General features: G+C 63.3%; 45 protein-coding genes, 1 tRNA gene and 6 pseudogenes (1 of these 52 cut by a window edge). 28 read left to right on the top strand and 24 right to left on the bottom strand.

The genetic code is table 11. The features are described from left to right. A protein-coding gene (gene gltB / locus X742_RS164285) for a glutamate synthase large subunit (protein ID WP_023770509.1) crosses the window boundary here: on the bottom strand, window positions 1-3,640 show its 5' portion. 1,094 nt of this gene lie to the left of the window's left edge; 3,640 of the gene's 4,734 nt are visible here — the first part of the coding sequence; the start codon lies at window positions 3,638-3,640; its stop codon lies off the left edge, out of view. A gap of 472 nt (window positions 3,641-4,112) precedes the next feature. Between gltB and X742_RS164280 the strand changes: the two genes are divergently transcribed. After that, entirely contained in the window at window positions 4,113-5,165 is a 1,053-nt protein-coding gene (locus tag X742_RS164280) for a low specificity L-threonine aldolase (protein WP_023770510.1), read from the top strand. 81 nt (window positions 5,166-5,246) lie between these two features. Here X742_RS164280 and X742_RS164275 read toward each other — a convergent pair whose 3' ends face one another. Continuing rightward, window positions 5,247-5,714 (bottom strand): Hsp20 family protein, encoded by a 468-nt coding sequence (locus tag X742_RS164275; protein WP_013893124.1) that lies wholly within the window; start codon window positions 5,712-5,714, stop codon window positions 5,247-5,249. A 478-nt stretch (window positions 5,715-6,192) separates the two neighbouring features. Here X742_RS164275 and X742_RS164270 point away from each other — a divergent pair, with 478 nt between their 5' ends. Continuing rightward, entirely contained in the window at window positions 6,193-7,170 is a 978-nt protein-coding gene (locus X742_RS164270) for an alpha/beta hydrolase (protein WP_023770511.1), read from the top strand. A gap of 138 nt (window positions 7,171-7,308) precedes the next feature. Here X742_RS164270 and hisN read toward each other — a convergent pair whose 3' ends face one another. Beyond that, window positions 7,309-8,082, bottom strand: coding sequence for a histidinol-phosphatase (gene hisN / locus X742_RS164265; protein ID WP_023770512.1), 774 nt, complete (start codon window positions 8,080-8,082; stop codon window positions 7,309-7,311). Between the two features lie 368 nt (window positions 8,083-8,450). Then, window positions 8,451-9,392 (bottom strand): N-formylglutamate amidohydrolase, encoded by a 942-nt coding sequence (locus X742_RS164260; protein WP_023770513.1) that lies wholly within the window; start codon window positions 9,390-9,392, stop codon window positions 8,451-8,453. A gap of 162 nt (window positions 9,393-9,554) precedes the next feature. Here X742_RS164260 and X742_RS0135980 point away from each other — a divergent pair. The 3 genes and pseudogenes from X742_RS0135980 to X742_RS164255 form a co-directional block, all read left to right on the top strand. Beyond that, window positions 9,555-9,884, top strand: a pseudogene (locus X742_RS0135980) (response regulator); the annotation flags it as partial. A 1-nt stretch (window position 9,885) separates the two neighbouring features. Next, a pseudogene (locus X742_RS1000000173805) lies at window positions 9,886-9,993 on the top strand (response regulator); the annotation flags it as partial. A gap of 115 nt (window positions 9,994-10,108) precedes the next feature. Further along, window positions 10,109-10,183 (top strand) — tRNA-Val (locus tag X742_RS164255). A 90-nt stretch (window positions 10,184-10,273) separates the two neighbouring features. On the opposite strand, the gene X742_RS164250 is transcribed toward X742_RS164255, so the two are convergent. Further along, entirely contained in the window at window positions 10,274-11,428 is a 1,155-nt protein-coding gene (locus tag X742_RS164250; protein WP_023770515.1) for a dihydrodipicolinate synthase family protein, read from the bottom strand. 237 nt (window positions 11,429-11,665) lie between these two features. Here X742_RS164250 and X742_RS164245 point away from each other — a divergent pair, with 237 nt between their 5' ends. The 15 genes from X742_RS164245 (at window position 11,666) to X742_RS164185 (ending at window position 27,647) form a co-directional block, all read left to right on the top strand. Continuing rightward, window positions 11,666-12,724, top strand: coding sequence for a LacI family DNA-binding transcriptional regulator (locus tag X742_RS164245; protein WP_023770516.1), 1,059 nt, complete (start codon window positions 11,666-11,668; stop codon window positions 12,722-12,724). Further along, a complete protein-coding gene (locus X742_RS164240) occupies window positions 12,721-13,737 on the top strand; it encodes a Gfo/Idh/MocA family oxidoreductase (RefSeq protein WP_023770517.1) in 1,017 nt (338 codons plus the stop codon). The genes X742_RS164245 and X742_RS164240 overlap by 4 nt, the downstream gene beginning before the upstream one ends. After that, the gene (locus tag X742_RS164235; protein ID WP_023770518.1) at window positions 13,734-15,335 is read left to right on the top strand and encodes an acyl CoA:acetate/3-ketoacid CoA transferase; all 1,602 of its coding nucleotides are present in this window, start codon (window positions 13,734-13,736) and stop codon (window positions 15,333-15,335) included. Before X742_RS164240 ends, X742_RS164235 begins: the two co-directional genes overlap by 4 nt. Then, a complete protein-coding gene (locus tag X742_RS164230; RefSeq protein WP_023770519.1) occupies window positions 15,328-16,104 on the top strand; it encodes an enoyl-CoA hydratase/isomerase family protein in 777 nt (258 codons plus the stop codon). Before X742_RS164235 ends, X742_RS164230 begins: the two co-directional genes overlap by 8 nt. Window positions 16,105-16,121: 17 nt before the next feature. Then, window positions 16,122-17,633 (top strand): aldehyde dehydrogenase family protein, encoded by a 1,512-nt coding sequence (locus X742_RS164225; protein WP_023770520.1) that lies wholly within the window; start codon window positions 16,122-16,124, stop codon window positions 17,631-17,633. Between the two features lie 58 nt (window positions 17,634-17,691). Next, window positions 17,692-18,945, top strand: coding sequence for an ABC transporter substrate-binding protein (locus X742_RS164220; RefSeq protein WP_031240042.1), 1,254 nt, complete (start codon window positions 17,692-17,694; stop codon window positions 18,943-18,945). An 89-nt stretch (window positions 18,946-19,034) separates the two neighbouring features. Next, on the top strand, window positions 19,035-19,985 hold the full coding sequence (locus tag X742_RS164215) for a sugar ABC transporter permease (protein WP_015315823.1): 951 nt from the start codon (window positions 19,035-19,037) through the stop codon (window positions 19,983-19,985). Then, entirely contained in the window at window positions 19,982-20,926 is a 945-nt protein-coding gene (locus tag X742_RS164210) for a carbohydrate ABC transporter permease (protein WP_023770522.1), read from the top strand. Before X742_RS164215 ends, X742_RS164210 begins: the two co-directional genes overlap by 4 nt. A 3-nt stretch (window positions 20,927-20,929) precedes the next feature. Next, complete coding sequence (locus X742_RS164205; RefSeq protein WP_023770523.1) at window positions 20,930-22,045, top strand: ABC transporter ATP-binding protein; 1,116 nt, start codon at window positions 20,930-20,932, stop codon at window positions 22,043-22,045. A 68-nt stretch (window positions 22,046-22,113) separates the two neighbouring features. Beyond that, window positions 22,114-23,430 carry a GMC family oxidoreductase gene (locus tag X742_RS01000000169650; protein WP_348524165.1) on the top strand — a complete coding sequence of 439 codons (1,317 nt, stop codon included), beginning with the start codon at window positions 22,114-22,116 and terminating at the stop codon, window positions 23,428-23,430. Continuing rightward, entirely contained in the window at window positions 23,361-23,615 is a 255-nt protein-coding gene (locus tag X742_RS1000000176690) for a GMC oxidoreductase (protein ID WP_348524169.1), read from the top strand. The genes X742_RS01000000169650 and X742_RS1000000176690 overlap by 70 nt, the downstream gene beginning before the upstream one ends. Then, window positions 23,612-24,373 carry a 3-ketoacyl-ACP reductase gene (locus X742_RS164200; RefSeq protein WP_023770524.1) on the top strand — a complete coding sequence of 254 codons (762 nt, stop codon included), beginning with the start codon at window positions 23,612-23,614 and terminating at the stop codon, window positions 24,371-24,373. The genes X742_RS1000000176690 and X742_RS164200 overlap by 4 nt, the downstream gene beginning before the upstream one ends. A gap of 12 nt (window positions 24,374-24,385) precedes the next feature. Next, window positions 24,386-26,014: a choline dehydrogenase gene (locus tag X742_RS164195; RefSeq protein WP_023770525.1), complete on the top strand. Its 1,629-nt coding sequence runs from the start codon at window positions 24,386-24,388 to the stop codon at window positions 26,012-26,014. 9 nt (window positions 26,015-26,023) lie between these two features. Beyond that, complete coding sequence (locus X742_RS164190; protein WP_023770526.1) at window positions 26,024-26,341, top strand: Dabb family protein; 318 nt, start codon at window positions 26,024-26,026, stop codon at window positions 26,339-26,341. Window positions 26,342-26,429: 88 nt separating this feature from the next. After that, window positions 26,430-27,647, top strand: a complete 1,218-nt coding sequence (locus X742_RS164185) for an MFS transporter (protein WP_023770527.1) — start codon at window positions 26,430-26,432, stop codon at window positions 27,645-27,647. Between the two features lie 4 nt (window positions 27,648-27,651). Here the strand turns inward: X742_RS164185 and X742_RS164180 are convergent, their stop codons facing one another. The 13 genes and pseudogenes from X742_RS164180 to X742_RS164125 all read right to left on the bottom strand — a co-directional run bounded on the left by X742_RS164180 (window position 27,652) and on the right by X742_RS164125 (window position 42,151). Further along, a complete protein-coding gene (locus X742_RS164180) occupies window positions 27,652-28,497 on the bottom strand; it encodes an EamA family transporter (protein ID WP_023770528.1) in 846 nt (281 codons plus the stop codon). 7 nt (window positions 28,498-28,504) lie between these two features. Beyond that, complete coding sequence (locus X742_RS164175; protein ID WP_023770529.1) at window positions 28,505-29,413, bottom strand: endonuclease/exonuclease/phosphatase family protein; 909 nt, start codon at window positions 29,411-29,413, stop codon at window positions 28,505-28,507. 24 nt (window positions 29,414-29,437) lie between these two features. Further along, window positions 29,438-29,584, bottom strand: a pseudogene (locus X742_RS1000000173810) (EEP domain-containing protein); the annotation flags it as partial. A 116-nt stretch (window positions 29,585-29,700) separates the two neighbouring features. Then, window positions 29,701-31,254: a sodium:proton antiporter gene (locus X742_RS164170; protein WP_023770531.1), complete on the bottom strand. Its 1,554-nt coding sequence runs from the start codon at window positions 31,252-31,254 to the stop codon at window positions 29,701-29,703. A gap of 158 nt (window positions 31,255-31,412) precedes the next feature. Next, the gene (locus tag X742_RS164165; RefSeq protein WP_023770532.1) at window positions 31,413-32,477 is read right to left on the bottom strand and encodes an ABC transporter ATP-binding protein; all 1,065 of its coding nucleotides are present in this window, start codon (window positions 32,475-32,477) and stop codon (window positions 31,413-31,415) included. A 16-nt stretch (window positions 32,478-32,493) separates the two neighbouring features. Beyond that, a complete protein-coding gene (locus X742_RS164160; protein ID WP_023770533.1) occupies window positions 32,494-33,285 on the bottom strand; it encodes an ABC transporter permease in 792 nt (263 codons plus the stop codon). Further along, the gene (locus X742_RS164155) at window positions 33,282-34,118 is read right to left on the bottom strand and encodes an ABC transporter permease subunit (protein ID WP_198019181.1); all 837 of its coding nucleotides are present in this window, start codon (window positions 34,116-34,118) and stop codon (window positions 33,282-33,284) included. Before X742_RS164155 ends, X742_RS164160 begins: the two co-directional genes overlap by 4 nt. 145 nt (window positions 34,119-34,263) lie before the next feature. Further along, window positions 34,264-35,370, bottom strand: a complete 1,107-nt coding sequence (locus tag X742_RS164150) for an ABC transporter substrate-binding protein (protein ID WP_023770535.1) — start codon at window positions 35,368-35,370, stop codon at window positions 34,264-34,266. Between the two features lie 243 nt (window positions 35,371-35,613). Further along, the gene (locus tag X742_RS164145; protein WP_023770536.1) at window positions 35,614-36,786 is read right to left on the bottom strand and encodes an iron-containing alcohol dehydrogenase; all 1,173 of its coding nucleotides are present in this window, start codon (window positions 36,784-36,786) and stop codon (window positions 35,614-35,616) included. A 16-nt stretch (window positions 36,787-36,802) separates the two neighbouring features. Then, window positions 36,803-38,191: an aldehyde dehydrogenase family protein gene (locus tag X742_RS164140; RefSeq protein ID WP_023770537.1), complete on the bottom strand. Its 1,389-nt coding sequence runs from the start codon at window positions 38,189-38,191 to the stop codon at window positions 36,803-36,805. A 103-nt stretch (window positions 38,192-38,294) separates the two neighbouring features. Then, a complete protein-coding gene (locus X742_RS164135) occupies window positions 38,295-39,665 on the bottom strand; it encodes a glutamine synthetase family protein (protein ID WP_023770538.1) in 1,371 nt (456 codons plus the stop codon). Window positions 39,666-39,754: 89 nt separating this feature from the next. Then, a complete protein-coding gene (locus X742_RS164130) occupies window positions 39,755-41,311 on the bottom strand; it encodes an amino acid permease (protein ID WP_023770539.1) in 1,557 nt (518 codons plus the stop codon). A 21-nt stretch (window positions 41,312-41,332) separates the two neighbouring features. Beyond that, window positions 41,333-42,151 (bottom strand): N-formylglutamate amidohydrolase, encoded by an 819-nt coding sequence (locus X742_RS164125; protein WP_023770540.1) that lies wholly within the window; start codon window positions 42,149-42,151, stop codon window positions 41,333-41,335. 145 nt (window positions 42,152-42,296) lie between these two features. On the opposite strand from X742_RS164125, the gene X742_RS164120 reads away from it, so the two are divergent. The 3 genes and pseudogenes from X742_RS164120 to X742_RS01000000169660 all read left to right on the top strand — a co-directional run bounded on the left by X742_RS164120 (window position 42,297) and on the right by X742_RS01000000169660 (window position 47,640). Then, window positions 42,297-43,124, top strand: a complete 828-nt coding sequence (locus X742_RS164120; RefSeq protein WP_023770541.1) for a MurR/RpiR family transcriptional regulator — start codon at window positions 42,297-42,299, stop codon at window positions 43,122-43,124. Between the two features lie 199 nt (window positions 43,125-43,323). Continuing rightward, window positions 43,324-44,432: pseudogene (locus X742_RS01000000169655) on the top strand (efflux RND transporter periplasmic adaptor subunit). After that, window positions 44,429-47,640, top strand: a pseudogene (locus X742_RS01000000169660) (efflux RND transporter permease subunit). Before X742_RS01000000169655 ends, X742_RS01000000169660 begins: the two co-directional pseudogenes overlap by 4 nt. 6 nt (window positions 47,641-47,646) lie before the next feature. On the opposite strand, the gene X742_RS164115 reads toward X742_RS01000000169660, so the two are convergent. The 6 genes from X742_RS164115 to X742_RS164090 all read right to left on the bottom strand — a co-directional run bounded on the left by X742_RS164115 (window position 47,647) and on the right by X742_RS164090 (window position 53,546). Beyond that, the gene (locus X742_RS164115; protein WP_023770542.1) at window positions 47,647-48,054 is read right to left on the bottom strand and encodes a GtrA family protein; all 408 of its coding nucleotides are present in this window, start codon (window positions 48,052-48,054) and stop codon (window positions 47,647-47,649) included. After that, window positions 48,051-48,869 carry a ChbG/HpnK family deacetylase gene (locus X742_RS164110; protein WP_023770543.1) on the bottom strand — a complete coding sequence of 273 codons (819 nt, stop codon included), beginning with the start codon at window positions 48,867-48,869 and terminating at the stop codon, window positions 48,051-48,053. Before X742_RS164110 ends, X742_RS164115 begins: the two co-directional genes overlap by 4 nt. Then, on the bottom strand, window positions 48,866-49,852 hold the full coding sequence (locus X742_RS164105) for a glycosyltransferase family 2 protein (RefSeq protein ID WP_023770544.1): 987 nt from the start codon (window positions 49,850-49,852) through the stop codon (window positions 48,866-48,868). Before X742_RS164105 ends, X742_RS164110 begins: the two co-directional genes overlap by 4 nt. Next, on the bottom strand, window positions 49,845-51,011 hold the full coding sequence (locus tag X742_RS164100) for a glycosyltransferase 87 family protein (protein ID WP_023770545.1): 1,167 nt from the start codon (window positions 51,009-51,011) through the stop codon (window positions 49,845-49,847). The genes X742_RS164105 and X742_RS164100 overlap by 8 nt, the downstream gene beginning before the upstream one ends. A gap of 210 nt (window positions 51,012-51,221) precedes the next feature. Continuing rightward, complete coding sequence (locus tag X742_RS164095) at window positions 51,222-52,259, bottom strand: zinc-binding dehydrogenase (protein WP_023770546.1); 1,038 nt, start codon at window positions 52,257-52,259, stop codon at window positions 51,222-51,224. A gap of 45 nt (window positions 52,260-52,304) precedes the next feature. Next, entirely contained in the window at window positions 52,305-53,546 is a 1,242-nt protein-coding gene (locus X742_RS164090; protein ID WP_023770547.1) for an acyl-CoA dehydrogenase family protein, read from the bottom strand. A gap of 112 nt (window positions 53,547-53,658) precedes the next feature. Between X742_RS164090 and X742_RS164085 the strand changes: the two genes are divergently transcribed. The 5 genes and pseudogenes from X742_RS164085 (at window position 53,659) to X742_RS164070 (ending at window position 57,573) form a co-directional block, all read left to right on the top strand. Beyond that, window positions 53,659-54,474, top strand: a complete 816-nt coding sequence (locus X742_RS164085; protein WP_023770548.1) for an SDR family oxidoreductase — start codon at window positions 53,659-53,661, stop codon at window positions 54,472-54,474. A gap of 39 nt (window positions 54,475-54,513) precedes the next feature. Next, on the top strand, window positions 54,514-54,999 hold the full coding sequence (locus X742_RS164080) for a MaoC family dehydratase (RefSeq protein ID WP_023770549.1): 486 nt from the start codon (window positions 54,514-54,516) through the stop codon (window positions 54,997-54,999). After that, window positions 54,996-56,028, top strand: a pseudogene (locus tag X742_RS01000000169665) (phosphotransferase). Before X742_RS164080 ends, X742_RS01000000169665 begins: the two are co-directional and overlap by 4 nt. A 28-nt stretch (window positions 56,029-56,056) precedes the next feature. Beyond that, window positions 56,057-56,809: an SDR family oxidoreductase gene (locus X742_RS164075; protein ID WP_023770550.1), complete on the top strand. Its 753-nt coding sequence runs from the start codon at window positions 56,057-56,059 to the stop codon at window positions 56,807-56,809. Between the two features lie 119 nt (window positions 56,810-56,928). Next, complete coding sequence (locus X742_RS164070) at window positions 56,929-57,573, top strand: TetR/AcrR family transcriptional regulator (protein WP_023770551.1); 645 nt, start codon at window positions 56,929-56,931, stop codon at window positions 57,571-57,573. The last annotated feature ends 98 nt before the right edge of the window (window positions 57,574-57,671 follow it).

Consider the following 57,671-nt stretch of genomic DNA (forward strand, 5'->3'; position numbering starts at 1 on the left):
CTTCCGCCACGTAGAAGAAGAAGTTGATGACGTGCTCGGGCGTGCCCTTGAAGCGCTTGCGCAGCACCGGATCCTGCGTCGCGACGCCGACCGGGCAGGTGTTGAGATGGCATTTGCGCATCATGATGCAGCCGGCCGCGATCAAAGGCGCGGTCGAAAAGCCGAACTCGTCGGCGCCGAGCAGCGCGCCGATGATGACGTCGCGGCCGGTGCGCAGACCGCCGTCGACCTGCAGCGCCACGCGCGAGCGCAGGCCGTTCAGCACCAGCGTCTGGTGCGTTTCGGCAAGACCCATTTCCCACGGGCTGCCGGCATGCTTGAGCGAGGTCAGCGGCGACGCACCGGTGCCGCCATCATAGCCAGAGATGGTGATGTGGTCGGCGCGCGCCTTTGCAACGCCGGCCGCGACAGTGCCTACACCAACCTCCGACACCAGCTTGACCGAGACGTCGGCCGCCGGATTGACGTTCTTCAGATCGTAGATCAGCTGCGCCAGATCCTCGATCGAATAGATGTCGTGGTGCGGCGGCGGCGAGATCAGGCCGACGCCCGGCGTCGAATGCCGAACCTTGGCGATGGTTGCGTCGACCTTGTGGCCGGGCAACTGGCCGCCCTCGCCAGGCTTGGCGCCTTGCGCGACCTTGATCTGCATCATGTCGGAGTTGACGAGATATTCCGCGGTCACGCCGAACCGTCCCGATGCGACCTGCTTGATCGCCGAACGTTCGGGGTTCTTGCCGCCACCTGGCAGCGGCAGATAGCGATCAGCCTCTTCGCCACCCTCGCCAGTGTTCGACTTGCCGCCGATCTGGTTCATGGCGCGCGCCAGCGTGGTGTGCGCTTCCCTGGAAATCGAGCCGAACGACATCGCCCCGGTCGAGAAGCGCTTGACGATGTCGGCCGCCGGCATGACGTCGTCGAGTGCGACCTTGGTGCGGCCGGTCTCATCCGCCAGCTTGATCTTGAACAGGCCGCGTATGGTCTGGGCGCGGGCCGTCTCGCTGTCGATCTGCGCCGAATAGTCCTTGAACGTCTCCCACGATCCCTGGCGCACGGCGTGCTGCAATGTGGCGACCGCGTCGGGCGACCACATATGCGCCTCGCCGCGCATGCGGAACAGATATTCGCCGCCGACCTCGAGGCTATTGCGCAGCACCGGATCACTGCCGAAACCGTCCGTGTGACGGCTGACGGTTTCGCCTGCGACCTCATCCAGTCCGACGCCTTCGATCAGTGTCGCGGTGCCGGTGAAGTATTGCTGCACGAAATCGGTCTTCAGCCCGATGGCATCGAAGATCTGCGCGCCGCAATAGGACTGATAGGTCGAGATGCCCATCTTGGACATCACCTTGAGGATGCCCTTGCCGATCGACTTGATGTAGCGCGACACCACTTCGTAGGCGTCGACCTCCTCGGGCAGTTCGCCGCGCTTGTGCATGTCGAGCAAGGTGTCGAAGGCGAGATAGGGATTGATCGCTTCCGCGCCGTAGCCGGCAAGGCAGCAGAAATGATGCACCTCGCGCGGCTCGCCCGATTCGACGACCAGGCCGACCGCGGTGCGCAGCCCCTTGCGAATCAGATGGTGGTGCACGGCGGCCGTCGCCAGCAACGCCGGAATGGCGATGCGGTCCGGTCCGAGCTGGCGATCGGACAGGATGATGATGTTGTAGCCGCCGGCGACTGCCGCCTCCGCCCGCTCGCACAGTCGGTCGATGGCCCCCTGCATGCCGGCAGCACCCTCGCTCGACCCGTAGGTGATGTCGATCGTCTTGGTGTCGAAGCGGTCCTCGGTATGACCGATCGAGCGGATCTTCTCGAGATCGCCATTGGTCAGGATCGGCTGGCGCACTTCGAGCCGCTTGCGGCGCGAATTGCCGACCAGGTCGAAGATGTTCGGTCGCGGCCCGATGAACGACACCAGGCTCATCACCAGCTCCTCGCGGATCGGGTCGATCGGCGGGTTGGTGACCTGGGCGAAATTCTGCTTGAAATAGGTGTAGAGCAGCTTCGACTTGTCCGACATCGCCGAGATCGGCGTGTCGGTGCCCATCGAGCCCACGGCTTCCTGGCCGGTGGTCGCCATCGGCGACATCAATAGCTTGGTGTCTTCCTGGGTGTAGCCGAACGCCTGCTGGCGATCGAGCAGGCTGACGTCCCTGCGCAGTTCGCGCGGCTCGACCGGCTTCAGATCTTCGAGGATCAGCTGCGTGTTGGCGAGCCAGGTCTTGTAGGGATGCTTCGTCGCGATCTCCGACTTGATTTCCTCGTCGGGGACGATGCGGCCCTTGGCAAGGTCGATCAAAAGCATGCGGCCGGGCTGCAGCCGCCACTTCTGGACGATCTTCTCCTCCGGCACCGGCAGCACGCCGGCCTCGGAAGCCATGATGACGCGGTCGTCATCGGTGACGATGTAGCGTGCCGGGCGCAAGCCGTTGCGGTCCAGCGTGGCGCCGATCTGGCGTCCGTCGGTGAAGGCGACCGCCGCCGGCCCGTCCCAAGGCTCCATCAACGCGGCGTGGTATTCGTAGAAGGCCTTGCGATCGGCATCCATGAGCTTGTTGCCGGCCCACGCTTCCGGGATCAGCATCATCATGGCGTGGCTGAGGCTGTAGCCGCCCTGGAACAGAAACTCGAGCGCATTGTCGAAGCAGGCGGTATCGGACTGGCCGTCATAGGAGATCGGCCAGAGCTTCGAGATGTTGTTGCCGAACAGTTCGGAATCGACCGACGCCTGGCGCGCCGCCATCCAGTTGTTGTTGCCGCGCACCGTGTTGATCTCGCCATTATGGGCGACCATGCGGTAGGGATGCGCCAGCTTCCACGACGGGAAGGTGTTGGTCGAGAAGCGCTGGTGGACGAGGATCAGCGCGGTCTCAAAACGCGGGTCCTTGAGGTCCTTGTAGTAGGCCCCGACCTGATAAGCCAGGAACATGCCCTTGTAGACGATGGTGCGCGCCGACAGCGACACGCAGTAGGCGCCGATGTCCTTGTTGTCGTTCTCGGCGTAGATGCGGCCCGATATGACCTTGCGCAGCAGATAAAGTCTTGCCTCGTATTCCTCATCGTCGGTGATGTCGGCCGTACGGCCGATGAAGACCTGGCGGTGGAACGGCTCGGATGCGACGATGTCGGGCGCCTTCGATAGCGACGAATTGTCGACCGGCACGTCACGGAAACCGAGCAGCGGCAGCCCCTCGGACTGCGCCGATTCGGCGACGATCTCTTCGATATGTGCGCGAAGGGCCGCATCCTGCGGCATGAACCAGTGTCCGACGCCGTACTGGCCTACCGGTGGCAGTTCGATACCTTGGGCCGCCATCTCCTCACGGAAAAAAAGATCCGGAAGCTGTACCAGCACGCCGGCGCCATCGCCGACCAGCGGATCGGCGCCGACTGCGCCGCGATGCGTCAGGTTCTCGAGCACGGCAAGCCCGTCCTTGACGATCTGATGCGACTTCACGCCCTTCATGTTGACGATGAAGCCGACGCCGCAGGCGTCATGCTCGTTGCGCGGATCGTAGAGGCCCTGGGCGGTCAGGCCGCCGGCAGTCGCGCGATTTTTGGTGGAGGTATTTTTGACGGCAGCCGCTTTCGTCTGCGCGGCCTGGCCGTTCGTCGCAGAGAGCGTCAATTCCGTCATTGTCCTGTCCTCCATTCCAGCCCTTCAGGCGCTGGTTTGCCTCGGCAAGCGCTTGGCTCACCCTGATCGTCGCGGCACGTCTTGCGAAATCCTTTTCGAACCATGCGGCTTTTCGCATGCTTCGCATCTGGTATCGTACAGGCCAGCGTCCGGCCGTCCACCTGTCGCTCGCGACAACAGCCGGAGAGGCCAATATGTTACGCCAATCCGGCCTGTTTTGTGCGACAAAATAAGACAGCACTACTGTCCTAAATTTTTATGGCAGAATTCGTAAACGCGCACAAGACCGATTCACAAAAAACTTGGAGCATCCGCGACATAAAATTACCCGGAGTTCCCGAAAAACGTAAGCTTAAGTCGTCCACGCTTGCCGCCACGTTGGCTGGCTTCAACGGTTTTCCGGCGCCTGGCCCTTGCGGTCGGCGCGTTAAACCGGTCAACTCCGGCTGAATTCCCCAACACAGGCAGATACATGTTCTTCGCTTCCGACAATTGGGCAGGCGCCCATCCCAATATCGTTGCCGGCCTGTCGGCCGCGGCCGGTGGCTTTGCCACCGCCTATGGTGACAGCGCCCTCGACGAGACGGTTTATCAGCGCTTCAGTGAAATTTTTGAACGCGAGGTCGCGGTGTTCTTCGTGGCAACCGGCACCGCCGCCAATTCGCTGTCGTTGACCACCTTCAACAAGCCGGGCGGCATTTCCTTCGCTCACCGAGAATCGCATGTCATCGAGGATGAATGTGGCGCGCCGGAGTATTTTTCCGGCGGCTCGCGGCTGCACGCCGTCGACGGTCCCCTGGGCAAGATCGATCCGCCCGATCTGGACAGGGCGATCGGCCGTTTCGCAAGTGAGGTCGTCCATTGGGGCCGGCCGATGGCCGTCTCGATCACCCAGTCGACCGAGGTCGGCACCGTCTATGGTCTGGACGACATTGACGCGATCTCGGCCATCGCCAAACAGCATTCCGTGCCCCTGCACATGGATGGCGCCCGCTTTGCCAATGCGCTGGCCGCGCTCGACACCACGCCGGCCGAAATGACCTGGAAACGCGGGGTCGATGTCCTGTCCTTCGGCGGTACCAAGAATGGTTGCTGGTGCGCCGAGGCGATCGTGCTGTTCGACCTCGACCGTGCCAAGGAACTGGCCTTCCTGCGCAAGCGTGCCGCACAGCTGCTTTCGAAGTCGCGTTTCGTCGCGGCGCAGTTCGAAGCCTATTTCAAGGACGGGCTTTGGCTCGACACCGCCAGGCATGCCAATGCCATGGCCGCGCGCCTCGCAGCGGCGATCGAGGATTCGGCCACCGCCAAGCTCGCTTGGCTGCCGCAGGCTAATGAGGTGTTCGCGGTGATTAAGAAAACCGAAGCCGACAGACTGCAGGCGGCAGGCGCGGCCTTCTATGACTGGCACAGGCCGCATGGTTTTGACGGCCATATCGGCGAGGACGAACTGCTCTATCGCTTCGTCACCAGCTTTGCCACGACGACTGAGGAAGTCGACCGCTTTGGCCAGTTGATCGCCGGATAACAATCAAACTTCGGACAAAAAAGCGGCGCCTCGCGGCGCCGCTTCCGTCTCGGGAGGAGACTTTGGATTTTTATTCGGCTGTCAGGCTGCCGTCTTGGCCTCGATCTGCTTGGCCTTGGCCGGAGCCGAGGTGATCGCGATCTTGCGCGGCTTCAGCTCTTCGGGAATGTTGCGCTTGAGGTCGACGAAGAGCAGGCCGTTCTTCAGCGCGGCGCCGACGACTTCAACGTGATCGGCAAGCTGGAAGCGGCGCTCGAAGGCTCTGGAGGCAATGCCGCGATAGAGCAGTTCGGAACCCTCGCCGGTGCCCTCGTCCTTGCGCTCGCCCTTCACGGTCAGCACGTTACGGTGAGCTTCGATCGAGATTTCCTCGTCCGAGAATCCAGCGACGGCCATCGAAATCCGGTAGGAATCCTCGCCGGTGCGCTCGATGTTATAGGGCGGATAGGTCTGCGCGCCGTCGGGCTGCGCAAGCGAATCCAGCATCGTGAAGAGACGGTCGAAGCCGACGGTCGAACGGTAAAGCGGGGAAAAATCAACGTGACGCATGAGGTGTTCTCCTGTTGAGCAACATGGTTTGCGTATGGTCGGTGCGAAACCCGCGAGCGGCGTTTCGGGAGGACCAGCGGCCCCATTGGCGACCGCAACCCACATCTGGGGAGCGCTCGAAAGCATTTCAAGTTTCGTTTGACGGCAAAAAAGAACGAGGCGGCCAACCTTCGATGAACGGCAGATGAACCGGTGCTTCGGCGTCCGTTCAGACAGCCAGCCCTAAAGTGGCTTTCAAGATCAAGGGTTGGCGGCGCCGGATTTACCGGGATGCCGCAACGAGGCCGAACCGGGTGTTAACGTCCCTTCCTCCCGGATCGACAGGGGCCGGAAGCGCGCTCAAAGCCGCTTCCGGCCTTCCCCGTCGCAGTCCTCCATAACCCGGATTTGCTTTGCTTTTGATGTGTTGGCGTCTATCACCGTAACGATGCCAGCCGCGACCGACTGGCGCGCAAGGACGCCGAGCACAAAGCGCCGAATGACGGATCTTTTCCACGACACTCCGCTCTTCCACGAAACCGAGGGCAATCCGCGACCGGAAAACGCCAAGGGCGGCTTTTTCACCACGCGCGACCGCAAGAAAATACGTTATGGCCTGTTCGCGGCGGTGGCGCGGCCGATGCGGGGCACCGTGGTGCTGCTCGGCGGCCGTAATGAGTGCATCGAGAAATATTTCGAGACCATCCGCGACCTTGCCGCACGCGGCTTTGGTGTCGCCATCCTAGACTGGCGCGGTCAGGGCGGTTCCGACAGGCTGATCCGCGATCGCCAGCGTGGCTATGTCAGGTCGTTCCGCGACTATACGGCTGACCTGGAGCAGTTCTTCGAAGAGATCGTGCTGCCGGACTGCCGCGGACCGTACTATATCCTCGCCCATTCGGCCGGCGCTGTGATCGCGCTGCTTGCCGCGCCGTCGATGGTGAACCGCGTGCGGCGCATGGTGCTGATCGCGCCGTTCCTGACATTGCCCGACCTGCCGGTCTCGATAGGGACGGTGCGCCGGATCTGTTCGTTTTTCTGCGCCCTGGGGCTCGGCTGGCTCTATGCCGCCTGGGGTCCAAGGCCGAGACACACGCTGCCCTTCGAAGCCAACAAGGTGACATCGGATCCGCAACGCTATCGCCGTAACACGCGCATTTATGAAGAATATCCCCAAATGGCGCTCGGCGGCCCGACGATCCGCTGGCTGCAGGCAGCGGCGAAGGCGTCGGCAGCCATTAGCGACCCCGACTTCATGGCCCGCATTCAGGTGCCTCTGCTGATCATTGCCGCTGGCGCCGACCAGGTCGTCTCGACCAGGGCGGTGGAGGCATATGCGAGAAATCTAAGGCTGGGTTCGCTGTTGATGATCGACGGCGCCAAGCACGAGATCCTGCAGGAAGCCGATCTCTACCGCGAACAATTCCTCGCCGCCTTCGACGCCTTCGTCCCCGGCTCGGACGACCCGACAGCCTGACAGGCCCGCGGCTCTTCCAAGGCCGGCATGGCTGAACCCCATTGTCAGGAAGAAAGACGTCGGCGGCGTTCAAGCAGGTCTACGGATACGCCCCGCGGAATTCCAGCGCTCCATAGCCCGCGCCGACCGGAAGTGACCTCAGCCGCGCAGGGCAGCCATGGCGGCGGCATGAAGCTCCGGTGTCGCGGCCGCCAGCACGTCGCCGCCATTCTCCGCCGGCCCGCCATCGAAAGTGGTGACGACCCCGCCTGCCTTCTCGATGATCGGGATCAGCGCGACGATGTCGTAGGGCTTCAAGCCGGGATCGGCGACGATGTCGACGCTCCCCGAGGCGATCATGGCGAAGGCATAGCAATCGGCGCCATAGCGGGCGAGCTGGATTTGCCGCTCGAACGCGTCATAGCGATTGCGCGCTTCGCCCTTGAACAGCGCCGGCGTTGTGGTGAACAACGTGGCCTCGGCCAGCTTCGTCGTCTTGCGGGTCGTCAGCTTGCGGGGCCCTCCCGGCCCCTCATAGTGAGATCCAGAGGCGTTGGCGTAGAACAGCTCGCCGGTGAAGGGCTGCGCCATCATGCCGGCGACCGCGTCACCATCGATCGTCAGCCCGACCAGCGTCCCCCACACCGGCAGGCCGGAGATAAAGGCGCGCGTGCCATCGATCGGATCGATCACCCAGACATGCCGGCTGGAGATGTTCTCGCTGCCATGTTCTTCGCCCAGGATGCCGTGATCGGGATACTCGGCCGATATCAGCGCCCGGATCGCGCGCTCGGCCTCGCGGTCGGCCTCCGTGACCGGATCGAAGCTGCCTTTTTCCTTGTTGGCGACCGCGCCCTGGGCGCGGAAGCGCGGCAAGGTCTCCGCCGCCGCCGCTTGCGCGATACGGCGCATGAAATCGATGCTGATGTCCAACTGATTCTCCCGCTTTGCAGCGCGCCCGAGCCGGGCCTGCCGCGACTTCGCCGCCAAGACAAGCTTGTTTATCGATTTATACGCCGCGATGACTGTTGCCGGAATGTCACTCCAACGTCATCGAAACGCAATTTCCACATCACTCTGAATTAAAAAAGCCTAAACGTCGCTTGACATTTGTGCGCTGCACAATACCCTCAATCTCGGACAGGGTTTCCTGTCCATGCCCTCCTTGGGCGTTTCCTCCCTAGACTTCGACCGTATCGTGCAAACGATGCGGTCTTTTTTTCACGGCCGCTCCTGGAGCGGGCCGCCCAAAGAAGCACACAAAATCTTGGGCAGTGGCACGCATGAGACAAGGCGTGGCCTTACTCCGCGGCCAGCGGCAGGTCGATGAAATGATGGTCCGGCATCGCCATCAGGTCGGCTGAAAACCGCGTCAGATCGTCGGCCAGCGCGTCGAAGCCGGCGGCTTTCTCGAATGTCCGCTCATTCATGTAGAGCCCGCGATTGACCTCGATCTGCAGCGCATGCAAATGACGCGCCGGACGGCCGTAATGCTCGGTGATGAACCCGCCGGCATAAGGCTTGTTGTGGGCAACCGTATAGCCCATCGCGGTCAATAGGCCGATCGCGGTTTCGGTCAGGGCCGCGGTGGCCGAGATGCCGAAACGGTCGCCGATGATGAAATCCGGCCGCAGCCCGCTGTCGCCGACACGGATGCTCGCCGGCATCGAATGGCAATCGATCAGCACGGCAAAGCCGAACCGGGCGTGGGTCTTGGTCAAAAGCCGTTTCAGCGTTTCGTGATAGGGCTTGTAGACGGCCTCGATGCGGGCAACCGCCTCGGCGAGTGGCAAGCGGCCCGAATAGATGTCGAGCCCCTCGCCCACCAGCTTCGGCACGGTGCCGAGGCCGCCGGCCACGCGCGCGGAGCGGATGTTGCAGAAGGACGGCACCGGCTCGGCGAACATGCGTGGGTCGAGTTCCCAGGGCTCGCGGTTGACGTCAAGATAGGCGCGCGGGAAATTCGCCGCCAGCATCGGGGCGCCGAGCGCCACGGCGCCGCCGAACAACTCGTCGACATAGCAATCCTCCGAGCGGCGGATGGCATTGCGATCGAGCCTTGCCATGGCAAGGAAGCGTTCGGGATAGTAGCGGCCGCTATGCGGCGAGTTGAACAGGAAGGGGACGCGCTGCTCGGCGCCCGACCGGATTTCGAAGGGTGGAAAGACCGAAAAATCCTCGGCTGCCGTCTTCAATTTGAACGAACCCGAAAACACCAGTGCATCATGGCATGAAACTGCCACCTTGCTGGCCGCATGTCCAGCATTTCGGCGGTCGTGCCGCTGGGCAAATATGGGTCAGGCGCGTCCGCGTTCACTTGATGTTTACTCTCACCTCCTCATATACAGGATGGTTAACGGGCCTGCTCCACGGCAGTCTCGGGCGGGTGATTCGGACGGGATATCATGGCACGCATTCTTCTGGCGGAAGACGACGACGATATGCGCCGGTTCCTCGTCAAGGCGCTGGAGCGCGCCGGCTATCAGGTCAGCGATTTCGACAACGGCGCCAGTGCCTATGAGCGGCTGCGCGAGGAACCGTTCTCGCTGCTTCTGACCGACATCGTCATGCCGGAGATGGACGGCATCGAACTGGCGCGGCGCGCCACCGAGATCGATCCCGACCTCAAGGTAATGTTCATCACCGGTTTTGCCGCCGTCGCGCTGAACCCGGATTCCAAGGCGCCGAAAGACGCCAAGGTGCTGTCCAAGCCCTTCCACCTGCGCGATCTGGTCNGCGCTGAACCCGGATTCCAAGGCGCCGAAAGACGCCAAGGTGCTGTCCAAGCCCTTCCACCTGCGCGATCTGGTCAACGAGGTCGAGAAGATGCTGCAGGCGGCTTGAACCGCCTTCCGCAAGCCGCCGGCGTCGGTCCACGGCCGCGGCGGGACGACGTGTTTTTCCTCTTTTCCTGCTATTGACGCGCCTGACCAAAAATGGTGTATGCGCGGCTTCGGATGGGCGTGTAGCTCAGCGGGAGAGCACTGCATTGACATTGCAGGGGTCACAGGTTCAATCCCTGTCACGCCCACCATCCAACCCACACATTCGGGCCTTGCAGCATGGCGCGCCTGTCTTGGCGCTACCGGAAATGGACGACGGGTGATCCGATCGCGAAACGCGTTTAGACCCCCGCGACAGCACACAGGCTTTTCATCCGCGAAATGGCAAGGTCGGGGTCGGCCAGCAACCCTGCCTGGTCGGCGAGGCGAAAGACTTCGGCATAATGGCGGATGCCGCGCGCCGACTGCATGCCGCCGACCATCGAAAAATGGTCCTGGTGGCCGTTGAGCCAGGCCATGAAGACAATGCCGGCCTTGTAATATTCAGTCGGCGCCTCGAAGATTTTTCGTGACAGCGGCACGGTCGGCGCCATCAGCGCGTCGTAGCCGGCACGATCGCCGTCAGCCAGTTTCGCCAGCGCGGCATTGGCGGCCGGCGCGATCGCGTCGAAAATGCCGAGCAGCGCATGCGAGTGCCGCTTGCCGTCTCCGGCGATCAGCTCGGGATAATTGAAGTCGTCGCCGGTGAACATCATCACGCCGTCCGGCAGCCGGTTCCTGAGCGCCACTTCCTTGCCGGCGTCGAGCAGCGATATCTTGATGCCTTCGACCTTGCCGGCATTGCGCTCCATGATGGCGATCACCGTATCGAGCGCGGTCTCGAAATCGTCACTTCCCCAATAGCCTTTCAAGGCCGGATCGAACATGTCGCCCAGCCAGTGCAGGATGACCTTGCCGGAGGCCTGGCCCAATATGCGGTCGTAAACCAGGGCGTAATCGTCCGGCCCCTTCGCCACGGCCGCCAGCGCGCGGCTGGCCATCATGATCGCCTTGCCGCCCTGGCCTTCGATGAAGGCGAACTGCTCCTCATAGGCGGCGACCACGTCGTCGACAGCCCGGGCCCTCGACGGAGCCAGATGGTCGGTTCCCGCACCCGAGGCGAGATCGGCGCCAGCGACGGTCCGCGCCTCCGCGATTGAACGGCGGATCAATTCCTGCGCATTCGTCCAATCGAAACCCATGCCGCGCTGCGACGTGTCCATCGCCTCGGCGATGCGGAAGCCGAGCCGCCATAGATGATGACGAAACGCCATCGTCCTGTCCCAATCGACAACGGGCCGCGACCATGGATCTGTCATTCCCAGCGGATCGGCGACGACATGCGCGGCGGCATAGGTGATGCGCGGAAACCGCGCGCCGATCACCGGCTGGACCGGCTGTCCGACAAGGGCGTAGGGTGTGCCGCGGCCACCCTCGCCAGGCAAGGCAATGTCCATGGATGTCTCCCTTCGCGGCTCCTATAAATGGAACGTTCCAATAAATCAACAAGCTTTGAGATTCGAGCTGGCCAAACTCGGCCAATGTTGCGCTGCACACGGAAAGCCTCGGGGAGGCTATATTTGACCACCCATGACCACTTCTCTTGATCGAGAAAAATCCTGATTGACTCATCCGTGGAACAGATATTAGAACGTTCCAATAAACCAATTGAAAAAACTGGGGAGGATATCTGGATGGCCAGCCGGGCGAAGGCGACGATCTTCGACATTGCCCGGGAAGCGGGCGTGTCCAAATCGACGGTGTCGCTCGTGCTCCAGGGCAGCGGGCTGATCCGCCCCGAAACCGCGGTCAAGGTCCGCAAGGCGATCGAGGATGTCGGCTATGTCTACAACCGCGGCGCCGCCAATCTGCGCAAGGCCCACTCCAACGTCATCGGCATGGTCATCAACGATCTCACCAACCCGTTCTTCGCCGAGCTGGCGGTCGGCATGGAACGGGTCTTCCAGTCGGCCGGCATCGTGCCCTTCATCGCCAACACGGCCGAGAATCCGGTGCGCCAGGAAGAGGTGCTGAAGTCTCTGATGGAACAGGGCGTCGCCGGGCTCATCGTTTCCCCGGCGCGCGGCACGACGCCAGGGGCGTTCCGGCGGCTGGAAATAGCCGGTCTGCCGATTGCCTTCGCCATGCGCCGGCTGCCTGAAAGCCGCATTCCGGTGATTGCTCCCGACAATCATCGGGGCGCCTATCTCGCGACCTCGCATCTGGTTGGCAAGGGGCATCGCCGCCTGGCCTTCTTCGGCGGCTCGTCCGACCTCGTCGTCTATCATGAGCGCCTGGGCGGCTTTCGCGAGGCCTGCGACACCCTCGGCATCGACGCCCGCGACGCGCTTATCATCGAGGGCGAGACCAATCGCAAGGGCGGCATGGCCTGCCTGGAAACGTCGCTCGCAATGACCGAGCCGCCAACCGCGGCCCTGTGCTTCAACGATGCCGTAGCCTTTGGCGTCATGCTGGCGCTGCGCAAGCGCGGACTTGAGCCGGGCGCGGATTTCGCTGTCGTCGGCTTCGACGACGTGGTCGAGGCCGAACATTATATGCCGCCGCTGACCAGCGTAGCGGTGGACTCCGCCGGCCTCGGCGAACGCGCGGCCCACGTCATGATCAAGATGATCCAGTCGCGCACCACGCGGGCCGAGGATCATATCGGCGCTGTCAATCTCGTGGTCAGGGAAAGCTGCGGCCCGGATCGCCGCACGCGAAAAAGGCCCGCGGCGGCGGGAACCGCGACATGAGCGTCAAATGGGGGCTGATCGGCTCCAGCACGATCGCCCGGCAATTCATGATCGACGCCATTCGCGCGCAACCCGATGGCGAAATATCAGCGGTGATGAGCTCCAATCCCGAACGCGCCATGGCCTATGCAATGGAAAATGGCATTCCAGCCGCCGTATCAAGTCTCGATGCCTTGCTCGGATCCGACATCGACGCCGTCTACATCTCGACCACCAATGAACTGCATTTCGAACAGGCGCTGGCCGCCGCCAGGGCGGGAAAGCATGTGCTGTGCGAGAAGCCGCTGGCGCTGACCAGCGATGACGCACGCAAGATGGTCGCCGCGGCCAAGGCCGCGGGCATCGTGCTCGGGACCAATCATCATCTGCGCAATGCCGGCGCGCACCGTGCCATGCGCGACGCCGTTGCCGCGGGCCGCATCGGCAACCCCATTGCCGCGCGTGTCTTCCATTCCGTCTACCTGCCCGAAAACCTGCAGGGCTGGCGCATCACCAGACCGGAGGCGGGCGGCGGGGTGGTGCTCGACATCACCGTGCACGATGCCGACACGCTGCGCTTCGTGCTTGGCGACGATCCGGTCGAGGTTTCCGCTTTCACGCAATCCGCCGGCATGGCCGGCAGCGGGCTGGAAGATGGCGCCATGTGCCTCTGGCGCTTCAAATCGGGCCTTATCGCGCAATCGCATGAGGGATTCACCACCAGGTTTGCCGACACCGGCTTCGAGGTGCACGGCTCGCGGGGCTCGCTCATCGCCCGCGATGTGATGACGCAAAAGCCGGCCGGCTCGGTCCTCTTGCGCACCGCCAGCGGCGAAGAACAGTTGAGCTTCGACCGCGAGGATCTCTACACGAGGTCGGTACGCGGGTTCCATGCCGCGGTCCGCGGCGAGGGCCAGCCTCCCGCCACCGGCGAGGACGGCATCTGGTCGCTCGCCTCTGCCGAGGCGGCATTGCAATCGGCGGCTTCCGGCAAGACCGTCAAGATCGACCCGAAACTCGGGAGCATGAATTGAGCAAGGTCGTCTCATCGGCGCACGCCGCCGGCCTGATCAAGGACGGCATGGTCGTCTCGGTGTCCTCGTCGAGCGGCCTCGGGTGTCCGGACGCCGTGCTCGCCGCGATCGGCGAACGCTTCGACAGCGAGGGCCATCCGAAGGATATCACCACGCTGCACCCGATCGCCGCCGGCGACATGTATGGCATCAAGGGCATCGATCATCTGGCGAAGCCTGGCCTCTTGAAGCGTACGCTGTGCGGCTCCTATCCGTCAGGCCCCTCCTCCGCCGAGCCGCCGCAAATCTGGAAGATGATCGGCGACAATGCGGTTGCCGCTTATAACGTGCCGTCCGGCATCCTGTTCGACATGCACCGCGAAGCCGCGGCCAAGCGGCCGGGCGTGCTGACCAAGGTCGGCCTCGACACTTTCGCCGACCCCCGCCATCAGGGCTGCGCCATGAACGCCGCCGCCGGCGAACCCATCGTGTCGGTGCAGCAATTCGACGGCGAGGAATGGCTCTATTTCCGCGCCATCGTGCCCCAGGTCTCGATCATTCGCGCCACCACGGCGGACGAGCGCGGCAACCTGACCTACGAGCATGAGGGCGCCTATCTCGGCGGCCTCGAACAGGCGCTCGCCGCCCGCAACAATGGCGGCATCGTCATCGCGCAGGTCAAGCGCGTCGTCGAGAACGGCACGCTGAAGCCGCATGACGTGCGCGTGCCCGGCGTGCTGGTCGACCATATTGTCGTCGCGCCGGACCAGTTGCAGACGACGCTGACGCCTTACGACCCGGCGATTTCAGGTGAAATCTTCCGGCCGCTGTCGAGCTTCCGCACGCCGGAGATGAATGTTCAGAAGGTAATCGCCCGCCGTGTCGCCATGGAGCTTCGCGACGGCATGGCCGTCAACATCGGCTTCGGCATTTCGGCCAACGTGCCGCGTATTCTTCTGGAAGAAGGCCAGCACGGCAAGGTCACCTGGCTGATCGAACAGGGCGCGGTCGGCGGCGTGCCGTTGCTCGACTTCAAGTTCGGCTGCGCCTCCAACGCCGAGGCGATCATGCCCTCGCCGCACCAGTTCATCTATTTCCAGGCCGGCGGCTTCGACGCTTCGCTGCTCTCCTTCCTGCAGATCGACCGCCACGGCTCGGTCAACGTCTCCAGGCTTTCGGCGCGGCCGCATGTCACCGCAGGCGCCGGCGGCTTCGTCGACATCACCTCACGGGCGAAGAAGATCGTCTTTTCCGGCTTCTTCAATGCCGGGGCCAAGCTGTCGCTCGCCAATGGCGGCATCCGCATCGACCAGGAAGGCAAGGTCAGGAAAGTCGTCGAGGAGGTCGAGCACATCTCCTTCTCCGGCAAGCGCGCCGTCGCGCAGGGACAGGACATCACCTATGTCACCGAGCGTTGCGTCATGAAGTTGACGCCGGACGGGCTGATGGTGACGGAACTGGCGCCGGGCATCGACCTCGAGCGCGATGTGCTGGCGCAGGCCGAGATCCCGCTCAATGTAGCCAACGACCTTAAGGTGACGCCGGCGCCGCTCTACCAGGATCGGCCGATCGGCCTGTCCCTGAATGGCGGCGCCTTGCTCGGAGGCGCGCATGGCTGAGCGCCTCGTCACCTTCGAGCGGGATGGCGCGATCGGCGTTGTCACCTTGCGCCGTCCGGAAAAGTTCAACGCGCTCGATATCCCGATGCTGCGCGCGCTGGAAGCGGCGCTGGAGGAGGCGGAGAGCGCGGAGGATGTCCGTGTCGTCCTCATAAGCGGACAAGGCAAGGGGTTTTGCGCCGGCGGCGATGTCGAGGCCTGGGGGAGCATGAGCGCAGCCGATTTCCAGGTGCAATGGGTGCGCTACGGCCACCGTGTCTTCGACCGGCTGGCGCGGCTGCGGCAACCGACCATCGCCGTTCTGTCCGGCCACGCGCTCGGCGGCGGGCTGGAACTGGCTGTGGCTTGTGATTTCCGCGTCGCCGAAACGCAGGTGAAGCTCGGCTTCCCCGAGACCTCGATCGGCGTCGTCCCCGGCTGGTCCGGCACGCAACGCGCGGTGCGTCGCTTCGGCGCCCAGACGGTGCGTCGCATGGCTGTCGGTGGCGAGATTTTCCTGGCACCGGAAGCGCTTGCGCTGGGTGTCGTCGACCGCGTCGTCGAAACCGGCAAGGCGTCGGATGAAGCCAGGATCTGGGCTGAAAAAATCGCCGAACGCGGACCACTGGCGACCGAAGCCGCCAAGCTCATGATCGCGGTTGCGGAGGGCGAGGAAAGTGCCGCTGCGACAGAAGCCTTGGCCAGCGGCTTCATCGCGCTCACCGGCGATCTCAAGGCCGGCGTCGGGTCCTTCAAGACCAAGCAGAAGCCCGTGTTTTCGCGTTCCTAGGACAGAGTGGAAATCATATGAATGCACCTCTGAGGATTTCCATGCCTGCCGAGGCCTCCGTGGCCCCTAAAGCATACAAGCTTCTGATCGACGGCAAGCATGTCGATGCCCGCGATGGCCGCGTGCTGGAACGCAAGAGCCCCGGCCACGGCTTCATGGTTTCACACTATGCCCAGGCGGGTGCCGCCGAAGTGGAAGCAGCGGTGCAGGCGGCGCACAGGGCCTTCGAGACCGGCCCCTGGCCGCGCATGAAAGCGTCCGAACGCGCCGCGATCCTGCTCAAGGCCGCCGACCTGATCGAGATCCGGCTGGAAGACATCGCCCGGCTCGATGCGCTGGAATCCGGCAAGCCGATCGCCCAAGCGCGCGGCGAGATCGGCGGCGCCGTCGACATCTGGCGCTATGCCGCCTCGCTTGCCCGAACGTTGCACGGCGAAAGCTACGCCAATCTCGGCGATGCCATGCTGGGCGTCGTGCTGCGCGAGCCGATCGGCGTCGTCTCGATCATAACGCCGTGGAATTTCCCGTTCCTCATCGTCAGCCAGAAACTGCCTTTCGCGCTCGCTGCCGGCTGCACGGCCGTGGTCAAGCCAAGCGAGATGACGTCTGCCTCGACCTTCGTGCTTGGCAATATCCTCTTGGAAGCCGGCGTTCCCGCTGGCGTCGTCAATATCCTCGCCGGTCTCGGCGCCGATGTCGGCGCGCCGATGGTCAGCCATCCCCTGGTCGAGATGGTTTCGTTCACCGGTTCCACCCGTGTCGGCAAGATGACCATGGCCGCGGCCTCGAATTCCCTGAAGAAGGTTTCGATGGAACTCGGCGGCAAGAACGGTCAGATCGTCTTCCCCGATGCCGATCTCGAGGCAGCTGCCGATGCCGCGGTATTCGGCGGCTTCTTCAACGCCGGCGAGTGCTGCAATGCCGGCAGCCGGCTGATCGTGCATGAGGCGATCGCCGACGACTTCCTGGCCGCCGTGAAGGCATTGACCGCCAGGGTAACCGTGGGCGATCCGCTCGACGACCTAACCAAGGTCGGCGCGATGATTTCGTCCGACCATCTGGCCAAGGTAACGGGTTACGTCGCGGCCGCAGCGAGTGAGGGCGGCAGCATCTACAGTGGCGGCGCGCAACTCCCTTCCAATGCCGGCCAATATCTCGATCCGACGATCTTACGCAACGTCACCGAAAACATGACGGTCGCGCGCGAGGAAGTGTTCGGGCCGGTGCTCTCGGTGCTGACTTTTGAATCGATTGAAAAGGCGTTGCGCATCGCCAACAACACGCCCTATGGTCTGTCGGCGGGTGTGTGGAGCGCCAGCATCGACACCTGCATGTCGGTGGCGCGGGGCGTGCGTTCGGGGACTGTCTGGGTGAACACGTTCATGGAAGGTTATCCAGAACTGCCGTTCGGGGGCTACAAGCAGTCGGGCCTGGGCCGCGAACTCGGCAAGCGCGCTGTCGAGGACTATACCGAGGAAAAGACAATCCAGTTTCATCGCGGCCAGCGCACCGGTTGGTGGGTCGGCTGAGTTGGGAAGAACCCGGTGGGCTGCCACCGGTCGTGTAATGCAACAAGGGAGGAAGTACATGTTGCGCAAACTGCTTATCGGAACGGCGCTCGCTTCGGGCCTGGCTTTCGCGGCCCATGCCGAGGACGTCAAGGAAGTGCAGATGCTGCATTGGTGGACGTCGGGTGGCGAAGCGGCTGCTCTCAACGTGCTCAAGGGCGATCTGGCCAAGGAAGGCTATGCCTGGAAGGACGTCCCCGTGGCCGGCGGCGGCGGCGATGCCGCCATGACCGCGCTGAAGGCGATGGTCGCGGCCGGCAACTATCCGACCGCCTCGCAGATGCTCGGCTACACCGTGCTCGACTATGCCGCTGCCGGCGTCATGGGCGACCTCACCGAGACGGCGAAGAAGGAAGGCTGGGACAAGTCGGTTCCGGCCGCCCTGCAGAAATTCTCCGTCTATGAGGGCAAGTGGGTTGCCGCTCCTGTCAACGTCCACTCCGTCAACTGGCTTTGGATCAACAAGTCGGTGATGGACAAGATCGGCGGCACCGAGCCGAAGACCTTCGATGATTTCATCGCCCTGCTCGACAAGGCCAAGGCGGCCGGGGTCACCCCGCTCGCGCTTGGTGGCCAGAACTGGCAGGAAGCAACCATGTTCGATTCCGTCGTGCTGTCGACCGGCGGACCTGAGTTCTACAAGAAGGCGATGAACGACCTCGACGACGCGTCGCTCAAGTCCGACACGATGAAGAAGTCGTTCGACAATCTCGCCAAGCTCGTCACCTATGTCGACCCGAACTTCTCTGGCCGCGACTGGAACCTCGCCACCGCCATGGTCATCAAGGGCGATGCGCTGGTGCAGGTCATGGGCGACTGGGCCAAGGGCGAGTTCCACGCCGCCAAAAAGACGCCGGGCACGGACTTCCTCTGCTACCGCTTCCCGGGCACCGACGGTTCGGTGATCTACAACTCGGACATGTTCGGCATGTTCAACGTTCCGGACGACCGCAAGGCCGCCCAGGTCGCTCTGGCCACCGCCACCTTGTCGAAGAGCTTTCAGTCGGCCTTCAACGTCGTCAAGGGTTCGGTTCCGGCCCGCACCGACGTGCCTGACACCGACTTCGACGCTTGCGGCAAGAAGGGTATCGCCGACCTGAAGAAGGCCAACGAAGGCGGCACCCTGTTCGGCTCGCTGGCCCAGGGCTATGGCGCGCCTCCGGCTGTCGCCAATGCCTATAAGGACGTCGTCTCGAAGTTTGTCCACGGTCAGATCAAGACCTCGGACGAGGCCGTGACCGAACTGGTCAAGGCGATCGACGACGCCAAGTAAGCGCCGGCCACAAAACACCTTCCCCGCTCCGGCGGGGAAGGTTTCCGGTCCGTGAGGCCGATCGCCCGGACGCCGACGGGAGGAACCCCATGAGCAGTGTAGCGACAACCCAGATCAAGCTGACACCGGAGCGGTCGCGCACCTCGGTGCGCTCGCGCCTGCAGGATGCCTTGCCCAAGATCGTGCTGGCGCCGAGCTTCGCCATCACCATCGTCTTCGTCTACGGCTTCATCCTGTGGACGATCTACCTGTCCTTCACCAACTCCAAGACCTTCCCCTCCTATGCCATTACGGGCGCGCGCGCCTATCAGCGATTGTGGGGCTGGACCTTCGACACCGACCCGCCATCGAGCTGGTACACGTCGATCACCAATATGGGGATTTTCGGCTTTCTCTACATTTTGATCTGCCTGGCGCTCGGCCTGTTCCTGGCCATCCTGCTCGACCAGAAGATTCGCGGCGAAGGGGTTTTGCGTCCCATCTACCTCTACCCGATGGCGCTCTCCTTCATCGTCACCGGCGTTGCCTGGAAATGGTTCCTCGACCCCGGCCTCGGTCTCGAACAGACGCTGCATCAATGGGGTTGGACGAGCTTCCATTTCGACTGGATCAAGAACAAGGATTTCGTCATCTATACCGTGGTCATCGCCGGCGTCTGGCAGGCCTCTGGCTTCATCATGGCGATGTTCCTGGCCGGCCTGCGCGGCATTGACGGGGAGATCATGAAGGCGGCGCAGATCGACGGCGCCACCACCTTCCAGCTCTATCGCCGCATCGTCATTCCGCTGTTGCGGCCGATCTTCCTGTCGGCCTTCATCGTGCTCGCGCACCTTGCCATCAAATCCTACGACCTAGTCGTGGCACTGACCAGCGGCGGCCCCGGCGGCTCGGCCTGGCTGCCGTCCAACTTCATGTATGAATACACCTTCAAGCGCAACGAAATGGCCGTCGGCTCGGCCAGCGCCGTGATCATGCTGATGACCATCGTCGCCATCATCGTGCCCTATCTCTATTCGGAACTTAGGGAGAAGTCGCGATGAGCGCCGTGACCACTCCCGTCCGCCAGGCCAGCGGCGGCATGAACGTCAAGATCGTCAACCGCATCGTGATCTACGGGCTTCTCGCGCTGTTCGCGCTGTTCTACCTGATGCCGCTATTCGTCATGCTGGTGACCTCGTTCAAGACCATGGACGAGATCCAGAACGGCAACATGCTGGCGCTGCCAAAGGCGCCGACCTTCGACCCCTGGTTCAAGGCCTGGGGCGAGACCTGCGTCGGCCTCACCTGCGCCGGCATCAAGGGTTATTTCTGGAACTCCATCAAGATGGTGGTTCCGGCCGTGCTTATCTCGACCATGTTGGGCGCGCTCAATGGCTACGTGCTGACCAAATGGCGTTTCCGCGGCGCGACCCTGGTGTTCGGGCTGATGCTATTTGCCTGCTTCATCCCGTTCCAATCGGTATTGCTGCCGATGGCGACGATCCTGGGCAGCCTCGGACGGTTCGGCGTGACGCTGCAGAACACGGTCGGAACCAGCTTCGGCCTCGGCAACCCGACGGTGAACCTGGTGTTCGTCCACGTCGTCTACGGCATCGGCTTCACCACGCTGTTCTTCCGCAATTATTATGAGGCGTTCCCGACCGAACTGGTCAAGGCCGCGCAGGTCGACGGCGCCTCCTTCTTCCAGATCTTTCGGCGCATCATGCTGCCGAACTCGATGCCGATCTTCGTCGTCACCGTCATCTATCAATTCACGAACATCTGGAACGACTTCCTGTTCGCCTCCGCCTATGCCGGCACCGGCGACGCCATGCCGATGACGGTGGCGCTCAACAACGTCGTCAACACCTCGACCGGCGTCGTCGAATACAACGTCAACATGGCGGCCGCGATGATCGCGGCCCTGCCCACCCTCCTCGTCTACGTGCTCGCAGGCCGCTATTTCGTGCGTGGCCTGATGGCGGGCGCGGTCAAAGGATAACCAATGGCTTTTCTGGAAATTGATGGTCTGAGGAAGCGTTTCGGCCAGGTCGAGATCCTGAAGGGGATCAATCTCGAGCTGGAAAAGGGCGGCTTCCTGGTGCTGGTCGGCCCTTCCGGCTGCGGCAAGTCCACTTTGCTCAATACTATTGCCGGACTGGAGACGATCACCTCTGGCGATATCCGCGTCGACGGCCGCACCATCACCGATCTGCACCCATCCAAGCGCGACATCGCCATGGTGTTCCAGAGCTACGCGCTCTACCCGAACATGACGGTCGCCGGGAACATCTCCTTCGGCATGGAGATGCGCGGCGTGCCGGCCGACGAGCGCCAGAAGGCGATCGACAAGGTGGCGAAGGTGCTTCAGATCGGCCATCTGCTGAACCGCAAGCCGAGCCAGCTGTCGGGCGGCCAGCGCCAGCGCGTCGCCATGGGCCGGGCGCTGGTGCGCGACCCCAAGCTGTTCCTGTTCGACGAGCCGCTTTCCAATCTCGACGCCAAGCTGCGCGTCGACATGCGCATCGAGATCAAGCGCCTGCACGCCACCACGGGCACGACGATCGTCTATGTCACCCACGACCAGATCGAGGCGATGACGCTGGCGACCAAGATCGCCGTCATGCGCGACGGCGAGGTGCAGCAATTCGGTACGCCGGCCGAGATCTACAACAACCCCAGCAATGTCTTCGTCGCCGACTTCATGGGTTCGCCGGCGATGAACCTGATCCCGGCGACCATCGACGGCAATGGCGGCGACCTCGCCGTCGTGCTCGATCGCGAGGCACGCCAGCCGATCACTTTGCCTATGGCCAACGCCCCGGCCGGATTGTCGGCGTTCAAGGGCAAGCCGGTCATCTTCGGCGTTCGTCCGGAGGCGCTCACCGATCCGGAAGGCGCGGAGCGCAACGCCTCGCAAATCGCCACCGCCGATTGCCATATCGAGGTGGTGGAGCCGGCCGGTTCCGACACCTTCGCCGTCACCAATCTCGGCGGCAAGGGCGTGGTGGCGCGACTACGCGCCGATGCCAACATCCAGCCCGGTACCAACACGCTGCTCGCCTTCAACCTGACCAAGGCGGTGTTCTTCGATCCAGCGACCGAGAGCCGTATTCGCTAATGCGTGTCGCCCAAAAGTGGGTCTGGTTTTGGGGCAATGACATGCATCAGAACAAAGACCTCTAGACAATGACAAACCCGGATATCGTCATCACCGGCTCCGGCATCGGCGGCGCCACGGTTGCCGCCGGCCTGGCCGGCAGCGGCGCTTCCATCTTGATGCTGGAGCGCGGCGAACCCTTGCCGGCGACCCCGCATGCGCGCGACACGCGCTCGATCTTCGTTGACGGCCACTACCGGCCGAAGGAGATGTGGCGCGAGGCCGGTGGCGCTGCATTCAACCCGGGCAATTACTATTATGTCGGCGGCAATTCTAAATTCTTCGGCGCGGTGCTGATCCGCTACCGCAAAGAGGATTTCTCCACCATGGAGCACTTCGGCGGCGTCTCGCCGGCCTGGCCGTTTTCCTATGATGAATTCGAGCCTTGGTATTCCAGGGCAGAGCAGCTTTTCCGCGTCCGCGGCACGCTCGGCGAGGATCCGACCGAGCCGTTCCACTCGGTCCCCTATGCCTATACGCCTGTGCCCGACGAGGCGCCGATCGCGCGTGCCCGCGCCGAGCTCAAGCGGCTGGGCCTGCATCCGGCCTCGCTCCCGCTCGGCGTCGACATCGACACCTGGCTGAAGGAGGGCAGGACTGGCTGGGACGCCTTCCCCAATACTGGCCAGGGAAAGATGGACGCCCAGACCGCACCGCTGGCGGCGGCACTGAACGATCCGAACATCAAGCTCGAAACCGGCGCCTATGTCGAATATCTCGAGACTGCTCCGGACGGCAAAACCATATCGGCGGTTCATTACCGCCAGAACGGCGAGCTGAAGAAGCTGTCGCCAAAACTGGTCATCCTGTCGGCCGGCGCGGTCAATTCAGCGGTCATCCTGCTGCGCTCGCCTTCTCCCGATGGCAAAGGCCTCGCCAACCGCTCCGACCAGGTGGGTCGCAATTTCATGAACCACAATTCTAGCGCCATGCTGGCGATCGATCCGCGCCGCAGGAACGATGCCGTCTACCAGAAGACGCTGATGCTGAACGACTACTATCTGACGGGCGGCAAGGGCGGCAAACCGCTCGGCAATGTCCAGCTTCTCGGCAAGATCGACGGAAACATGCTAAAGGCCAATGTGAAACGGGTGCCGAAATTCGTGCTCGATTTCATGGCCGGCCATGCGGTCGACTGGTATCTGATGTGCGAGGACCTGCCCGACCCCGAAAGCCGCATCATGGTCGACGGTAAGGACATCGTCATGCAATGGCGGCGCTCCAACATGCAGTCGCTCGACGGGCTGACCAAGGTGATGCGCGAGAATTTTCGCGCCTGCGGTTATCCCCTGGTGTGTCGCGCCCTTTCGACAAACGCACGCCCTCGCACCAGTGCGGCACGGTGAAAATGGGCGATGATCCGGCGACGTCGCCGCTCGATCCGTTCTGTCGCGCCTTCGAGCATAAGAACCTGTTCGTCGTCGACGCCAGTTTTCTGCCGAATTCGGCCGCCGTGAACCCTACGCTGTCGATCGCGGCGCAGGCGCTGCGTGTCGCCGAACACATCCGCAAAGCGGACCTCGCCGCATGACCCGCCCGGCGGCCATCGTCACCGGCGGCGCGCGCGGCATCGGCCTTGCCTGCGCCGAAGCGCTGGCCGACGCCGGCTTCGACATTCTCGTGGCCGACCTTGCCGAAACAGCCGCAGGCGAGCTCGCCGCTGACATAACCGCGCGCGGCGCGAAATTTGCCTATGTCAGTTGCGACATCGCCGATCTTTCTAGCCACGCCGCCTTGGTCGAAACCGCCATGCGCGACCTCGGCCGCGTCGATTGCCTGGTCAACAATGCCGGCATCGGCGCCGTCGTGCGTGGCGATCTGCTCGACCTCGAACCCGACAATTTCGACCGCGCGCTTGGCGTCAACCTGCGAGGCACCGTATTCCTCAGCCAGGCGGTCGCCAGGGCGATGCTCCGCCAGCCCAGCGATCATCCAAAATCGATCATCACCATCACCTCGGTCAGCGCCGAGATGGCCTCGCCGGAACGCTCCGAATATTGCATCTCGAAGGCAGGGCTTTCGATGTGGGTGAAGAATCTGGCGCTCAGGCTGGCCCCGGAAAACATCGGCGTGTTCGAGCTGCGGCCGGGCATTATCCGCACCGACATGACGGCGGGCGTGACCGCCAAATATGACGCTTTGATAGACAGCGGCCTGGTGCCGGCGAAACGCTGGGGCGAAGCGTCCGACATCGGCGCCATGGTGGCCGCGCTCGCTGCCGGGAGACTGGGCTTTTCGACCGGCTCGATCATCAATGTCGACGGCGCGCTCTCCGTGCCCCGGCTATGAACGGATGAGACAATGACCGACTATATCATCGTGGGCGCCGGCCCGGCCGGCTGCGTGCTGGCCAACCGGCTGAGCGAGGATCACTCCAATTCCGTGCTGCTGCTCGAAGCCGGCGGCAAGGATTGGCACCCCTATATCCATATGCCTGCGGGCTTCGCCAAGATGACCAAGGGCATCGCCTCCTGGGGCTGGTCGACGGTGCCGCAGAGGAACATGAACGACCGCGTCTTCTGGTACACGCAGGCCAAGGTGGTTGGTGGCGGCTCCTCCATCAACGCCCAGATCTACACGCGCGGCAATGCCCGCGACTACGACGCCTGGGAGAAAGAGGAAGGGCTGGCCGGTTGGGGCTACCGCGACGTGCTGCCCTATTTCAAACGGGCCGAGAACAACCAGCGCTACGCCAACGATTTCCACGGCGACGAGGGCCCGCTCGGCGTGTCGAACCCGATTTCGCCGCTGCCGATCTGTGAGGCCTATTTCCGCGCTGGCCAGGAGATGGGCATTCCCTTCAATCCGGATTTCAACGGCGCTGCCCAAGAAGGCGTCGGCTACTATCAGCTGACCCAGAAGGATGCCCGGCGCTCCTCCGCCTCGGTCGCCTATCTCAGGCCGATCCGCGCTCGCAAGAACCTCACCGTCCGGACCGACGTACTGGTCACCCGCATCGTCGTCGAGAACGTCCGCGCCATCGGCGTCGAGGTGGTCGACAGGCCGGGCGGCGAGACAAAAATCCTGCGCGCCGACCGCGAGGTGATCGTCTCGTCCGGCGCCATCGGTTCGCCTAAGCTTTTGATGCAGTCGGGCATCGGCCCGGCCGACCACCTGAAATCGGTCGGCGTCACGCCGGTGCACGACCTGCCCGGCGTCGGCTCCAATATGCAGGACCATCTCGACCTGTTCGTCATCGCCGAATGCACCGGCGACCATACCTACGACAATTATGCCAAGCTGCACCGCACGGCCTGGGCTGGCCTGCAATATCTGCTGTTGAAGAAGGGACCGGTGGCTTCCAGCCTGTTCGAGACCGGCGGCTTCTGGTACGCCGACCCGACCGCCGCCTCGCCAGATATCCAGTTTCATCTGGGTCTTGGCTCCGGCATCGAGGCTGGCGTCGAGAAGCTGAAGAACCCGGGCGTCACCTTGAACTCGGCCTTCCTGCGCCCGCGCTCGCGCGGCACGGTGCGGCTGAAAAGCGCTGATCCCGCCGACCATCCGCTGATCGACCCCAACTACTGGTCCGATCCCTATGACCGCGACATGTCGCTCAAGGGCCTGCGGCTGGCGCGCGAGATCATGCGGCAGAAGGCGCTTGCCCCTTACGTGCTGCGCGAGGTGCTGCCCGGTCCGTCGCTCGCCAGCGACGATGAGCTGATCGACTATGCCTGCCGCACGTCCAAGACCGACCACCATCCCGTCGGCACCTGCCGCATGGGCAATGACGACATGGCGGTGGTGGCGCCGGACCTGAGACTGCGCGGCATCGAGGGGCTGCGCGTCTGCGATGCGTCTGTCATGCCGCGCGTGCCTTCCTCCAACACCAATGCACCGACGATCATGGTCGGCGAAAAGGGTGCCGACCTGATCCTCGGCCGCGAGCCGCTGCCGCCGGCGGTGTTTTCCGGCAACCGCGTGGCATAGGAGCAGAAAATGATCAGGCACTGTGTCTTTGTCAGGTTCCGCAACGACATCGGCGTCGATGAGCGCAAGGCCATTCACGCCGATCTCGAGGCGCTTCGCTCCGTCATCAACGGCATGGGCACCGTCCGGTTCAGCACCAATGTCAGCCCAGAGCCTTTCGCGCGAGGTTTCAGCCATGGCTTCACCATCGATTTCCGTGATGCCGCCGCCCGCGACTCCTACCTCGTGCATGGGGCGCATCAGCGTGCCGGCGCCCGGCTGGTCGCGGCCCTCGAAGGCGGCACGGAGGGATTGATGGTCTTCGATCTCGATCTTACGAAAAAGTGACCGCCGGCCTTCCGAAAGCCGGCTGATCTCTGTTCTCTTTTGCCGACAGGGCGACATATCGTTCCTGGGGGATGCAAAGGAGGACGCCTTGAACCTCACTACCGAGCAGAAGAAAACCGTCCTGGCCTCATTCCTGGGCTGGACGCTCGATGCTTTTGATTTCTTCCTTCTGACATTCCTGCTCACCGATATTGCGACTGAATTCCAGACGGATGTCCCGGCAGTATCAAAGGCACTGTTCCTGACCTTGGCCACGCGCTTCATCGGCGCGTTCTTCTTTGGCATGCTAGCCGACAAATACGGGCGCAAGCCCATTCTCATGCTCAACATCGTCAGCTATTCGGTGATCGGCGCGCTCGCCGCCTTCTCGCCCAATCTCGGCATCTTCCTGGCGCTGCGGGCCTTGTTCGGCATCGCCATGGGCGGCGAATGGGGCCTTGGCAGCTCGCTTGCCATGGAATCCGTCCCGCCGAGCGCCCGCGGCATTGTCTCGGGCATCCTGCAATGCGGCTATCCTGCCGGCTATCTGCTGGCGGCGGTGGTCTACGGCCTGCTCTACCAGCAGACGATCGGCGGCTACACGATCGGCTGGCGCGCCATGTTCCTGCTCTCCTTCGTCCCGGCGCTGATCGTCCTGTTCATCCGCTCGCATGTGCCGGAATCTCCTGCCTTCGTCGAGGCACAGAAAACCGCTCGACCGGGAATGCTGGAGACCTTACAGAAGCACTGGGGCGTCGCGCTCTATGCTGTCGTGCTGATGATGTTCTTCAACTTCTTCAGCCATGGCACACAGGATCTCTACCCGACTTTTTTGAAGAAGCAACATGGCTTTGATCCGCATACGGTGAGCTGGATCACCATCGTTGCCAACATCGGCGCCATCGTCGGCGGCCTGGCATTCGGCGCGCTGTCCGAGAAGATCGGCCGTGTCAACGCCATCACCCTGGCCTGCATCATCGCCCTGCCGGCAATCCCGCTATGGGCCTACAGTTCCACGCCGTTCATGCTGGCCATCGGCGCCTTCATCATGCAGGTCGCGGTGCAGGGCGCTTGGGGTGTCATCCCCGTGCACCTCAACGAGCTTTCTCCCGGTGCGGTGCGCGCCACCTTGCCCGGCTTCATCTATCAGGCTGGCAATCTCGCCGCTTCCTATGGCGGTCCATATCAGGCCGGGATCGCCGAAGCCCCCGGCGGCAGCTATGGCTATGCGCTGGCGCTTTTTGCCGGCGTGGTCGCCGTCTGCATCATCGTCGTCATCCGCTTCAGTCCGGAGCGGCGCGGCCAGGTAATGACGGTGCTCGGCTGAGAGGTCAACCCATCCTCAGCGCGATGACGCCCGCGACAATGCTGAGCGCGGCGGCGCCGCGCCAGCCTGTCATCTTCTCGCCGAGGGCGTAGACCGAGATCATCATGGCAAACAGGATCGAAGTCTCGCGCAGCGACGCCACCGAGGCGATCGGCGCCTTGGTCATCGCCCACATGACGATCCAGTAGGCGGCGCCGGAAAGCACACCGGTGAACAGTCCCGTCTTCCAGTCGCGCGCCAGAACGGGAAGCGCCTTGGGCCCTCGGAAAACGAGGCACAGCACCAGCGCCCCAAATGCATCGCAGATGAACAGCCAGGCGGCATAGCTCTGCGCCGTTGCCGCCAGCCGCGCGCCGCTGCCGTCGGACAGCGTGTAGCTGGCGATGAAGATCGACGTGCCCAGCGCATAGCCGACGGCGCGCAGGTTCAGCTTCTCCAGATGCGCGCCACCGCGAAACGACATCACCAGCGTGCCGGCCGACAAAAGCAGGATGCCAAGGATGGCAAGCGGCGCCGGCACTTCGGCGACGACGAACATGCCGCCAATCGCGGCCAGCAGGGGTGCCGTGCCACGCGCCAGCGGGTAGGTCTGGGCGAAATCGCCGGCTTGGTAGGCTCCGATCAGGAAGGTGCGATAGCCCATGTGGAAGATCACCGAAGCGATGATGTAGGGCCAGACCTCCGCCTTCGGCACCTCGACGAAGGGCAGCACGACGAGGGCAGCAGTGCCCATGCCGAGCGTCATCAGCGTGATCGACAGGAAGCGGTCGAGATGCACCTTGACCAGGGCGTTCCAGATCGCGTGCATGGCGGCCGCGGCAAGCACCGCGAAGAAGACGAAAAGCGTCATAGGGAGCTCATCGACCTCCCCAGCCGAAGGGCGTCTCGAGATCGATGTCGACCCGGACCGGGAAGTGGTCGGAAGCCACCTCGCCGATGTCTGATCCAACCGAACGCACACGCCCGGCCAGCATGCCGCCGACGAAGCAATGGTCAAGCCGGCGCTTTGCCAGCCTGCCGTCGATGATCTTCTCATGCGTATGGAAATCCGCCACCGGCTCGCTGGCGACAGAAGCGGCATCGACCAAGCCGTCGAGATAGGCAGCACCCCGATGATAGGGCGTGCCGCCGACAATTCGGCGATATTCGGCGCTGCCGGGTTCCATGTTGAAATCGCCCATCCAGATTGTCGCCAGCGGATTTTCCGGCTCGACTTCCCCATGTGTCCAGTTACGCGAAGGTTCGTCATCCGCGCCGCTCCACGGTCCGCCTTCCGATTGTGCCCGGCGGTGCTCGGTCATGAGATAATCAATCTGCTCCAGCCGCTCTTCCGCCGCGATGTGCGCGAGATGCAGCGACAGCACCCTGACCGGCCCCGCCGGCGTGCGGATCATGCATTCGAGCGCGGCGTTGCGGGTGTTGAGCGGCCGCAGTGTGCGGCGCATCGGCAGCGCGTGCAGTCGCGACCAGACGATCGGCAGCTTCGACATGACCATGGTGCCGAACTGCCGGCGGCGATTGACCAGGCGGCCGTCACGCAGCTCGCTGGCATCCATGTCGAAGGCTGGGCCGTAGACCCAGTGATACCCGGCCAGCAACTGGGAAAGCATCTCCGGCTGGTCATCGAAATCGCTGCGCTGCCAGTGCCGCTCGACCTCCTGCAAGGCGATGATGTCGGCGCCGGCGGCAAGGCGTGCCGCACGCGAAAGATCGTAGCGTCCGTCGCTGCCGAATCCGTACTGGATGTTGTAGCTGACCAGCTTCATTGCTTATCCGGCTCACTTTNGCTGGTCATCGAAATCGCTGCGCTGCCAGTGCCGCTCGACCTCCTGCAAGGCGATGATGTCGGCGCCGGCGACAAGGCGTGCCGCACGCGAAAGATCGTAGCGTCCGTCGCTGCCGAATCCGTACTGGATGTTGTAGCTGACCAGCTTCATTGCTTATCCGGCTCACTTTTCGATGTTGGCAGTAGCGGTTCGGCTGATCGCTTGCAATGTGCAGGAGGACGGATGGGGCTTGGGCCAGCAGGGCAGCGGTCGAGACGCGGTATCTGCTAGTCGGTGGTCAGCGGCTGGAAGCGCCCTGCCGGCGATGCCGCAAGCTCCGTCCAGTCGATCTCTTCCTCCAGACGGTGATAGGCTTCGTCGCCGATGGTGCCGTCGCGGCGCAGCTCCTCCAGGGCATCGCGCTGGCTTTTGATGGCATAGAGACGCAGCCTGTCATATTCGGTCGCGGCCTGGGCGTCCTCGGGATTTTTGGCGACCTTGCGCTGGGCGGCATATTGCTCGCGCACAGCGGCTGCGGCGCTCGAGGTCTTGCCGCTCAATACATCGAGAGCAGCCTGCATCACCACGACGCGCGCCTTCGCGACCTCCCGGTCGACCGTTTCGTCGGGATCCAGTTTCAGGATGCGCAGCAGCGGCTTCAGGCTCATTCCTTGCAGCACCAGGGTGCCGAGCACGACCGTGAAGGCGGCGAGCACGATCGGGTCGCGAGCAGGAAATTCGACCGGCAAGGCGAATGCCGCCGCAAGCGTTACCAGTCCGCGCATGCCGCACCAGCCGATGAGCACGCCGCCGCGAAAGGACGGCGTATCCGGCTGGTGCTCGGCGCCGCCAAAGCGGGCAAACCACCTGATGATTGCACCGCAGCCCAGCACCCAGATCAGGCGCGAAACGATGACGACCGCCAGCACTGCCGCGGCAAAGATGAACGCGTCGAGCTCTCCCGTACCGGCGAGCCGTCCGACGATCGACCGCGCCTGCAGACCCATCAGCACGAAGGCCAGCACGTTGAGCACGAACACCGCCGTCTCCCAGACCGAATAGGAACTGACACGCTTTCTCGCTGACATTCGGCGTGGCGCGGTCTGCGCGATAGTCATGGCGTAGACGACGATTGTGATGATCGCCGAGAGACCCAACCTGTCCGCCAGAATCCAGACACCGAACGTGCCGGCGAACTGCACAACGGTGCCGCTGGCGGCGTCCTCGATGCGGCTCAGCGTGGCGAGCGACAGCCGGCCCAGTACATAGCCGGCCACCAGGCTTCCAACGGTCGACAAGGCGACCATGGGCGCGGCGCTGCTCAGCAGGAACGGACCGAGTGCGGCGGCGACAGCGATACGGTAGATCAGCAGCGCGGTTGCATCGTTGAGCAGGCTCTCGCCTTGCAGGATGGTGGTGATGCGGTGCGGCACCTTGAACTGTCCGAGCACGGCCGACGCCGCGACGGCATCGGGCGGCGCTACGATGGCGCCAAGGGCGACAGCCGCGGCGATCGGCAGGCCTGCCATCTTCCAGCCGAGCAGCGCAACCGCTGCGGTGGTGAAAACAACCGCCCCCAAGGCCAACAGCGCGAGCGGCAGCCGGTTGCGATTGAGGTCGCGCAACGAGGTGTCATAGGCGGCGTCGAGCAGCACGGGGGCGATGAACAAGGCCAGCGCCAGTTCCGGGTCGATTTCGATGGTGGGCATGCCGGGCAGGAAGGCGATGCCCGCGCCCGCCAGCGCCAGCAACGACGGATAGGGAACTTGCAGCCGCCGCGACAGCGCCGTCAGCGCGACTGCAATCAACAGGAGGATAAGCGTCAGTTCGAAAAGAGCCATGCTCTATCGTAGCCGCCGAACGAGGCGATTGGCAGTGCCAAAGTCATGGTCGTGAAACAACAGGGACACCTCTGGCACGGGCCGTGTCGCTGCCGACAGCATGAGAAATCCCGATGGCTGGCGCGCCCGTTTGGGAGCGCCTTCCGACAGCGGACTACCTAGTGCAGCACCAGCATATCGCTCGACGAGAACGAAATCTCGGCCTTCTCTCCGACCGCGGGCGGCGGGGTGGCGGAGTTGTTGAACGTGTCGAGCGACACCGTGTTGCCGCCGATGCCGACACGGACCCGGATAACCGAGCCGAGGAAGTGCACTTCGGAAATCTCTCCGGTCAGGCTGGAGTCGCGGCCGGGCTGGCGGCCGAGCGAAATCGCCTCGGGCCGCAGCGCCAGAGACAGCGTGTCGCCGGACTTCGAGCCGTTGAGCTTGCCTTTGAGCGAGACTTCCTGCGTGTTGACCTGCACCTTGCCGGAGGCGGCGTCGGTGACCTTGCCTTCGAGCACGTTCAGCGTGCCGACGAAATTGGCGACGAACTTGGTCGCCGGCCGGTTGTAGATCTCGAACGGCGTCGCGACCTGCTCGGCCTTGCCGCCATACATCACCGCGATGCGGTCGGAGATCGACAGCGCCTCTTCCTGGTCATGGGTGACGAAGATTGTGGTGATGCCGAGCTTCTTCTGGATCGAGCGGATTTCTTCGCGGAGCGACACGCGCACCTTGGCGTCCAGCGCCGACAGCGGCTCGTCGAGCAACAGGAGCTTCGGCTTCGGCGCGATCGCGCGCGCCAGTGCGATGCGCTGCTGCTGGCCGCCGGACAGCTGGTAGGGATAGCGGTCCGCCATCTGCGGCAGCCTGATCATGTCGAGCATCTCGGCGACGCGCCTGTCGGCATCGGCCTTGTTCATGCCGGCAACCTTCAGCCCGAAAGCGATGTTCTGCGCCACGGTCAGGTTCGGGAACAGCGCGTAGGCCTGGAACACCATGCCGACATTGCGCTGGTTAGGCTTCAGCCGCGTGATGTCCTTGCCGGCGACGACGATCTTGCCGGCCGATGGTTCCTCGAAGCCGGCGACCATGCGCAGCACCGTCGTCTTGCCGCAGCCGGATGGCCCCAGGAACGAGACGAACTCGCCCGGCTCGACGTCGAGGCTGAAATCCTGCACCACGGTGTTGGACCCGTAGGACTTTCGCACATGCTGGATCGACAGGAATGGCTCGGCCATGGCTTTTTCTCTCAGGTCAGTTCGGGCGGTTCGCCGATTTCGGCGCGAAGCGGGACAGGATCTGGATGAGCGACATGCAGCCCCAGGTAATGGCGAAGGCGATGATGGCAAGGGCTGCCGGTTCATAGGCGCGGTTGGCGCCGACGTTTTGCAGATAAGGGCCGAAGGCCGGACGGTTGAGGAGGCTCGCCATGGTGAACTCGCCGATGACGATGGCAAAGGTCAGGAAGGCGCCCGACAGCACGGCGATCAGGACATTGGGCAGGATCACCCGGCCAATGATCGTGCCCCAGCCGGCCCCCAGGATCTGCGCTGCTTCGGTCAATGTCCGCACATCGATGGTGCGCAGCCCGGTATCGACGGCGCGATACATGTAAGGCAGAGCCAGCGTCGCATAGCCGATCACCAGGAGGGCATTCGCTCCCATATTGCTGCCCAGGAACGGCAGCGGGGAATTCGAGCCGTACATCCGGATATAGCCGAAGACGATGACGATGGCTGGAATGACCAGCGGCAACAGCGTGATGAATTCGACGATCGGCCTGAGCCGCGGCAGGCGCAGCCGGATCCAATAGGCCGCCGGCACCACGATCAGCACGCCGAGAATGATGGTGAAGACGGCCGCTACCACCGAATACAGGAAGGTCGACTGGAAGCGAGCGTCGCCCAGCACGATCTGGTAGGCGTCGAAGGAATGGACGCCGCGGCGCATGCGCAACGAGAACTCGACAGTCGCCATCAGCGGAATGAAGAAATAGGCCGCGCCGACAATGAAGACGACCCAGGCCCAGAATTTGCCCGACTTCATTTGAGCCACCTTTCGGACCGGGTCCGGAACCAGATGTAGAAGACGTTGGCCAAGCCCGTGATGACGATCATGCCGAAGGCGATGGCATAGCCGAGCTGCGGGTTGTGCAGCACGTCGCCATTGATCTGCGAATAGAGCTTGATGGGAACGATGTTGAGTGCCGGGCCGGCAAACGCGTAAGCCGTGGCGATGGCGCCGAAGGAATTGGCGAACAACAGGATGACGGTGCCAAGGAAGCTCGGCCATATCACCGGAATGACCACCATGCGCCAATACTGCGACTGGGTGGCCCCGAGCGTGGCGGCGGCCTCGCCCCATTCCTTCTTCAAGCCGTCGATGGCCGGCACGATGATGACCACCATCAGCGGAATCTGGAAGAACAGATAGACCGCGATCAGGCCCGATGTCGTGAGGAAATTGAAGCCCATCGCGTAGATGTTCACATTGAGAACGTCACGCAGAAGCGTTGTGACGATGCCGACGCGGCCGAGGGTAGCCAGGAAGGCGAAGGCCAGCGGCAAGCCGGCGAAATTCGAGGCGACACCCGAAAAAGTCAGGGTCGCCGAGCGGGTCCAGTTGGGAAGGCCGCCGCGCACGATGGCGATGGCAATCGCGAGCCCGGCGAAGGCACCGATGACGGCCGACCAGAAACTGATCTTGATCGAAACCCAATAGGAAGCGCTGATCGAGGGATCGCTGATCAGCTGCAGGATATTATCCAGCGTCAGCTGACCGTCGCCATTCTGGAAAGCGCCCAGGACGAGATAGATCGTCGGCAGGATCAGGAACATCAGGACGAAGATGAAGAAAGGCGCCACGCCAATCCACTGCATCGGAAAGCGGAAAGTGGTCGCCTCGTTCGGCGGCGCGGGCTTGGTGGTAACGGACTGATTTGAGAGCGTAAGATCGGTCATGCGCCGGCTACCGTCTTCGAGGGGAAGCCGGGCGGCCTCGCGGCCGCCCGGTGGATTTCAAGCGTTACTTGACGTTGGCGCCGACAACGGCGTCCCAGTTCTTGCTGATGGTCTCCTTCGCCTTGCCCTGCTCGTCGAGCGTCGGGAAGGCGGCCGAGGCGTAGGATTCCGCTGGCGGCAGCTTGGCCAGAACGTCCGCGGGGATCTTGCCGTTCTTGGCAAGATCGTTGAAGCGGATCGGGTGGCAATAGCCCTTCAGCCAGCCGACCTGGCCTTCGTCGGAATAGAGATATTCCATCCACAGCTTGGCAGCATTCGGATGCGGCGCGAAGGCGCTGATCGCCTGCACATAAACACCTGCGACAACGCCGGTCTTCGGCACGATGACGTCGACGGGCGGGTTGCCCTTCAGCGTGTCGCGACCGGCGAGCGCGTTGTAATCCCAGTTGATCAGGATCGGGGTCTGGCCTTGGGCAAGCGTTGCCGGCTTGCCGACGACCGGCACGAAATTGCCGGCGGCGTTGAGCTTCTTGAAGAAGTCGAGGCCAGCGGTGCCAGCGGCCTCACCAGCAGCCGCGCCACCGGAAAGGCCCGCGGCGTAGACGGCCTGGATGGCCTGGTTCGAAGCGCGCGGATCGCCGGCAACGGCGACCGCGTTGGCGAATTCGGGCTTGAGGAGATCGGCCCAGTCCTTCGGCGACTCCTTGATCAGGTCCTTGTTCACCATGAACGAGAGCACGCCATAATAGTCGCCGTACCAGGCGCCATCGGCATCCTTGGCGCTGTCCGGGATCGAGTCCCAGGTGGACACCTTGTATGGCATCAACAGGCCATCGGCCTTGGCGGTCGGGCCGAAGGACAGGCCGACGTCGATGACATCAGGAGCCTGCGGACCCTTGTTGTCCTTGTTGGCCTTGATCGCCTCGACTTCGTCGCCGGAGCCGGCGTCGGGGTTGAGTTCGTTGACGGTGATTTCCGGATACTTCGCCTTGAAGCCGGCGATGACGTCGCCGTAGCCGCACCAGTCATGCGGCAAGGCGATCGTGGTGAGCTGGCCTTCGGCCTTGGCGGCCTTGATGAGATCGTCCATCGAAGCGGCGGACGAAATCACCGACGACACCATCAGGGTCGCGGCCGAAAGGGAAAGCATTTTCCCCGTGAATTTGAACATGTGTTCTCTCCATTGAACTGACGCCGTTGGACGTCTGCGATGCGGTACCGTTTTCGTGTGACAGCCAGATGAAAGCTTTGTGAAACCGGCGCCTCGCAGCGTGAAAAGTTAACTCTTTTTAACGGACTGTAGCAATTAGCCATCACTTAATTTTCCGGCTAATCATTAATCCGCCCCTATATCGCCCCTTCCCCTCTCCTTTCCCCTCGTTTCCCGATCAACTTCCGCACCCCGGAACCGGCCTCAGACCGTCCCGGCGATGGCGTTTTCGAGCAGTGTCAGCGCCGCCTTCTTGGTCAGCTTGACCGGGTTGCCGCCGGCCGTCGGATCGACCACCGCCATGTCGGCGATCAGCCCCTTGCGCTTCTTGTCCATGTCGAGCCCCTTGATCAGGCCCGGCAGCGCGTGCGGCACCTTCAACTCCTTGCGCAGCTTGATAACGGCCTTGGCGAAGCCGTCGAAACCGCCCTTGATGCCGCAATAGGCGGCGAGCCGGGCAATACGCTCCTCGATGGAGTCGCGATTGAAGGCCAGCACATAAGGCATGAACACGGCATTGGTCATGCCATGATGGGTGTCGTAGAGCGCGCCGATCGGATGCGACAGCGAGTGGATCGCACCCAGCCCCTTCTGGAACGCCGCGGCGCCCATGGCGGCCGCGCTCATCATGTGGGCGCGGGCGACGAGGTCCTTGCCATTGGCATAGGCCTTCGGCAGGTTCTCGAACACCAGGCGTATGCCTTCGACGGCAATGCCGTCGGCCATCGGATGATAGCCCGGCGCGCAATAGGCTTCGAGGCAATGGGCAAGCGCGTCCATGCCGGTGCCGGCGGTGATGAAGGAAGGCATGCCGACCGACAGCTCCGGATCCGCGATGACGATCGCCGGCAACAACTTCGGATGGAAGATGACCTTCTTGGTATGCGTCTCCTCGTTGGTGATGACACCGGCGCGGCCGACCTCCGAGCCGGTGCCGGCGGTGGTCGGCACCGCGATGATCGGCGCGATGGCGTCGGAGTTGGCGCGCGTCCACCAGTCGCCGACATCCTCGAAGTCCCAGACCGGCCTGACTTGGCCGGCCTGGAAGGCGATCAGCTTGCCGAGGTCGAGCGCCGAGCCGCCGCCGAAGGCGATGACGCCGTCATGCTTGCCCTTCTTGAACACCGCGATGCCGGCGGTGAGGTTGGACTCGACCGGGTTCGGCTTCACCTCGGAGAAGACGCCATAGGGCACCTTGGCCTCGTCGAGAATCCTAAGCGTCGAGGCGACGACCGGCAGTTTCGCCAATCCCGGATCGGTGACGAAAAGCGGCCGCTTGATGCCGGTGGCCGCGAGCACCTCCGGCAGTTCCTTGATGCGCCCGGCGCCGAAACGAACAGTGGTGGGGTAGTTCCATTTGGAGATGAGCTTGGACATTTTTGTCTTTCGAAAATTAGATGGCTTCACGCAGATGGAATGATTTCGGCCGGGTCAAATTGTCATAGCCCAGTGCCGACAGGGCAACGCCCTTGCCGGTGTCCTTGACGCCGGTCCAGACCAGCGCCGGATCAAGATAGTCGCAGCGGTTCATGAACACCGTGCCGGTCTCGACGCGGTCGCCGATCGCCACCGCATGCTCGGTGTCGCGCGTCCAGATCGAGGCCGTCAGCCCGTAGGGGCTGTCGTTCATCAAAGCGATCGCCTCTTCATCGTTGCGCACCTTCATGATGCCGACGATCGGCCCGAAACTTTCCTCGCGCATGACGCTCATCTGGTGGTCGACTTGCGTCAGCACCTCCGGCGCCAGATAGGGCGAGCCGGCCTTGTCGTTAGCCAGCTTCATGTCGATGTGCGCCTTGGCGCCCTTACGCAGCGCTTCGGCCTTCTGCTCGCGGATCAGATCGGCAAAGCGCGCCTGCGCCATCGGTCCCATCGTCGTCGCCTGCTCCAGCGGATTGCCGACGACATAATTCCTGGTCTCGGCGATGAAGCCTTCGACGAACTCGTCATAGACCTTCTCGTGCACATAGACGCGTTCGATGCCACAGCAGCACTGGCCGGAATTGAAGAAGGCGCCGTCGACCAGATTGGCCACGGCATGGTCCATCTTGGCGTCGGGCAGCACATAGGCCGGATCCTTGCCACCAAGTTCGAGCCCAAGCGTCATGAAGGTGCCTGCCGCCGCCTTTTCGATAGCACGGCCGCCAGCGACCGATCCGGTGAAATTGACATGGTCGATCTTGCCGGAACCCAGCAGTTTTTCGGTCTGTGCATGGTTGAGCACGACATTCTGGAACACGCCCTTTGGCAGGCCGGCCTTGTCGAACGCCTGTTGGAAGCGCTCGCCGACCAGCAACGTCTGCGCGGCATGTTTGAGGATGACGGCGTTGCCGGCCATCAGCGCCGGCACGATGGTGTTGACCGCTGTCAGATAGGGATAGTTCCATGGCGCGATCACCATGACCACCCCAAGTGGATCCTTCTTCACATAGCGCCGGAAGCCGTCCTTCGGGTTGGAGGCCGGCACGGACTTGAGCGCCGCTTCCGCGATCTCGACCATATAGTTGGTACGCTCCTTGACGCCGCCGAACTCGCCGCCATAACGAACGGGACGCCCCATCTGCCAGGCGATCTCCGGCACGATCTCGTCTGATATCGCGACCAGTGCTTCCAGCATCGCCAGCATGTACTTGCCACGCTCGACGATCGGCGTCCGCGCCCACTTCTCCTGCGCCGCCCTGGCGAGCTCGACCGCGGCGTTGATCGCCTGGTCGGTAGCGACCGGCCGCTCGGCATAGATCGAGCCGTCGATAGGGGATTTTAGTTTGACCGTTTCGGTCATCGTTTAAGTCCTCGCACTTCTGTACAATCGAAATCACATGGCTTGACGCTGCCCCTCACACCTTTCTTCACGGGAGAGGGTAAGGGTGAGGGGCGGCGTCAGCCTAGTACCGCTCGAAACCCCTGTGCAGTTCCCAATCCGTGATACGCCGATCGTATTCGAACTGCTCCCACTTCGCGGTGTGCACATAATGTTCGAGCACATCCTCGCCGAGAGCCTGTTTCAGCATCTTCGACTTCGCCAGCGTCTCGGTCGCATCGCGCAGCGTCTTTGGAATCTCCGGCAAACGAGAAGCCTGGTAGGCGTCGCCGACGAAAGGCTTCTGCAATTCCAGCTTCTCGTCGATACCGGCGAGGCCGGCCGCGATCAGCGCCGCGAAGGCGAGATAAGGGTTGAGGTCGGCGCCGCCGATGCGGCATTCCATGCGGATGCCCTTGGTGCCCTCGCCGCACAGGCGGAAGCCGGCGGTGCGGTTGTCTTCGCTCCACATGATCTTGGTCGGCGCGAAAGTGCCGGCTTGGAAGCGCTTGTAGGAATTGACGTAGGGCGCCAGGAACCAGGTGAATTCCTTGGCGTATTTCAACTGCCCGGCCGCCCATTGCTGGCCAAGGGTCGACAAGGTCCAGTCGGCTTGTCTGTCGAAGAACAGGGGCGTCTTGCCGTCCGCGCTCCACAGCGAATTATGGATGTGGCTGGAATTGCCGGCGAGACCGTAATTATACTTGGACATGAAGGAAATCGCCTTGCCTTCGGACTCGGCAATCTCCTTTGCGCCGTTTTTCAGGATGACGTGGCGGTCGGCCATGTCGAGCGCTTCTGCGTAGCGCACATTGATCTCTTCCTGGCCCGGACCCCACTCCCCTTTGGAGTTCTCGATCGGAATGCCGGCGGCTTCCATTTCGTTGCGAAGCCGGCGCATGACGCCTTCTTCCTTGGTGGTGATGCCGATCTGGTAGTCGCCGATATAGGGCGAGGCTGTATCGAGCCCCTGCCAATGCTTCTTGCGGGCGGAATCGTAGGTCTCGTTGAACAGGTAGAATTCGAGCTCGGAAGCGAAATAGCCGATATATCCCCGCTCGCTCAGCCGCTTGACCTGCTTCTTCAGGATGGCGCGCGGCGAATGCGGCAGGTCGTCGTGGGTGTGGTGGTCAAGCACGTCGCAAATGACGAGCGCCGTCTTTTCCAGCCAGGGAATGCGCCGCAGCGTCGCCAGGTCCGGCTTCATGACGAAGTCGCCATAGCCCTTCGACCAGCTTGCCGCCTTGTAGCCCGGCACCGGCTCCATATCGATGTCGGCCGCCAGCAGGTAGTTGCAGCCATGCGTCTCGTCATGCGCGGAATCGACGAAGTATTGCGCCAGGAACCGCTTTCCCGCCAATCGGCCCTGCATGTCGACAATGCATGCCAGCACAGTGTCGATCTCGCCGCTGGAGACCGCTTTCTTCAACTGATCGAACGAGAAATTTCCGGCCATTTCCTTTGGCACTCCAGTGCTTGGTCGTTGAAAGGGAGGAACAAAACCATGGCCGGCGCGATGCCGGCCATGGTTGGTGATGCTTGAAGTCAGTGGCCGGTTTCGCCGACCGCCTGTTCGGCTGCCTTGATCGCCGCCTGGCGCGCGGCGATGATGTCGCCGAGTGGCGGACCCTGGAAGCGGTTGCGCTCGAAGGCGAACCAGACGATCGCCGTCAGGATGAAGAAGCCGACGGTGATGTAGAGCGCCCAGTCGTTCGGCGGCTGGATGCCGATGACGAAGATCAGGATCATCGACACGATCGACAGGACGGCAAACAGCATGAACACGCCGCGCCCCATGTTCCATGGACCCATCTTGTCCCACTTCGGCGTGCCCCAGGCCAGCATGCCGAGCACGATCGGCACGGTGAAGGACAGGAACAGGAAGATGACGGTGCACGATACGACGATGGTGTAGGCCGAGGTGCCGGCGACCGAAACCAGCGTCGACCCCCAGACGAACAGCACCGACAGGACCGACGCCGTCCAGATCGCCGCCACCGGCGTGCGATAGGTCGGGCTGACCTTGGCGAGTGCCGCCGAGCCCGGCAGGCCGCCGTCACGCGAGAAGGCGAAGATCATGCGCGACGCCGACGTGACGGTGGCGAGACCGCACAGAAGCTGCGCGATGAACACGACGAGATAGACGAACTCCTTGAGGCCGGGACTGACGCGCTGGTCGAAGGCCCAGAAGAACACGTTCCAGCCCTGCTTGGCGGCGTCGTCCATGTTGGGGATCATCAGCACGAAAGCGGCCAGGAACAGATAGCCGAAGACGGCCGACCAGATCACCGACATGACCATGGCGCGCGGCACCGAGGAAGCCGCCTTGATGGTTTCCTCGGAAGTATGGGCCGAAGCGTCATAGCCGGTGATCGTGTAGATCGGCAGCAAGAGGCCTAGTGCGAACACCCACGCATTCGAGACCGACGGCCAGACGCCGGCGCCGGCGTCACCCGAATAGTTGTGGAAGGTGAACAGGCGGCTGAAATCCCACGTCTCGGCGGAGAACAGACAGACGACCGCGATCAGGATCGAGCCGAAGAAGATCAAATAGCCGGAGAAGTCCGTCAGCTTGGCCGTCAGCTTGATGCCGAGATGGTTGATCAACGCCTGGGCGCCGGTGATGACGACCAGGAAGATCATCTGGTTGGTCAGCGTGCCCTCGATGCCCAGCGCCGGTCCGAAGGCGCCGACGAAGAACGTCCAGGTGCCGACATTGATGGCGCCGAGCACGGTGATCAGGCCGAGCAGGTTGAGCCACGCCGTCACCCAGCCGGTGCCGCGATTGCCGAGGATCGAGCCCCAGTGATAGAGGCCGCCGGCGGTTGGATAGGCCGAGCTGATCTGCGACATGGCGACCGCGAAGGTCAACGAAATAAAGCAGCCGACCAGCCAACCGATGCCGATGCCGATGCCGCCGGCGCCCGACGTTGCCTGAGCCAGCGAATTGATGCCGCCCGACAGGATGCAGATGATGGAGAAGGAAACGGCGAAGTTTGAAAAGCGGCTGAGACGCCGCTCCAGTTCCTGGGCGTAGCCCATGCTGTGGAGGGCCTTTACGTCCTCCGCCTTGTCAACGTCTGTATAACCCGGTGCTGCCATTGGAAGTCCCCTGTTTGTTTCTCAGCTGGCCGATTGGACTGACTTTCTGACTGAATGCGATCTGGGCCGCGTGGCCTCCTCTGGTTCCAGATCCGAAAAAATGCCGGTGAGCAGATCCGCCCATTTCCGCTGCCCGGTTTCGCCGGATATCTCATCGTTGCGGATTTCGATCATTGCACAGGGCAGCCCACGCGAGCGCGCATGCCGTTCCAGCGTGAAATAGACGCGATCGGCAGGCGAATAGGGTTCGTTGACGCCGACGGTGATGCCGGCAAGCCGCTGTAGCGCCGCTATCAGCGGTGCCGCCAGCCGGCGATCTTCGTCATGGATGATGCCGATATGCCAGGGCCGGTTGCGGCCCTTGTAGACCGGCGTGAAGGAATGGACGGAAACCAGGCGGGTCTCCTGCCCGCGCGCCAGCCTGTCTTCGACAATGCGCTCGATGGTGCTGTGAAATGGCTGCCATGACAGGGCGACCCGCGCCGCGCGCTGTTTTTCGGACAGGCCGGTATTACCCGGTATGGCAGTGGTTTCGCTGACCGGCGGCACCAGGTCCGGCGCGTCGAGCGGCCGGTTGCAATCGATCACCAATCGCGAAATGCGGGTTTCGATCAGCGTGGCATCGAGCGCCTGCGCCATCCGCAGCGCAACCGGCAACGCACCGGGATCCCAGGCGATGTGACGCGACAGGTCCTCGGTGGCGAGCCCGAGCGTGCCGAATTGAGCCGGCATGAAATTGGAAGCGTGGTCGCAGGTCAGTACGAAAGGGCTCGATCCGCCAGGGTTCGTCACCCCCACGGTATCAGACGATGCAAGGCTGGCGGGCCGCGCTGTCTCCATAGTCCTGCCGTCCCCTGGGAGCGCTGTATCGTATGTTACGTATTTTGTTTCATTGCGTCCCGGTGGATGATTTCATACAGTTTGTTTGGCTTTGTCAAATGCGATCTGGGGAAAAGACCGTCGGCGGGCCAAGGGTGGGGAAAAGATGATTTCCAACATTGCCGAATTGATTGCCGACCGTATCGGCGCGATGCCCGCCGGCGAACGGCGCGCAGCGCAGACGCTGATCGCGAGCTATCCGATGATCGGACTGAAGACGGTCGCCGAATTCTCATCCGCGGCCGGCGTATCCTCGCCGACGATCCTGCGTTTCGTCGCCCGGCTGGGTTTCCAGAATTATCCCGAGTTCCAGTCGAGCCTCCAGGATGAACTGGCGGCGCAATTGCAATCGCCGGCGATACGAACGCTCAACCCGCCCACGCCTAGTGGCGGCATGGTGTCGCCCATGCTGGAAGCGACGCTCGACAATATGCGCGAGACCTTCAGGCATCTGTCCGACAAGCAGCTTGCCGACATTGCCGCCAGGCTGGCCGAGCGGCGTGGCAAGACATTTCTGATCGGCGGCCGCTTCACCGACCCGCTGGCGCGCTACATGGCCGCCCACCTCGCCGTCATCCAGCCCGATGTCTTTCACCTCGCCGGCCAGGAGAGCATGTGGCGCGACCGGCTGATCGACATGGGCAAGCGCGACGTGCTGGTGATCTTCGACATCAGGCGCTATCAGGACAGCCTCGTCCGCTTCGCCGAAAAGGCGCATCAGCGCGGCGTTCAGATCGTACTGTTCACCGACCAGTGGCTGTCGCCGATCGCCCGCTTTGCTCGCCATGTCATCGCCGGACGAACCGCCGTGCCTTCCGCATGGGATTCCTCGGCGGCACTTTTCGTCGTCGCCGAAACGCTGATCGGCGCCGTCACCAGGCAACTCGAGGCCGACGGGGCCCGGCGCATCCGCGAGATGGAAGGCCTGCGATAGGTCGAATCCTCCGGATAAATGCATCGGCTTCGCGGCCGTCTCGGTCTCACGTTACCGAGATTTAATGTGCACGATTGCGTGATAATTGCCATAAACCGCTGATATTGGGGGGTGGCGTGGCCGAATTTTGCCTCCCGCCCGCATCGTCGCTGTGCCGTTCCTTCGGGAAGGGCTGACGATTCGTGAAACCGGAGTGTCGATGCGGACCTGGAAGCAAATTGCCGTTGCGCTTGTGATCGTGCTCGCCGCCGCGGCCGCCTGGGCACGCTTCTATCCAGGCGCGCCGGAAGTGCTGGCGCGCTGGGGGATGGATTGGGCCTACGCGGCAACGCCTCCCGCCAGAAACGGTGCGGACGGCGCGAAACAGGCTGGCAATCGCAATGGAGTCCGGCAGGTCAACGTCGTCGCCTTGCCTGCCGGTACGGCCACCATAAACGACCGCCTGCAGGCGATCGGCACCGGCCGTGCCAACGCCTCGGTGACCGTCAATCCCTACAGTTCCGGCCGCCTTGCCGAGTTGCTGGCCGAATCCGGCACTCATGTCGACAAGGGACAGATCATCGCAACGCTCGATTCCGAGACGGAGATCATCGCACAGAGATCGGAAGAGCACACGTCTNGGCGACACCGGTCGCGGTCGCCGATGCCGAAGTGGTTCTGGCTGGCGCCAAGCTGGCGCTTCAGGACGCCGAGCTTGCACTGCAGCGCCGCTCGATACTGGCGCCGATCACCGGCACGGTCGGCATCCTGCCGATCTCGGCCGGCAATTACGTCACCAACCAGTCGGCGATCGCCACGCTTGACGACCGGTCCTCTATCCTGGTCGATTTCCAGGTGCCCGAGCGCTTCGCCGCCGCCGTCAAGGTCGGCGCGCAATTGACGGCGACGTCGATCGCCAATCCGAGCAACGCCTACACCGGCACCGTTTCAGCGATCGACAATCACATCGACGAAAAGAGCCGCACACTTCTGGTCAAGGCCACCATCGCCAATCCGGCCGATTCGCTGCGCGCCGGCATGTCGTTCTCCATCACCATGAAATTCCCCGGCGAGACCTATCCGGCCGTCAGCCCGCTGGCGATCCTGTGGGGTTCGGACGGCGCCTATGTCTGGCAGGTCGAGGACAGCAAGGCCAGGCGCGTGCCGGTGCGCATCATCCAGCGCAACACCGAGACCGTATTGATCGACGCTGAGATCGACAGCGGCGACATGGTGGTCACCGAAGGCACCCAAAGTGTCAGCGAAGGCGGCGAGGTTCGCATCGCGGACCAGGAGCAGCGCGCCACCAAGGCCGCGGAAGGCTCATGACCGGCTCCGTCAACGCCGCCAGCGATACCGGCTTCACCGCACTGTTCATCCGCAGGCCGGTCATGGCGTTCGTGCTGAACACCCTTATAGCCGTTGCCGGCCTCGCTGCCTTCTACGGTGTCGAGATCCGCGAACTGCCCGACGTCGACCGCGCTGTTGTCACGGTCTCCACGACCTTCGAAGGCGCGGCCGCCGAAACCGTCGACCGCGAACTGACCGACACGATCGAGGGCGCCGTCGCCCGCGTCTCTGGCGTCAAATCGATCTCGTCTTCCTCCTCATTCGGCTCGAGCCGCGTCACCATCGAGTTCAACGACGGTGTCGATCTGAACGTCGCCGCCTCGGATGTGCGTGATGCCGTCGGCCGGGTCGCCAACCAGATGCCCGATACCGCCGATCCGCCGCGCATCGTCAAGGCCGATGCCAATTCCGACGCTGTGATGCGGCTGGCGGTGACTTCGGACACCATGTCGATCCAGGACATGACGGTGGTGGTCCAGGACCAGATCGAGGACGAACTGGCAGCCGTACCCGGCGTCGCCGACGTCCAGCTCTATNGGACATGACGGTGGTGGTCCAGGACCAGATCGAGGACGAACTGGCAGCCGTACCCGGCGTCGCCGACGTCCAGGTCTATGGCGACCGCGACAAGATCTTTCGCATCGACGTCGACCAGAACAAGCTCGCCAGCCTCGGCTTCACCGTCGCCGACCTTCGGACGGCGCTTGCCTCCGTCGCCTTCGATTCCCCGGCCGGGTCGATCACAACGACCAACCAGGACCTGATCGTGCGCACCACGGCCGACGTGACGACGCCCGAGGAATTCGAAAACATCATCATCGGCGGCACAACGCGCATCCGCGATGTCGCGACCGTCACGCTCGGCCCCGATGTAGGCCAGACGACGCTGCGTTCGGACGGTAAGACCGGAATCGGCCTAGGCATTATCCGCCAGGCGGAATCGAACACGCTGGACATTTCGACGGGCGTGCAGGCCGCCGTCGCCAAGCTGCAGGAGAACTTGCCCAAGGGCATGTCGATCAAGATCACCAGCGACGACGCTGTCTTCGTCAAGGGTGCGGTGCACGAGGTCGAGATCGCGCTTGGCCTGTCGGTTACCATGGTGCTGATCGTCATCTACATCTTCCTGCTCGACTGGCGCGCCACGCTCATCCCCGGCCTGTCGATGCCGGTCGCCATGATCGGCACCATCGCCGCCATCTATCTGGCCGGCTTCTCCGTCAACATCCTGACGCTGCTCGCTTTGGTGCTGGCCACCGGCCTTGTCGTCGACGACGCCATCGTCGTCTTGGAAAACATCGTGCGACGGCGCAACGAAGGCATGGGGCCGCGTGCGGCGGCCGTGCTCGGCGCGCAGGAAGTGTTCTTCGCCGTCGTCGCCACGACACTGACGCTTGTCGCCGTCTTCGTACCGATCTCGTTCCTGCCCGGCCAGACCGGCGGCCTGTTCCGCGAATTCGGCTTCGTGCTTGCGATGTCGGTGCTTCTGTCCTGCGTGGTCGCGCTGACGCTTTGCCCGATGCTTGCCTCGCGCATGCTGACCAGCGCGCCGCTTCACCGAGAGGCCGGCCAGGGCATTGGCGCTCGCATCGGCGGCGTCCTGAATGCCGGCTACAAGCGCGCGCTGCACGCTTGCCTCGACGCGCCCTGGATCGTGATTCTGGTAGCGGTGCTGTTTGCCGGCGTCGCCTTCGCGCTGTTCGGCACCATCCGCCAGGAACTGACGCCGACCGAGGACCGCGCCGCGGTGCTGTTGCGCATCAACGCCCCGCAAGGCGTCAGCCTCGACTATACGACACAGCAGATGCAGAAGATCGAGCGGCTGATCCAGCCGATGCGCGATTCCGGCGAGATTCGCTCGACCTTCGAAAACGCCGGCCAGAACGGCTCCTACAATTCTGGCTTCATGGTGATGACGCTGGCGCCGTGGGACGAGCGCAGCCGCGGCCAGCAGGAGATCATGGCCGAGATCAGTCGATTGACCAGGCAGGTGCCCAGCGTGCGGATCTTCCCGGTCCAACCCAACAGTCTCGGCATCCGCGGCGCCGGCAACGGCCTGCAATTCGCTCTGGTTGGCAACGACCGCAAGGCGCTTGGCGATGCGGCGGTCAAGATCATCGCCGAAATGCAGAAGGATCAGCGCTTTCAGACGCCGCGCCTGTCGATCGACCCGACGCAGCCGCAACTGGCCGTAGCGATAGACCGTGAGCGCGCGTCCGATCTCGGCATCGACATCACCGGGCTCGCCAACACCATGCAAGCCATGCTCGACGGCAATGACGTCGTCGATGTCTACATCGCCGACCGCAGCTACGGCGTGAAGCTGGTCTCGACCACCAACCCGATCAACGACCCGACCGATCTGGAAAATGTCTTCCTCAAGACGGCGGATGGCCGCTTCGTGCCGATGTCGACCATCGCCACGCTGACCGAGCGCGCCGTACCACCGTCGCTGTCGCGCGAACAGCAGCAGCCTTCGGTGGCGATCACCTCGAACCTCTCGGGCAATTTCGCGCTTGGCGATGCGCTGACACGCGCCGAGCAGATCGCCACGCCGCTCCTGCCGCCTGGAAGCCGAATCCTGCCCCTGGCCGAGGCAGCGACTTTGGGTGAAACCAACAGCGCGATGGTCACCATCTTCGGCTTTGCCCTGGTCATCATCCTCCTGGTGCTGGCCGCCCAGTTCGAGAGTTTCGTCAGCGCCGTCATCATCATGGCGACGGTGCCGCTCGGCCTCGCCTGCGCCATTTTCGCGCTGCTGCTTTCGGGCACCAGCCTCAACGCCTACAGCCAGATCGGCCTGGTGCTTCTGGTCGGCGTCATGGCCAAGAACGGCATCCTGATCGTCGAATTCGCCAACCAGCTGCGAGATCGGGGCTGGGGGGTGCGCGAAGCGATCGAGCAGGCTTCCACCATCCGTCTGCGGCCGGTGATGATGACGATGATCTGCACCATACTTGGCGGTGTCCCGCTCGTGCTGGCCGCCGGTGCGGGCGCCGAGGCACGCGTGGCGCTCGGCTGGGTCATTGTCGGCGGGCTTGGCCTGGCCACCATCTCGACGTTGTTCCTGACCCCGGTCGCCTATCTCCTGCTTGGCCGCTTCGTCACGCCGAAGACCCATGAGGAAGCACGGCTGAAGCGCGAACTCGAGGAAGCCGCCTCCACCAATGTGGAACCGGCGGAATAGAGATACCTATTTCAGCAGCCGACCCTCGATCGACCAACGCGCGGCAAGGAAGTTCAGCACGGCCGCCACGATGACCCCGCCGATCTTTGCCGGCCACACACCGCCGATGCCGGCGAAGAGTGCGATCGACAGGCTGGACACGCCGAGCGAAATCAACGCCCCAGCCGAGACGAAGCGCAGGAAGGCATCATGCAGCCGAATGGCGTGATTGCGTTCGAACGACCAGAAGCCATTCGCCACGAAAGAGAAGACGACGGCAATCGACCACGAGATGACATTGGCGGACAGCGGCGGGGCGTGCAGCTTGAGAAGCAGGAAAAAACCGGCAAGGTCGATGGCCGTNTTTGCCAGTCCGACTAGCGCAAAACGGACGATCTTGCTGCCCGTCGAACGCCGGGGCTGAACGCCGCTCATTCCCTGCCGTCCATGATCTCGATACCGGCTCGGGCCATGTTCGCGCCGAACGCATCCGAAGCCAGAACGCCGAATTCCACTTCGCGCACGCCTTGCATCGGGTCACGCGCGCACAGCGTTTGGTCGACATGGCCGGGGTGGCACATGAACAGCCCTCGGTCCGACAGCGCTTCGACGGCAGCCTCCAGCAAGGGGGCGAACTTTTCGGGTTGCCGCCAGTCATAGATGCCGGCGAGCGGCTTCAAAACGGCAAAGCCGGCGCGCTGCATCGATTGGTCGAAGCCGGCGGCCACGGCAGCGATTGCCGCGATTTTCGGCGCGGCGACGGCATCGCTCAGCGCTGGAGCGCCGCGCAGCACCGGCCTGCCGGCAGCGTCGGGAAAACGTGTCCGCAGCCAGCCGCGCGCGACAAGCAGGAAATGCACGTGCTGATGACCGTCGATGAAGTCGGGCTTGCGGCCCAGCGCCTCGACGAAACGGCTATATTGCGCGTCGAGTTCGGCATGGACGTCGCGCTCATCGATCCGCCCGCGCAGGATCGACAGGGCCAGCGAACGAAGCGGCGGCAACCGGCTCTCGGGCGCCAGGCTCGATTTGCCTGTGACCGCTGGCTGGTCCGTAAGGGTCAGGTGCAGCCCGATCGCCGCGCGGCCACGCAGCGGCTTTATGCGCGCCGCCGCCTCGGCCCATTCCGGAAAACCGGTCATGCAGCTGGTGCCGGTCAGGCGCCCGCGGTTGAGCAGGTCGAGAATGCCTGCGCAAACCCCTGGTGCCAGCCCGTAGTCGTCGGCGATCAGGCGAATGCGCCGCGTCATCCGCTGGACGCGCCCGGCGCATTGTCGGGGGCGGTCTCGCTGAGCACCACATCGCGCACCAGATAGACCGGCCGGTCCTTGCTCTCCGACAGCGTGACCCAGACATATTCGCCGATCAGGCCGAGCAAGGTGAGGTTGAGGCCGCCGAGCAGCACGACGGCGACCATCAGGCTGGGGTAACCAGGCACGGCAACTCCGTAGAACATCACCTCGAAGAACACTTTGGCGCCGTAAACGACGCCCGCCAGCGCCGCAAGCATCCCGCTCAAGCTGATGATGCGCAGCGGGATGACGGAAAACGATGTAAACCCTTCCAGTGAAAAGGCGATCAGGTTGAGCCGACTCCATTTCGACGTGCCGATGGCGCGGTTTTCCGGCGAATAGGGTATGGCTTTCTGACGGAAACCGGCCCAGGCGAACAGACCCTTGTTGAAGCGCCGTTTGTCGCGCAGGCTGGTCAGCGCACGCACCACGGGACCGCGCATGACGCGAAAATCACCGGCATTCTCCGGAATATCGAAACGCTGGCTGCTGTTGATCAGGCTGTAGAAAATCCGCGCCAGCTGGCTGCGCCGCCAGCTCGCCTCGCGGCGGTCGTTCTGCGCGTACACGACGTCGATGTCTTGGCTTTCCACCAGCTCGGCGATCATCTTCAAGCTGATATCCATGGAATGCTGCAGATCGGAATCCATGATCAGCACCATGTCGCCCCGCGACCGGTCGAGGCCGGCGAGCACCGCCACCTCCTTGCCGAAATTGCGGCTGAGGCGAACGATCTCCCACGATCCCGACAGGGCCTGTGAAAATCGCCTGGCACCATCGTCGAGGCTGCCGTCGTCGACCAGGATCTTGTGGACGGCCATACCAAAACGGCTTGATACCGCTTCCTCGAGCCTGTCGAGCAGCGCGGCAAAGGCCGGCGCCGATTGCGCCTCGTTGAAGAAGGGCGCCACGATGTCGAGTTTTTGACGCGGATCAGCCATGTGCAACGGGTCCGACACTCACGATCTTTGCGCGCCCCTTGGCCCAGAACCACCAGATCAGGGAACAGGCGATGAAGCTGACCGCGATCGGCCGGAACCAAGGGTAGAAGAAATCATGCATGTGGCGCTCGACGCTGGTCAAACCTGTGAGGAACAATACCGTCGACAGCACCGAGGCCAGGACGCCGCCACGCTCCTCCCGCCACAGTGTGGCGATAGCGAGGCCGGCGGGCACGGCGATCATGGCATAGGTATTTGGCTCGACACGCGGATTGAAAACGCACATGTAGAAGGCAGCCGCCAGGAAGATCGCCAGTCCGGCAATTCCAGGCTGGAGCTTGCGGTCGAACCAGAGGACGATCGACAGCGTAAGCAGTGCCACGACGATGCGCACGACCGTGGCGGCGAATTCAGGCATCGGCAGCCCGGCCGAGGTGAAGGGCGCCGTGAAGTCGGTAGGCACAAAGTGGCCGGACTTGTCAACGGCCATGGAGGTCAACATGCGGGCGAAATCGCCGTACTGTTCGTTCAGGTAGCCGGCAGGCGCGAACGCGTACGGTATGGCCAGTACCAACAGCACTGCCAGCACCAGCACGGGTATCAGCCGCAGACGCAGCGCCGACACCAGCAAAAGCATGATGATCGCGGTAGGTTTGGCAATGATGGCGACCGAAGCCCAGAAGAAGGTTTCGGCGCGCCGCCCTTCGAACGCCGATAGGGTCAGAAGCCAGCAGGCCGCGGTCAGAAGGATCGTTGCCTGGCCGTTGCGGATCGCACCCAGCGCCATCGGCAGGGCAAGGAAGAGGCCGAAGGAAAGCAGCCATGGCAATTCCTCACCGCCGATTTTGCGCACTTGCCGCATCGCCGCGAAGGTGAGCGCCGCGAAGCCCAGCGCATGCCACACCACGCCGCCCAGATACGGTCCGAGCTTCAGCACTGGCAGGTAAAACGCGGCGAAGGCTGGCGCATACAGGTACCCCATCTCGGATTGAAGATTGTACAGCGGCCGCCCGCTCAGGAATGCTTCGCTGCCGTATCCGTAGGCCTGCGTCACCGTGCGCGTGCCGGGCGACCATAGCACCAGGCCGAGAACGATCAGGAATGCCCCGATCCACATGGCCAGCCCCAAACGATCGAAAACCGGCTTGGAAATCGTCATCAATTCACCCCGCACGCCATCGGGGAAGACGCCTCAGCCCGGCGCCGTCCCGGCATTCGATGGCGGCGACATATCACGGACAAAGCGACGAGGCATAGGGGCCGAAAGACGCGGCGATGAATTTCGGGACCGCCAGGGATGGCCGACCGAACTGGGAAAAGCGTCCAGAAATCCTGCGACTAGGCCCTTCCGGCTCCGCATAAGGCGGCATCAGGGCCGGATGAACACTTTGCCGTTGGGCTTGGCCAGTTCCGCCGGCGTTCGCGCCATTGCCTCGGCCAGCGGAATGACCGCCGTCACGTCGGTCGACCAGCGTCCGTCGGAAAAACGCTTCTGTGCCTCGAGGACCGCCGGACCTCGCCGATCCCTAAATTGCCGCATCCACTCGCTCAGCCAGAAGCCTTCGATGTGCTTGTGCTGGAAGATCAGCTGGCCGGGCTCGCGGATGATCGTTGCCTCGGGATCGAGCCGGCCATAGATGATCCAGCGCGCCCGTTTCGGCATCGCGTTGAAGATGGCTGACGCCAGCGGCCCGGTGACCGCATCGAGGAAGATGCGCGGCTGTTCGGCCTTCATCACCTCGCGCAGCGTGGCCTCGAATTCCGGCGCCTTCTCATTGAGGACGTGCGCCGCGCCAAGCTCTTTCAGCATCGCGATCTGTTCGTCGCGGCGCACCGTGACAACAGGCCGAAACCCTTCCTCCCTCGCCAGCCCGATGATCAGCTTGCAGAGCTGGCTGGCACCAGCGGTCATGACGAAGGCCTTTTCGCCTTCCTGTTTGACGATGTCGAACATGGCGATCGCGGTCAGCGGATTGACGATCATCGCGGCGCCATCCTCGTCTCGAACCGTATCGAGAAGCGGAATGCAGGCCGCCGCCTCGGCGACGGCATATTCAGCCCACGAACCCCAATTGCTCAGACCGGTGGCGAAAGCGACGCGCTTGCCGACAAGGCTCTTGGGATGGGGCTCCTCACCGCCCGCGACGACCGTGCCGACACCCTCGAAGCCGGCCGGCCGGCCCTTGGCGCGCGGCTGGCCGTACTGGCCCTTGATGAAGGCGACATCCGATGGATTGATCGAAGCGAGGCTGACCTTGATCAGCACTTGGCCCGGTCCGGGCGCAGGCACGGCGATGCTGCCCGGCTCGAGATACGGCTCCATCGCCTCGAGCGCACTGCCGCTCGGCGTCCTTGTATAGCCGTCACCGACCAAGAGCAGCGCCTTCATTTCGGAGGGGATCGTCATTGACGGTATTCCTTGTTTGTCGGCGGCGACGCGGCCGGGCAGCGCTCAGACCTTTTCCTGCGTGTATTTCTTCAGCTCCATGCGCGCCACCTGCCGCCGATGCACTGCATCCGGCCCATCGGCGAGGCGGAGCGTTCTGAGATGCGTCCACGAGCGGGCGAGAGGCGTATCCTGGCTGATGCCTTGCGCGCCGAACATCTGCACCGCCTCGTCGGTGACCTTGAGCGCCACGCGCGGCGCGATAACCTTGATCTGGCTGATCCAGGGAGCCGCGGCCCGCGCGTCGCCCTGATCGATCATCCATGCCGCCTTGAGGCAGAGCAGCCGGGCCATCTCGATCTCCATGCGGCATTCGGCGATGATATCGAAATTGGCGCCGAGTTTCGCCAGCTTCTGGCCGAAGGCCTCGCGGCGCACGGAACGCTGGCACAGCATCTCCAGCGCCATCTCGGCCTGGCCGATGGCGCGCATGCAGTGATGGATGCGGCCGGGGCCGAGCCGGCCTTGCGCGATTTCGAAGCCCCTGCCCTCACCGAGGATCAGGTTCGACGTCGATATCCGCACATTGTCGAAGCGAAGATGCATGTGGCCATGCGGCGCGTCATCGTCGCCGTAGACCTGCATTGCCCGGACCTTGGTCACGCCCTTCGCGCCCGAGGGGACCAGGATCATCGAATGGCGGCGGTGCTGTGGCTCTTCATCGCCGGCGGTCCGCACCATGACGATGTAAATGGCGCAGCGCGGGTCACCGGCACCCGACGCCCACCATTTCTCGCCGTTGAGCACATAGTCGCCGCCCTGCCGCTCGCAGCGCATGGAAATGTTGGTGGCGTCGGAAGAGGCGACATCCGGCTCCGTCATGAGATAGGCCGAGCGGATCTTTCCGTCCAGCAGCGGCTCGAGCCATTCCCGCTTGTGCTCTGCCGAGCCGTAGCGTTCCAGAACCTCCATATTGCCGGTGTCGGGTGCCGAACAGTTGAAGGTTTCGGCGCCCAGATGCGCCTTGCCCATCTCCTCGGCCAAATAGGCGTATTCGACGGTGGACAGGCCGTAGCCGCGTTCCGAGCCGGTCAGCCAGAAGTTCCACAGGCCGCGCTCCCGTGCGGTCTTCTTCAGCCCCTTAAGGATCTCCTTCTGGCGCTCGCTGTAGGCCCAACGGTCGCCGGCCTTGCCGACCTCGCTCAGGAATTCCTTGTCGAGCGGCATGATCTCGTCGCGCACCATGGCCGTGACGCGGGCGTGGATCGGCTTCAACCGCTCGGTCATGCCGAGATTCATCTCCGTCATCGGTCGCTAACCCTTCATGCAGGCCGGGCATTTGTCAGTGGCAAGGATGACCGTACTTCGGATAGCCTTGTCAACGCGAACTGTTTGCCCGCGGGCCGTGCGGAGGATTGTGATGAGCTATCTGGACGAGCTGTTTTCGGTGACCGGCAAGACCGCGCTGGTGACGGGAGCGGCGACCGGCATCGGCCGCATGGCGGCCACCGCATTGGTGAGGGCCGGCGCCAGCGTGATGATCGCCTCGCGCAAGGGCGACGACTGCATCAAGGTGGCCAGTGAATTGAACGGGCTTGGCGCTCCGGGCCAAGCGGAAGGCTTTGCCGGCGACGTCTCCAGCGAAGCCGGCATCGCCGCCTTGGTCGGCGAGGTCAAGGCGCGCACCGGCAAACTCGATATCCTCATCAACAATGCCGGCGTGTCCTGGGGCGCGCCGCTGGAGAGCTTCCCTTATTCGGCATGGGCCAACGTGTTCGGCGTCAATGTCACCGCGGTCTTCCATCTGACGCGCGAATTGCTGCCGCTGCTCGACGCCGCCGCCAGCGACGAAGATCCTGCCCGCGTGATCAATCTGGGATCGGTGATGGGAACGCAGCCGCTGGCCGACGACGCCTATTCCTACACCGCCTCCAAGGCGGCCGTTCATCACCTGACACGCACGCTGGCGCTCGAATTCGCCGGCCGCCGCATCACCGTCAACGCCTTTGCCCCCGGTCCCTTCCAGAGCCGCATGACCGCTTTCGCCACCGGCACGGACGAACAGGCCAGGCATGTCGGCGGCCATGTCCCGATCGGCCGTATCGGCACAGCGGATGACATTGCCGGCGCAACGCTCTATTTGTGCAGCCGTGCAGGCAGCTATGTCACCGGCGCCATCCTTCCGATCGACGGCGGGCAGTCGGTGCAGCATGGGTTGACCTTGTTCAAGGAATGACATTTTCCGGCCGCAGAAGCCGGAGGTGAACTGGAGGACATGAGCGTGGAACCAATCAGTCTCGATGTGCTTCTGGCCAGTGTCGGCAAGGAGGTCGGCGTTTCGCCCTGGCGGGTGGTCACGCAACGCATGATCGACCAGTTCGCCGACGCCACCGACGACCACCAGTTCATCCACTGCGATCCGGAGCGGGCCAAGCGCGAAACGCCGTTCGGCGGCACCATCGCGCATGGCTTCCTGTCGCTGTCGCTGTTGTCGGCGATGACGTTCGAGACCATGCCGCCGCTGGAAAACGGCAAGATGGGCGTCAATCACGGTTTCGATTCGTTGCGCTTCCTCGCCCCGGTGAAGACCGGCGCGCGCATCCGGACCCGTTTCGTGCTGGCCGACGTCAAGGTCAGGCCGTCGGGCTGGGTGCAGACGGCGCACGACGTGACCATCGAGATCGAAGGCTCCAAAAAACCGGCGCTCACCGCCCGTTGGCTGACGCTGACCTTGCTTGAACGCCAGCCCGAGACAGCATGAGCGACGCCAACGCGCTCGACCGGGCGACGCTCGCGCCTTACCTCGACGCGCATATCCCGGGTTTTTCCCGACTCGCGGCCATCGAAAAATTCAAATCCGGCCAATCCAACCCGACCTATCTCCTGACGGCGGCAAGCGGCCGTTACGTGCTGCGCGCCAAGCCGCCAGGCCAACTCCTGAAATCGGCTCACCAGGTAGACCGCGAATTCCGTGTGATGAAGGCGCTTTCCGGCACCGCCGTACCAGTGCCCGAAATGCTGCACCTGTCGACGGAGGATTCGCCCATCGGCCGCATGTTCTACGTCATGGATTTCCTCGACGGCCGCATCTTCTGGGATCCGGCACTGCCGGAGGCACACGGCAACGAGGAACGCGCCGCGATCTACGACGCCATGAACGCCACGCTCGCCGCCCTGCACGATGTCGATGTCGAGGGCATAGGTCTTGGCGACTTCGGCCGCCCCGGCAATTACTTCGAGCGGCAGCTGGCGCGCTGGACAAGCCAGTACCGTGCCTCCGAAACCGGTACCATTGCCGACATGGACCGGCTGATCGCCTGGCTGGAAACCCGCCTGCCGGTCGATGACGGCCTGATATCGCTCGTGCATGGCGACTATCGGCTGGACAATCTGATCTTTGCGCCGGACCAGCCGAGGGTACTGGCGGTGCTCGACTGGGAATTGTCGACCTCGGGCCACCCCTTCGCCGACATCGCCTATCAATGCATGCAATGGCGCCTGCCGCATGCCTCCGGCTTTCGCGGCCTTGGCGGCATCGATCGCTCGGCATTCGGCCTGCCCTTGGAAGAAGACTATCTCGCTGCCTATTGCCGGCGGCGGTCTCGCCGGCATCGGCAACTGGACGTTCTTCCTCGCCTTCTCCTTCTTCCGCCTGGCTGCAATCTGCCAGGGTGTCTACAAGCGGGCGCTGGACGGCAATGCTTCCAATCCGGAAAAAGCCAGGACCTATGGCGAGGCGGTGAAGCTGCTGTCGCACCTTGCCGCCGAGCTGATCGACAAGGAGGACTAAGCAATGGGCCGCTTTTGATGGGGCCACCGTGCTGATCACGGGCGCGACCGGCGGCCTCGGCCGCGGCGCCGCCAAGGGCTTTGCCGCAGAAGGCGCCCGGCTGGTTCTCTCGGACCTGGATGAAACGGCCCTGATGAGTTTCGCCGAGACGCTCGATACCGAGACGGCGATTCTGGCCGGCAGCAGTGCCGACGAAGCGCTGTCGGAAGCACTGGTGGCGCTGGCGGTGGAAAAACTTGGCCGCCTGGACGTCGCCGTCAACATTGCCGGTGTCATTCAGAGTTTCGTGCGCCTGCCGCAGGTTCCATCGGACGAAGCCCGCCGGGTGCTCGAGGTCGACCTGCTCGGCGTCTTCTCCGCCATGAAGCACCAGATCCCGCAAATGGAGCGGCAGTTCAAGGCCACCGGCAAGGGCGGCGCCATCGTCAACATTGCCTCGGCCGCCGGCCTTTCGGGTGCGCCGAAGCTTTCGGTCTATGCAGCCGCCGAGCATGGCGTGGTCCGCCTGACCCGCTCGGCGGCGGTCGAATGTGCAAGCAAGGGTCTGCGCATCGATGCCATCTGCCCCGCCCACACCAGAACGGGGATGGTAGACAGTTTCGTGCGCGTCTCCGGGGCGCCGGGGACGGAGGCATTGGCCGAGCTGACCCGTGGCATACCGATGAAGCGCGTGGCGGAAGTCGACGAAAACACCATGGCCATCTTGTTTGCCTCCGACCCGGCCAATTCCTTCATGACCGGCCATGCGTTGGCCATCGATGGCGCTGTCGGCGCGATCTGACCCCCACGATCCTGACTCCCGTGCCGCGTGGGAACTTCCCGTGCTCTTGTCCGTTTCCGTACAGCGTATATAATTTAGCCGCGCACCACCGACCCAGACAGCACCGAAAGGCATCAGACTTGCCGCCGAGCGTCCAGAAACGCCGCGAAAAACAAAAGGCCGAACTGCGCTCCGAGCTGGTCGAGGCCGCACACAAGCTCGTCCAGGAAGAAGGCTATGATGGGCTGACCATCCGCAAACTGGCCAAGCGGGTCGGCTACGCGCCGATGTCGGTCTATTCCTATTTCGCCGACAAGCAGGATATCCTTTTTGCACTGGCCGAAGATGCGTTCGAGACGCTGGCACGCCGCATCGAGGAGCACTCGTCAGATGATCCGATCGAAGCCTTGCGGGCGGTGATGACCGAATATGCCGCTTTCGGGCTCGGCAACCCCAATGAATATCGCACTGTCTTCATGACCGAGAAGACTAGGGCCCCGGAAGGCCGGAGTTTTCAAGAGATGCACGAGGCCAACCCGGCGATGAAGGCGCTGATCACCCGGGTCGAAGCCTGTGTCGCCGCCGGCAAACTGCAGGGCGACCCGCGTGCCATCGCCACCATGCTGTGGGCGGTGGGCCACGGCACGATCTCGCTGCTGATCACCTTCCCTTTCTATCCCTTCGGTGACCCGTATGCCTTCGTGAAGCGGATGTGCGATTTCCAAATGGCCGCACTTAGCACGCAGAACGTGCCGCCACTGACCGAGGCACCGGTCAACGGCTGAACGACATCTCCTTCGTTTCTATATTTTCTCGCAACCTTGCCCAGCCAGACCGGGGCCCAGCCAGACCGGGGCCCAGCCAGACCGGGGGTAAATTCTTG

The sequence above is a fragment of the Mesorhizobium sp. LNHC229A00 genome (assembly GCF_000502415.1).
Taxonomy (GTDB): domain Bacteria; phylum Pseudomonadota; class Alphaproteobacteria; order Rhizobiales; family Rhizobiaceae; genus Mesorhizobium.

Excerpts from the sequence above, each read along its gene's own strand:
- X742_RS164250 (WP_023770515.1), bottom strand. The coding sequence starts at position 11,428 with ATGGACATTGCCTTGCCTGGCGAGGGTGGCCGCGGCACACCCTACGCC.
- X742_RS164270 (WP_023770511.1), top strand. The coding sequence starts at position 6,193 with ATGACGGATCTTTTCCACGACACTCCGCTCTTCCACGAAACCGAGGGC.
- X742_RS164150 (WP_023770535.1), bottom strand. The coding sequence starts at position 35,370 with ATGTTCAAATTCACGGGGAAAATGCTTTCCCTTTCGGCCGCGACCCTG.
- X742_RS164165 (WP_023770532.1), bottom strand. The coding sequence starts at position 32,477 with ATGGCCGAGCCATTCCTGTCGATCCAGCATGTGCGAAAGTCCTACGGG.
- X742_RS164130 (WP_023770539.1), bottom strand. The coding sequence starts at position 41,311 with ATGGCAGCACCGGGTTATACAGACGTTGACAAGGCGGAGGACGTAAAG.
- X742_RS01000000169650 (WP_348524165.1), top strand. The coding sequence starts at position 22,114 with ATGACAAACCCGGATATCGTCATCACCGGCTCCGGCATCGGCGGCGCC.
- X742_RS164230 (WP_023770519.1), top strand. The coding sequence starts at position 15,328 with ATGGCTGAGCGCCTCGTCACCTTCGAGCGGGATGGCGCGATCGGCGTT.
- X742_RS164080 (WP_023770549.1), top strand. The coding sequence starts at position 54,514 with ATGAGCGTGGAACCAATCAGTCTCGATGTGCTTCTGGCCAGTGTCGGC.
- X742_RS164210 (WP_023770522.1), top strand. The coding sequence starts at position 19,982 with ATGAGCGCCGTGACCACTCCCGTCCGCCAGGCCAGCGGCGGCATGAAC.
- X742_RS164100 (WP_023770545.1), bottom strand. The coding sequence starts at position 51,011 with ATGACGATTTCCAAGCCGGTTTTCGATCGTTTGGGGCTGGCCATGTGG.
- X742_RS164225 (WP_023770520.1), top strand. The coding sequence starts at position 16,122 with ATGAATGCACCTCTGAGGATTTCCATGCCTGCCGAGGCCTCCGTGGCC.
- X742_RS164125 (WP_023770540.1), bottom strand. The coding sequence starts at position 42,151 with ATGGAGACAGCGCGGCCCGCCAGCCTTGCATCGTCTGATACCGTGGGG.
- X742_RS164170 (WP_023770531.1), bottom strand. The coding sequence starts at position 31,254 with ATGGCTCTTTTCGAACTGACGCTTATCCTCCTGTTGATTGCAGTCGCG.
- X742_RS164190 (WP_023770526.1), top strand. The coding sequence starts at position 26,024 with ATGATCAGGCACTGTGTCTTTGTCAGGTTCCGCAACGACATCGGCGTC.
- X742_RS164275 (WP_013893124.1), bottom strand. The coding sequence starts at position 5,714 with ATGCGTCACGTTGATTTTTCCCCGCTTTACCGTTCGACCGTCGGCTTC.
- X742_RS164215 (WP_015315823.1), top strand. The coding sequence starts at position 19,035 with ATGAGCAGTGTAGCGACAACCCAGATCAAGCTGACACCGGAGCGGTCG.
- X742_RS164120 (WP_023770541.1), top strand. The coding sequence starts at position 42,297 with ATGATTTCCAACATTGCCGAATTGATTGCCGACCGTATCGGCGCGATG.
- X742_RS164180 (WP_023770528.1), bottom strand. The coding sequence starts at position 28,497 with ATGACGCTTTTCGTCTTCTTCGCGGTGCTTGCCGCGGCCGCCATGCAC.
- X742_RS164160 (WP_023770533.1), bottom strand. The coding sequence starts at position 33,285 with ATGAAGTCGGGCAAATTCTGGGCCTGGGTCGTCTTCATTGTCGGCGCG.
- X742_RS164085 (WP_023770548.1), top strand. The coding sequence starts at position 53,659 with ATGAGCTATCTGGACGAGCTGTTTTCGGTGACCGGCAAGACCGCGCTG.
- X742_RS164095 (WP_023770546.1), bottom strand. The coding sequence starts at position 52,259 with ATGACGATCCCCTCCGAAATGAAGGCGCTGCTCTTGGTCGGTGACGGC.
- X742_RS164240 (WP_023770517.1), top strand. The coding sequence starts at position 12,721 with ATGAGCGTCAAATGGGGGCTGATCGGCTCCAGCACGATCGCCCGGCAA.
- X742_RS164140 (WP_023770537.1), bottom strand. The coding sequence starts at position 38,191 with ATGACCGAAACGGTCAAACTAAAATCCCCTATCGACGGCTCGATCTAT.
- X742_RS164145 (WP_023770536.1), bottom strand. The coding sequence starts at position 36,786 with ATGTCCAAGCTCATCTCCAAATGGAACTACCCCACCACTGTTCGTTTC.
- X742_RS164280 (WP_023770510.1), top strand. The coding sequence starts at position 4,113 with ATGTTCTTCGCTTCCGACAATTGGGCAGGCGCCCATCCCAATATCGTT.
- X742_RS164200 (WP_023770524.1), top strand. The coding sequence starts at position 23,612 with ATGACCCGCCCGGCGGCCATCGTCACCGGCGGCGCGCGCGGCATCGGC.
- X742_RS164090 (WP_023770547.1), bottom strand. The coding sequence starts at position 53,546 with ATGACGGAGATGAATCTCGGCATGACCGAGCGGTTGAAGCCGATCCAC.
- X742_RS164245 (WP_023770516.1), top strand. The coding sequence starts at position 11,666 with ATGGCCAGCCGGGCGAAGGCGACGATCTTCGACATTGCCCGGGAAGCG.
- X742_RS164195 (WP_023770525.1), top strand. The coding sequence starts at position 24,386 with ATGACCGACTATATCATCGTGGGCGCCGGCCCGGCCGGCTGCGTGCTG.
- X742_RS164105 (WP_023770544.1), bottom strand. The coding sequence starts at position 49,852 with ATGGCTGATCCGCGTCAAAAACTCGACATCGTGGCGCCCTTCTTCAAC.
- X742_RS164135 (WP_023770538.1), bottom strand. The coding sequence starts at position 39,665 with ATGGCCGGAAATTTCTCGTTCGATCAGTTGAAGAAAGCGGTCTCCAGC.
- X742_RS164220 (WP_031240042.1), top strand. The coding sequence starts at position 17,692 with ATGTTGCGCAAACTGCTTATCGGAACGGCGCTCGCTTCGGGCCTGGCT.
- X742_RS164155 (WP_198019181.1), bottom strand. The coding sequence starts at position 34,118 with ATGCAGTGGATTGGCGTGGCGCCTTTCTTCATCTTCGTCCTGATGTTC.
- X742_RS164175 (WP_023770529.1), bottom strand. The coding sequence starts at position 29,413 with ATGAAGCTGGTCAGCTACAACATCCAGTACGGATTCGGCAGCGACGGA.
- X742_RS164205 (WP_023770523.1), top strand. The coding sequence starts at position 20,930 with ATGGCTTTTCTGGAAATTGATGGTCTGAGGAAGCGTTTCGGCCAGGTC.
- X742_RS164110 (WP_023770543.1), bottom strand. The coding sequence starts at position 48,869 with ATGACGCGGCGCATTCGCCTGATCGCCGACGACTACGGGCTGGCACCA.